Origin of the sequence: Stenotrophomonas sp. SMYL20 (genome assembly GCF_036320045.1) — a bacterium.
Taxonomy (GTDB): Bacteria; Pseudomonadota; Gammaproteobacteria; order Xanthomonadales; family Xanthomonadaceae; genus Stenotrophomonas; species Stenotrophomonas maltophilia_A.
Genome location: NZ_JAWIRT010000005.1, coordinates 55,249 through 111,811, shown reverse-complemented (window position 1 = coordinate 111,811; position 56,563 = coordinate 55,249). Strand labels below are relative to the sequence as shown.

Genomic DNA, 56,563 nt, shown 5'->3' with positions numbered 1-56,563 from the left:
AGAGATATGGTGGGCAAAGAAAAACCCCGCCGAAGCGGGGTTTCTCTCAACGCTTCAACAGCCGCCAGATATCAATCGATATCCAGGAAGCTGCGCAGCTGCTCCGAGCGGCTCGGGTGACGCAGCTTGCGCAGGGCCTTCGCTTCGATCTGGCGGATGCGCTCGCGGGTCACGTCGAACTGCTTGCCGACCTCTTCCAGCGTGTGGTCGGTATTCATGTCGATGCCGAAGCGCATGCGCAGCACCTTGGCTTCCCTCGGGGTGAGGCCGGCCAGCACGTCGCGCACGGTTTCAGACAGGTTGATGTTGGTGGTGTTCTCGATCGGGGACTCCACGTTGGTGTCCTCGATGAAGTCGCCCAGATGGGAATCCTCGTCGTCGCCGATCGGGGTTTCCATCGAGATCGGCTCCTTGGCGATCTTCATCACCTTGCGGATCTTGTCTTCCGGCATGTCCATTTCCTTGGCCAGCTCCTCCGGCGTAGCCTCGCGGCCGTACTGCTGGAGCATCTGGCGGGAAATGCGGTTCAACTTGTTGATCGTCTCGATCATGTGCACCGGAATACGGATGGTGCGCGCCTGGTCGGCGATCGAGCGGGTGATCGCCTGGCGGATCCACCAAGTGGCGTAGGTCGAGAACTTGTAACCGCGGCGGTACTCGAACTTGTCCACGGCCTTCATCAGGCCGATGTTGCCTTCCTGGATCAGGTCGAGGAACTGCAGGCCGCGATTGGTGTACTTCTTGGCGATCGAGATCACCAGGCGCAGGTTGGCCTCGACCATTTCCTTCTTGGCCTTGCGCGCCTTGGCTTCACCGTAGGCCATGGCGCGGCTGATTTCCTTCAGCTCTTCCAGGTCCAGCTGGGTCAGCTTCTCGATGTCGATCGTCGCCTGCTGTTCGGCGATGATCTGGTCCTTCACTTCGCGCAGGGCCGAAGACCACTTCTGCTTGCGCTTCAGTGCGTCTTCCACCCACTCCAGGTTGGTCTGGTTGCCTTCCCAGGAGCGGATGAAGTCCTTGCGCGGCATGCGGGCGGTGACGGTGGCCAGGTTCAGCACGCGGCGCTCATGGGCCTTGATCGACGCCATGGTGTCGCGCAGCTGCTTGGTCAGCACATCGGTCAGCGGCAGCGGCAGCTTCAGGGTGACGAACACCGCCGACATCTCTTCGCGCAGGCGCGGCAGGTTCTTCTTGTCGCCCTTGGTGGCGGCCTTCTTGAAGGCATTGAAGGCATCGCTCAGCGCCTGCATGCGCGCAGCGACTTCCTCCGGATCCGGACCGGTCGGTGCGGCTTCTTCCTCGCCACCCTCGACATCATCGTCCTCGTCCTCGTCGCCTTCGGCGTCGGCATCATCGCTGTCATCGGACGCGGCAGCGGCCGGCGCAGGCACTTCATCGGCCAGATCGTTGAAGCCGACGATCACTTCGGCCAGGCGCTTCTTGCCTTCCTTGTGGGCTTCGTAGTCGGTCAGCAGCGACTCGACCGAGACCGGGAACTGGCCCAGGGCGGCCTGGACCTGCGAAAGGCCTTCCTCGATGCGCTTGGCGATGGCGATTTCGCCTTCGCGGGTCAGCAGCTCGACGGTGCCCATTTCGCGCATGTACATGCGCACCGGGTCGGTGGTACGGCCACCTTCGGTGTCGAGCGCGCTCAGCGCGGCGGCAGCTTCTTCGGCCGCGGTGTCATCGACTTCGCGGTTACCGGTGTTGCCATCGTTGAGAAGCAGGGTTTCCACATCCGGCGCAACTTCATGGACATCGATGCCCATGCCGTTGATCATGCCGATGATGTCTTCGATCTGTTCCGGGTCGACCATGTCGTCCGGCAGATGGTCATTGACTTCGGCGTAGGTCAGGTAGCCCTGTTCCAGGCCCTTGCTGATCAGTTGCTTGATTTCGGATTGGGCAGGACGTTCGTTGGCCATGTAGTGCTCGCGCCACCGGCTAGGGAGAAATAGGGAACGTAGCATTATACCAGCCCGGGGCCCCGCCTGCCGGGCGGTGGTCCCGCAGGCTCAGGGCCTGAGAAGGAAGGTCACGGGACCGTCATTGACCAGGCTGACGACCATATGGGCACCAAATCGGCCCGTTTCCACCCCTGGCGCGTGATTTTCACGACAGATCTCGACAAATCGATTGAACCCGCGTTCAGCCTCGTCCGGCGGTGCGGCGCTGGTGAAGCTGGGCCGCATGCCCGAACGGGTATCGGCCGCCAGGGTGAACTGGCTGACCAGCAGCAGGCCGCCGCCGGTGTCGCGCAGCGACCGGTTCATCTTCCCGGCCTCGTCGGCGAACACCCGGTAACCCAGCAGGCGCTCGGCCATGCGCCGCAGCTGGGCCTCGGTATCGCCCGGTTCCATGCCCACCAGCGCCAGCAGGCCCGGACCAATCTGGCCGACCGCTTCGTCGTCGACGTGGACGGCAGCCTGGCTGACACGCTGGATAAGGACGAGCATCGTGGGCTCCAATGAACGGGGCCGGCCACGATAGCAGCGCCCTTGGCTAAACTGGCGCAGATGAATCCGCAACGCAAAGCCCGGCTGGTCTACCGCGCCACCACCCTGTTCGCCCGCCTTCCCTGGCCGCTGCTGCGGGGAATCGCCCGTGCCCTGTCCTGGACCTGGATCAGTCTCAACGCCCGTGAGAGCCGCGTCACCCGACGCAACCTGGAGCTGGCCTACCCGGACCTGGACCGCGCCACGCGCGACCGCCTGCACCGGGAGCTGCTGCGCTCCACCGCCCTGCAGGCCATCGAGACCCTGCGCCTGTGGAGCCAGGCGCCGGCCGACAACCTGCGCCTGCACCTGAAGCAGCGCCACGGCGAGGCCCTGTACGACGCGGCCCTGGCCAGCGGCAAGGGCGTGATCGTGGCCGCACCGCACTTCGGCAACTGGGAGCTGCTGAACCAGTGGCTGGCCTCGCGCGGGCAGATCGCCATCGTCTACAAGCCACCGGAGGACGAGGCCAGCGATGCCTTCCTGCAGCTGGTGCGGGGCGGCCAGAACGTACAGCAGGTGCGCGCCGAAGGCCCGGCCGTGCGCCAGCTGTTCAAGGTGCTCAAGGACGGCGGTGCCACCGGCATCCTGCCCGACCAGCAGCCCAAGGCCGGCGATGGCGTGTTCGTGCCGTTCTTCGGCGTGCAGGCGCTGACCATGACCCTGGTCAACCGGCTGGCCGAGCGCACCGGCGCCACCGTGCTGTATGGCTGGTGCGAGCGCATCGGCCCGGACATGGAATTCGCACTGCACATCGAACCGACCGACGCCGCCGTGGCCGACCCCGACCCGCAGGTGGCCGCCACCGCGCTCAATGCCGGCATCGAGCGCATTGCCCGCCGCGATCCGGCGCAGTACCAGTGGACCTACAAGCGCTATACGCTGCGGCCACCGGGCAGCGGCGAGGAAGACCCGTACGCGACCGAAGAGCATCCGCACTGACGGCCGCCGCACCCAGGCCCATCCGGCCCCTGCGACCGGCGGCCGCACCACGTTGAATACGACGCCGGCGCCCCCATAGAGACTGCGATGTCCGACTCCCCCGGTCCTGCCATGTCTGCTGCTTCTTCCCTGTTCGGCGATCCGGCCGCGATCCGCTGCGAGCGCGCGGTGGCCGAACTGCGTGCCGGTCGCCCGGTGCTGCTCCACGATGGCCAGGGCCAGCGCCTAGCGGTGATCGCGCTGGACAGCGCCACGGCCAGCAGCTTCGCTGCCTTCGCCAATGCCGCCCGCGAGCGGCACTACCTGTTCCTGACCGCCACCCGCGCCCGTGTGCTTGGCGTGGAGGCCCCGCAAGGTGCGCGCCTGCCGCTGGCCGGTGTTGCCTTCGATGCCCTGCCCTCGCTGGGCTACCTGCGCGAGCCTGGCCCGATGCCGGACGGCTGGAGCGCCGGTGACGCCTTCGATGCAGGCGCGGTGGAACTGGCCCGCCTCGGCCTGTTGCTGCCGGCGATGGTGGCGGTGCGCCTGGACGCCGAAGACCGCACCTTCGATGGCGCGGCCGAGGTTGCGCTGTGCGACCTGGCCGAGGGCGCAGCACATGCCGCGCATGACTACGAACTGGTGGCGCGTTCGCCGGTACCGCTGCGCGATGTCGGCATGACCACGTTCGCGGTGTTCCGTGGTGGCGTCGCCCAGCGTGACCAGGTCGCGATCATCGTCGGCGAACCGGATCTGTCGGCGGTGGTACCGGTACGCGTGCACTCCTCGTGCCTGACCGGCGACCTGTTCGGTTCGCTCAAGTGCGACTGCGGCGACCAGCTGCGGCGCGGCCTGCGCAAGCTGAAGGAACTGGGCGGCGGCGTGCTGCTGTACCTGGACCAGGAAGGCCGCGGTACCGGCATCGCGGCCAAGATGCGTGCCTACGGCTACCAGCATGACGGCCTGGACACCATCGATGCCGATGCACAGCTCGGCTTCGGCGCCGACGAACGGCGCTACGGCAGCGCGGTGGCGATGCTGCGCGGCCTGGGCATTTCGCGCGTGGCCCTGCTCAGCAACAACCCGACCAAGGCGCAGCGCCTGCGCAACGCTGGCATCGAGGTGCTGGACTGCATTCCGGTCACCGGCGAGATCACCGCCGAGAACGAGCACTACCTGCGCACCAAGGCTGATCGTGCCGGCCACATGCTGGATGTGGACGCGCTGATCCAGGCTGCCCAGTAACGCAGCCGACCTGCTACCGTCTGCGCGGTGCGGCCACGGCCGCCACCGCCCGCCCTGCCACCTGACGGAGCCCGCGTGACCGACGTTCCCCTTACTGCTCCGACCACCGATGCCTGGCAGTCGCTGCCGCGCCGCGCCGCGCGGCTGGCCGCACTGGAAGGTGCCTTCGGCGGCCTGTTTGTGCCGGGCCTGCCGCTGGCCGCAGCCGCGTGGTTCTTCGACCTGCCCGGCGGCCTGTGGACGGCCGCCCTTGGGCTGCTGATCGGCATCGTCTTCGGCGCCTGGCTCGGCCGCCGGCGCCTGGTCCGCACCCGCTGGCGGCTGGATGCCCAAGGGCTGGGCCTGCGCCGCGACCTGATGTGGCAGCTGGAAACGCGCATCCCCATTTCGCGCGTGCAGCACCTGGACCTGCGCCGCGGCCCACTGGAACGCCGTGCCGGCCTGGCCACGCTGATCGTGCACACCGCCGGAACCCGCATGAGCGCAGTGACCGTCAGCGGCCTGGACGAGGCGGATGCCGAGCGCCTGCGCGATACCCTGTCCCACCAGCTCGACCAGGACGCCGACGCCCTGTGAGCCTGCCACCGCCTCTGCCTGCAGCACTGCCCGCCGGTGGCGAGGACCACCGCCTGCATCCGTGGTCGTGGTTGTTCGTACTGTTGATGCAGTTGCGCCATTACTTCCTGCCGCTGGTCGCACTGCTGGTGTTCGGCCAGCGCGGCGACCGCGACCCGATATGGGCGCAGCTGATTCCGCTGACGGCAATTGCCGCACTGGTACTGGTGTCGGTGCTGCAGTACCTCAGCTACCGCTACCGTATCGGCAGTGATGCGATCACCGTGCGCAGCGGTCTGCTCGCGCGCAACCGGCGCGAGATTCCGTTCGCGCGCATCCACAACGTGGAGGTGCGACAGAACCCGCTGCACCGTCTGTTTGGTGTGGCCGAGCTGCGCCTGGAATCGGCCGGTGGCGTGCGCCCGGAAGCGGAGATGCGGGTGCTGAAGCTGGACCAGGCGCTGGCGCTGGAACGGCTGGTCCGCCAGCGCGGGCAGGCGCCGCAGGCCGCCGGCATCACCGAGCCCGACCCGGTTGCCAGCACCGCGACTGAGAACGAGCAGGTACTGCTGCGCCTGTCGAGCTGGGACGTGGTACGCATGGGCCTGCTCTCCAACCGCGGCTGGGCGCTGGCGATCGCCGCGTTCGGCGTGCTGTTCCAGACCGTGCCACGGCCGGTGATGGACGATGCCCTCCAGCGCGGTGGACGCGAAGCCTTTGGCTACGCCAGCCATCTGCACCCCGGCGTGACCGGTGCGTTTCTGCTGCTGGCTGCCGCGCTGCTGCTGGGCTGGCTTGCGCTGCGCGTGCTGTCGGTGGTGCTGACGCTGCTGCGCTACCACGGCTTCACCCTCAGCGAGCAGGACCGACGCCTGACCGTATCGGCCGGTCTGCTCAGCCGCACCCGCAGCAGCGTGGCGCGCCGGCGCATCCAGGCCTGGACGCTGCGCGAAGGTACTTTGCAGCGCTGGTTCGGGCTGCGTCAGCTGCGCATCGACAGTGCCGCCGGTGGCCCCGCGCGCGATGAGGACCGCGCCCTGCGCGAACTCGCGCCGCTGGCGTCCAGTACACGTTGTGAGCAGCTGGTGCAGCACCTGCTGCCGCAGCTGCAGTGGCCTCCGCTGCAATGGCAGTCCATTCCGCAGCGCGGCTGGTGGCGGCTGTGCCTGGGCGCACTGGTGCTGGTGCCGCTGCTGGCTGCGGCCGCGTACTGGCGCTGGGGCCCATGGGGCCTGCTGGTGCTGGCGTGGCTACCGGTGGCGCTGCTGGTCGCGCACCGGCAGATGGCACGCATGGGCTGGTACCTGGACGAACACTATGTGGCGGTGCGCGGCGGCTGGTGGAAGCGCTGGTGGCGCTGGGCCGAGCTGGACAAGGTGCAGGGCCTGCGCCTGCAACGCTCGCCGCTGGACAAACTGCTGGGCACCAGCAGCCTGCAGCTGGATACCGCCGGCGCGCATGGTGATGTGGCGTTGACCCTGCACTACCTGCCGCAGGCGCAGGCGCAACACGTGATGGAGCAACTGGCGGCGGCGCTGGCGCGGCGCAAGCTGCGCTGGTAAGCACTACAGGTCGTGCCAGTCGCTGGCCGGCAACTGCCGCCATTCCCGAGGTTGCCGGCCAGCGGCCGGCACTACCGCGAGCGGGGTCAGCGAGGCATCAGCGCTGCGACGGGCCCCAATACCCCAGGTCCTTGCGGATCTGCAGATCGCGCACCCAGCTGCCGAATGGCTTGCGCCGCAACGCACCCATTTCACCGGACAGGAAATCCTCGGTGGCCGCGATCACCCGTTCACTGGAGCGGCCATCGCGGTAAGGGTGGATGGCATCGGCGTAGCGCACGATTTCCGCCTGCAGCGCGGCGTCCGGGTGCAGCGCGCGCTGCAGCATCGCCTGCAGCTGCGCAGGATCATCGAAGTCGATCATGTGCGGCTTCGGCACGCGGTTGCGGAAGGTCACCACCGGCTTGTGCTGCACGATGAACTCCGAAACGATCGATGAGGTGTCCGACACCAGCACATCGGCGGCACGCTGCGCGGCCATCACCTGCTCCGGCTCGATGAAGCGGGCATTGGCACCGGCCAGCGCGCGGTAGCGTTCGAACAGTTCCGGTGGGCACTTCGGGTGCAGGGTCAGCAGCCAGTAGTGGTCACCGGCGGCGATATCAGCGGCGATCTGCGCATGCAGGTGCGGAGCCGCGCTGAGCCGCTCGGTGAAGGTGGAACCGAACAGGATCACCGGGCGGTCACCGGCCGGTGCGCGCAGCGCGGAACTCTCGCCTCCGTCATCGCGGAACAGCGGGTCCAGCTTCGGCCAGCCAGTCTCGGCCACGGCGAAGTGGCCCTGCAGGCTGGCGATCTCGCGGAACGGTGCGGTCGTGGCCGGCCCCTGCGTGCAGTACAGGTCGAACATGCCGCGCACCCGGAAGTGGCCGCGCGCACTGTCCCGCTTCTCCACGTTGAAGCCATGGAACAGCTGCACCTTGGCCCCCGAAAGGAAGGTCGGCACCCAGTTGGCCGCGCTGAACACCGCCCGCGGACGCATTGCCAGGGCCTGCTTCAGGCCCACGTTGGGCACCCCCGGCAGGCTGCTGCCGGCCGCGCCGTCCTCGAACCAGGCCGCCACCTCCTGCCCGGACGCGTGCAAGGCCTGCGCCAACGGGGCGAGAATAGGCAGCGCATAGCGCTCCGTCGCAAACAACAGGTACCCGGCCATCATGTCCTCCACGACCGCTCCCATCGAACGGCCTCGCATCTCGGCGTGCATTATCGCGTTCAACGAGGCCGGGCGCATCGGCGACTGCCTGGCCTCGCTGGCCTTCTGCGATGAGATCGTGGTGGTGGACTCGCAGTCCACCGATGCCACCGTAGCCATCGCCGAGTCCGCCGGTGCCCGCGTGCTGCAGCGCCGGTTCGAGGGCTTCCGCAGCCAGAAGGCGTTCTGCGTCGAGCAGGCCAGCCACGACTGGGTGCTGTGCCTGGACGCCGACGAGCGCATCAGCCCCGAACTGCGCACGGCCATCGAGCAGGCCCGCGACGGTGGCTTCGGCGGCCAGGCCGGCTACCGCTTCGCCCGCCTCTCGGAGTACTTCGGGAAGTTCCTGCGCCATGGCAATGCCTACCCGGACCGGGTGATGCGCCTGTTCGACCGCCGCCGCGGCGGCTGGCGCGGCAAGCGCGAGATCCACGAGGCGGCCAGTGTCGACGGCAGTGTGGGCACCCTGCGCGGCGACCTGATCCACTATCCGTACCGGTCATTGCAGCAGCAGCTGGCCAAGACCGAGAAGTACGCGCGGATGATGGCCGAGCACGAGTTCGCGCGCGGCAAGCGGGCCACGCTGGGCAAGCTGGTGCTGGCGCCGGCCTGGCGGTTCTGGCGCGGCTTCCTGTTCCGTGGCGGCTTCCGCGACGGCTGGCACGGCCTGGTCTACGCCTACGTCCGCGCCAACTACGTGCGGCAGAAGACCATCATGCTGTGGATGCTGGGCAATGGACAGGCGGTGGCCGACCCGGCGCCTTCCGCGGACCGGCCTTGACCACGCTGTGTCACACTGCGTGGGCGTTGCCTGAAGACCCCCCATGAAAATCCTGTACACCAACTTCCACTACGGCGACGGTGGCGGCCACACCACGTACATCGTCTCGCTGGCGCGTGCGCTGCACGGCCAGCACACGCTCCACGTCGCCGCGCCGGCCGACAGCCGCCTGCTGCGGACCATGGCCGATGAAGGCATTGCCCGCACACTGCCGATTGCGTTCGGCAGCGGCCTGCCAACGCTGCCCCGGCAGCTGGCCGAACAGCGCGCGCTGCGCAGGCTGGTCCACGATGAAGGCATCGACCTGATCCATGTCAACGGTGCACGCGACCACCGCTTCGTGATGCAGGGGCTGCTGGGCATGCGCCGCCCGCCGATCGTGCTGACCAAGCACAACAGCAAACCCACCAATACCTTTGGCAATGCGCTGCGCGCACGCTGGGCCACCGATCGGCTGATCGCGGTCTCGGCCGACACCAAGCGCCTGCTGGAACAGGGCCCGTACCGTCGCTGCCCGATCGACGTGGTCCGCAATGGCGTTGACCTGGAGCGCTACTCACCGCAGCCGGCCGGCACCGGCAGCGCGCTGCGCCAGCAGTGGACGCAGGATCCACAGGCGCTGGTGCTGGTCAGCAACGCCGGCACCGATGATTACAAGGGCTGGATCGACCTGGCCCGGGCCATCGCACGGCTGCCCGATGCGGTGCGTCCGCATGTGCACATTGCCGTGGCCGGCCACCTGCCCAGCACGCAGCAGCGCGAACAGGTGCAGGCGCTGGGCGAGGTGGCCGCGCAGGTGCACTTCACCGGCCTGCTGGCCGATACCCGTGTCCTGATCGCGGCCGGCGATGCTGGCTTCGTACTGTCCCATGACGTCGAGACGATCTCCTTCGCCTGCCGCGAGATGATGGCCAGCGCCAAGCCGATGCTGGTCAGCGACTACGCAGGCCTGCCGGAGAACATCGAACAAGGCGTCGATGGCTGGGTGGTTGCCACACGCGACATCGACGCCATCGCCGCCCAGGTACAGGCGCTATACGCACAGCGCGATGCGCTGCCGGAACAGGGCCGCGCAGCACGCCGCCATGCACAGCGGGAGTTCGGCCTGCAGACATTCGCCGACGCCACGCTGGCCAGCTACCACGCCGCCCTGGCCAGTACCTGAGCCACGCTCCCCGAACGCTCAATCGGTGATGCCGGGCCCCTGCAGGCGGCGCTCGTGCTCGAGTTCCGCCGCTGACGGCCGGCAGTCGCCGGCGACCGCATCGGCAGGCACCAGCCACCAGCGGCGACGATTGGAAATGCCCGCCATCTCGGCCCGCGCACGATCGATGCAGGCCTGCATCGCATCCTCGTTCACCAGCAGCCAGCGTTGCTGCGGAACCAGCCGCTGCCAGCGCACGGCCGCCTGCAGCTGTTGATGCCAACGTGCTTCGAATCCAAAGGTGGCCGCCGGGCGATCGGCCATCAGCAGGTTCTGCTCTTTCCATGCCACCAGTCCCAGCTCGGCCTGCGGGCCGATGCGTGCACTCACTTCACGCATCAGGCCACGGGCCGAGCTGGAGTCGTTCAACACCGGATAACCGACCAGGCTGTACAGCACCCAGACTCCTGCCAGGGTAGAGACCAGGGCAACGTGCCGACGCTGGCGCCCGCACACCCACAGGCTCAAGGCCGACCAGACCGCCATCGCCAGCGCCGCCCAGGCCAGCGCATCGGTGGCACCGGGAAGCAACCCGCGGCCATGGGTAAGGCGCACTTCGAAATCCGGATCACCCAGCAGCGCCAGCGCACCGACCAGCCCCAGCGCCAGTGCCAGCAACGCGGTGAATGCGCCCAGCACGCGCTGCACATCGCGCCGCCTCAGCAACCCGGGCAGCAACGGCGCCAGCGCCAGGCAGAACATCGGCAATGCCGGCAGGATGTAGACGTCGCGCTTGCCGTGCGGAAGGGAGAAGAACAGCACGACCAGCAGCCACCAGGCCAACGGCAGCAGGTAGCGCGCATCGCGCCGGCGCAGCCGCCGGAACCAGGCCGGAAGCGCCCAGGGCAGCAGCAGGAACGCGGGAATCCACATCGACGGCATGATCGCCAGGAAGTACCACCACGGCTGGTGATGGTCCCAGGACTGCGTATAGCGCCGCGCGGTCTGCCGGAACAGGATGTCGTCCATGTAGGCGCGGTACGGCTCCGAACCGGTGGCGAAGCCTGCCAGCAGCATCGGCGCCAGCCACAACGACACCGCCAACAGGAAGGCCAACGGTGCCAGCCAGAAACGCAGGTCGCGCACGTGCAGGCGTACCCGCGGCCAGTGCAGCACGGATGCGACTGCCGCCGGCGCGATCATCATCAGCGCCAGCACGCCTACGCCCTTGGTGATCACACCGATGCCGGCAAAGAACCAGCCCAGCCACCACCAGCGCCAGGCCGGACCCAACAGCAGATGGCGCAGCAGGCCGTAGTTGGCCAGGGTGATGAACAGCACCACCAGCGGATCGATCTGCGCCTTCTTCGCCTGGAAGGTGAAGTGCAGCGCGAACAGCAGTGCCCAGCCCGCGTACAGCCCCACCTGCCGCGTCCACAGGCGGCGGCCGAGATCGACCACGCACCACAGCGTGCCCAGCGCGGCCAGCAGCGAGGGCAGCAGGAACGCCACCCGCCAGTGGCCGACCAGGCTGTACATCGCCGCCTGCAACCACATCAGCATCGGCGGCTTGTCCGAATACAGCTCGGGGCCGCGATGCGGGAACAACCAGTAGCCACTGTCGACCATCTGCTTGGCCACCAGCGCGAAACGTGGCTCATCCGAGGGCCATGGATCACGGAGGCCCAGGCCGGCCCCCAGCACCAGCAGGGCCATCACCACCAACAACCACGTCTGGCGCGACGCGTGGGCTTTCAGCATGGGACTCGAAACGGCAGCGGGGGTCAGGCTGCTTTTAACAGACGCGCGTAGAAGAAACCGTCAGCATCGTTTTCACCCGGCAGCCGCTGGCGCGCCACCCCTTCGCAATCCACGCCGAATGCATCGCCCAGCGGCTGCGCCACGGCATCCGGATGCCACTTCAGGAACGCGCGCACCTGATCGATGTTCTCGGCGCGCAGGATCGAACAGGTGGCATACAACAGAACGCCGCCCGGGCGCAGCATCGACCAGCAGGCTTCCAGCAGGCGCGCCTGCACGCCGACCAGTGCATCGATGTCTTCGGCGCGACGGTGGAACATCACATCCGGCTGGCGGCGGATCACGCCGGTCGCCGAGCACGGCGCATCAAGCAGGATCGCGTCGAACGGCACGCCATCCCACCAGGCGCCCGGATCACTGGCATCTGCCGCCAGGGTCTGCGCATGCTCGCCCACGCCGGTACGGGTGTAGGTATCGCGTGCACGGGCCAGGCGGCGCGCGTCGATATCCAGCGCCAGCAGGCGCAGGCTGGGGTCGCGCTCGAGCAGATGCGCCGACTTGCCGCCGGGGGCCGCACAAGCGTCCAGCACGCGGGCACCGGCCACCGGGGCCAGCGCATCGGCGGCACACTGCGCCGACAGGTCCTGCACCGAGATCGCGCCCTCGGCGAAGCCGGGCAGCTGATTCACGGCAACCGGAGAGGCCAGGCGCAACGCGTCGGCACTGAGCGGACTGGCTTCTGCGGCAATGCCGGCTTCGGCCAGCGCGGCCAGTGCCTTGTCACGACCGCCCTGCTGGCGGTTGGCGCGCAGCCACAGTGGCGCCGGTTGCAGGCTGGCGCTGAAGATCGCGTCGGCCTGTGCCGGCCAATCGCGTTCCACCGCATCGGCCAGCCATTCCGGGAAGGCATCGCGCGCTGGCTGCTCCGGGAAACCCTCGCGCTGCGCGCGGCGCAGGATCGCATTGACCAGGCCCGCCTGGCGCTCACGGCCCAGTGCACGCGCGGCATCGACGGTGGCCGACAGCGCCGCGTGCGCCGGCAGCTCCAGCACGTCCAGCTGGGCGAACCCGACCATCAGCAGCGTGCGCAGATCGGCATCACGCGCCGACAGCGGCTTCTGCATCCACGACTGCAGCGCCGCGTCATAGGTGCTGCGGCGGCGCAGGACGGCGAAACACAGGGCTTCCAGCAGCGCGCGGTCGCGGCTGTCGGCCAGCTTCGGCAGCGCCCAGGCCAGTTCGGCCTTCAGCGAACGGCCACGGGTGAACACCTGTGCCAGCACACGTGCGGCCAGCATGCGCGTGGCCGCGCCCGGCGCCGCCTTGGCGACGGAGAAATCGTTCTGCTTCGACACCGCTTATGCCCCCACGCGCAGATCGCGGCGGGCGTTGAGGTAGTCGGCCGCAGTAATCGCCTTGCCACCTTCCCGCTGCAGCACACGCAGGCGCAGTGCGCCCTGGCCACAGGCGATATCGATGCCATCGCGGCTGGCCGCCAGCACCGTGCCCGGCGCCTGGCCGTGGGCCTCATCCAGCGCCACCGCGCCATGGATGCGCACCCGCTCGCCAGCCAGCGTCGCCTCGGCGATCGGCCACGGATTGAAGGCGCGCACGGTGCGTGCCAGCGCCCCTGCATCCAGCGCCCAGTCCAGACGGGCCTCGGCCTTGTCCAGCTTGTGCGCATAGGTCACGCCCTGCTCCGGCTGCGGCCGCGCGATCGGCTTGATGCCGGCCCGCAGCAGGCCCAGGCCGTCGGACAGCACCTGCGCGCCCAGTTCCGCCAGCTTGTCATGCAGCTGGCCACCGGTATCGGTGGCCGCGATCGGCAGCTCCTGGTGCAGCAGGACCGGGCCGGTATCCAGGCCGGCCTCCATCTGCATCAGGCAGACGCCGGTCTTCGCATCGCCGGCCTGGATCGCGCGCTGGATCGGCGCGGCACCGCGCCAGCGCGGCAGCAGCGAGGCATGCACGTTCCAGCAGCCGTGGGTCGGAATGGCCAGCACCGCCTTGGGCAGGATCAGGCCATAGGCCACCACCACCATCAGGTCCGGCTGCAGGTCGCGCAGCTGCTGCTGGGCGGCTTCATCCTTCAGCGATTCGGGCTGGTAGACCGGAATGCCACGGGCCACGGCTTCAAGCTTGACCGGCGACGGCGCCAGGCCACGGCCACGGCCGGCCGGACGATCAGGCTGGGTGTAGACGGCCACGACCTCATGGTGGCGCGCAGCCGCGCGCAGCGACGACACCGCGAATTCCGGCGTACCGGCAAAGACAATCCTCATGGCTACCCCACTTGCAGGATGGATTCGTGCAGGAAAGAAAACGGCGCCGTCGGCCGGCGCCGTACAGCCCGCGCGCGTCGCGCAGGCACGGGCCACCCGATGGGCGGCCCGGATTGGCGATCACGCCACGTGCTTGCGCTGCTTGGCCAGCTTCTTGCGCACCATCTCGCGCTTGAGCGGCGACAGATAGTCGATGAACAGCTTGCCGTCCAGGTGATCCATCTCGTGCTGGATGCAGGTGGCCAGCACTTCGCCGGCTTCCAGCTGCTGTTCCTGGCCGTTGCGGTCCAGGTACTTCACGGTGATGGTATCGGCGCGGGTCACGTCGGCGAAGATGCCCGGAACCGACAGACAGCCCTCCTGATACACCCGGCCTCCGTCCTTGGCGACGATTTCCGGGTTGATGAACACATGCGGTTCATTCTTTTCTTCGCTGACGTCGATGACCATGAAGCGCTTGTGCACGTCCACCTGGGTGGCGGCCAGGCCAATGCCCGGGGCGTCGTACATGGTCAGGAACATGTTGTCGATCAGTTCCTGGAAGGCCGGCGTGGTGACTTCGGCGGCTTCGATCAACGCAGCCTTGGTACGCAGGCGCGGATCGGGGAACTCGAGAATGGGAAGAAGGGCCATGGCTGTTTCCGGATAGGGGGCCGGCACGCCGGCATACGTCGCAGATTCTAGCTCCAACGCTTGCCTTGCGCCCCGGTTTCTGGACTATAGTGCGCGGACCTGTTGGGGAATCAGGGCTTCACACCTATGTTGCTTCGTTTTCGTACGGTCGTCGCCGCGGCGATGCTGACCGTGGCTGCCTATGCTACCGCCGTGGAAGTGAATGGCGGGCACCCGGACACCTATGTGGTCCGAAAAGGGGATACGTTGTGGGATATCGCCGCACGTTTCCTGCAGAAGCCGTGGCTGTGGCCGGAGATCTGGCAGGCCAATCCGCAGATCGCCAATCCGCACCTGATCTATCCCGGTGACGTGCTCAGCCTGGCCTATCTGGACCGGGTGACCGTCGCTGCCAAGCCCGGCCCGCGCCAGGAAGCCCCGATCGATGCCATTCCGCTGGCCCAGGTCGAGCCGTTCCTGAAGCAGCTGAGCGTGGTCGACAGCATCGAGCAGCTACCCTACGTGGCCGGCCTGGAAGAAGAACGCCTGCGCGTCACCAGCGGCAGTGCGGTCTACGTGCGCCTGGCCGACGCCCAGCTGGGCCAGCGCTGGGCCGTGGTCCGCCCGACCGTGCGCTACGCCCAGCCCAAGCCGACCGAGGACCTGACCGCCAACGGCGACGTCACCCCCGGCAGCGGCAACCTGTGGCGGGCCTACAACGCCCCCAACCACCGCCGCGGCATACTCGGCTATGAGCTGGCCCAGGTCGCCACCGGCACCATCACCCATGTCGCCGGCGGCAAGGTCGAGGCGTCCACCCTGGTGCTGGACAAGAACGAAGGCGGCCGCGAGGTGCGTGCCGGCGACCGCCTGGTCCCGGTCGAGGCCAAGCCGTACGACCTGCAGTTCGTCCCCCATGTCCCGGCCGCCGGTGTCGAGGGCGTCGATGTGCGCGTGCTGGCCGTCACCGACATGTTCACCGCCGCTGGCCCGCGCGATGTGATCGCGATTTCCGCAGGTCGCGCACAGGGCGTGGACAACGGCACCGTATTCTCGCTGTGGCGCCCGGGCCGCCACGTGGCGCACCGCATGAAGTACCCCACCTCGTCGCGCATGGACGATTCGCTCAGCACCGGCGCCGGCCGGGTTTCGCTGCCGGACGAATACGCCGCGCACGCCATGGTGTTCCGTACCTTCGACAACGTCAGCTACGCGCTGGTGATGCAGGGCGTGAAGCCGGTACGCGTGGGGTTCAACGCACTGCACCCGGACGCGAAGTAACCAGTCCCGTGTTGCCCGGCCACTGCAGGTAGTGCCGGCCGCTGGCCGGCAGGCACCTCCGGCAAAACCTGACAGCCACATGCGAAGGCGCCCTAGGGCGCCTTTGTTGTATGCGCTCGATAGTGGGGAGATGACCAACCAAGCTGACGAGGCGCTGCTGCGCCTGTTGATGGCAGGCGGCGCGCTGGCGCCACGGCGGGCCCTGCTGCAGGCCGCAGGCAGCGCGGAGATTGCGATCGCGCAGGGCGCCGCGAACTGGCGCGCGCACGGCTGCACGCCCGAGCAGTGCGCCGCGCTGGAACGCCCGGACACCCGGGCCTGGGCCGCGGCACGGCGCTGGCTGGAAGACGACAACCAGCACCTGCTGGCCTTCACCGATCCGGCATTCCCCCCGCCCCTGCTGGATGTCCCCAACCCACCCCTGGCGCTGTTCATCGCCGGCGACCCCAGCCTGGCCTGGCGCCCGTCGGTGGCGCTGGTCGGCAGCCGCTCGCCGACGCCGGGCGGACGCGCCCTGGCCGCCCGGTTTGCTGGCTGCTTCGTCGAAGCGGGCCTGGCGGTGACCAGCGGACTGGCGGCAGGCATCGACGCGGCCGCTCACCAGGCCACGTTGGACGCCGGGGGCTGCACCGTGGCGGTGATCGGCACCGGCCCGGACCGGACCTACCCGGACAACCATGCCCGGCTGCAGGCCCGCATCGCCGCCGAAGGCGCGGTGCTCAGCGAGTACCTGCCGGGCATACCGGCACGCCCCGGTCACTTTCCAGCCCGCAACCGCCTGGTGGCCGGGCTGGCGCTGGCGACGGTGGTGGTCGAGGCCGCCCAGCGCTCCGGCGCATTGATCACCGCACGCCTGGCCGCCGAGGCCGGCCGCGAGGTCTGTGCCCTGCCCGGTTCGGTACTCAACCCACGCGCCGCGGGCTGCCACCGGTTGATCCGCGAGGGTGCCGCACTGGTCGAGCGCCCGGAGGAGGTCCTTGAACTGCTGGCGCCCGCCCTTCGCCAGCAGCTGCCGGGCTTGCAATCACGGCTCGCCACCCCCACTGAACAGGCACCGCCGGTACTCCTGCCGGCGCGCTGGGCCGACGACCCTGACTACCAGTGCTTGTGGCGGGCCCTGGACCACAACCCAAGCGGTATGGATTCACTGATCACGCGCTGTGGATTGACGGCGCCCCAGGTGTCCTCCATGCTGCTGGCCATGGAACTGGCGGGAATCGTGGTGTGCGTACACGGCCGCTACTGTCGAACTCCCTAGTTTCTTCACCTCCACAGCGTCGCGCGACGCAGGCCGAGGGGCAATGAAAGAGAGCATCCTGGACGTACTGCTGTACCTGTTTGAACACTATTTCAGCGAAGATGCGGACCTGATCCGTGACCGCGATTCGCTCCAGAACGGCCTGATCCAGGCCGGTTTCAGCCCAACCGAGATCAACAAGGCATTCGACTGGCTCGATGCCCTGGCCGCGCAGCGGCCGAGCGTGGCCCAGGCACGGGTCGATGGCCCCGTGCGCGTCTACCACGGCCCCGAGCTGGACAAGCTGGACGTGGAATGCCGTGGTTTCCTGCTGTACCTGGAACAGCACGGCATCCTCGACGCCGACCAGCGCGAGCTGGTGCTGGACCGGGCCATGGCCCTGGACCAGGACGAACTGGACCTGGACGACCTGAAGTGGGTCGTGCTGATGGTGCTGTTCAACCAGCCCGGCTCCGAGGCGGCGTATGCCTGGATGGAGACGCAGATGTTCATGGACGAGCCAGAACCCCTGCACTGACCGTACACTTGGGGGCATAGCGCATTCAGGAGCGTCCCCGTGAGCGAGTGGTTCCATGCAGAAGGCAACCGGCAGCAGGGTCCGCTGCCGGCGGAACAGTTGGTCGAGTTGTTCCGCAACAACCAGATCTCCCTGGACACCCTGGTCTGGCGCGACGGCCTGCCGCAATGGCAGCCGTTGCGCACCGTGGTCGACGAACTCGGCCTGATCGTGCCGGCGCTGGACGCTGCCGCACCGCCGGTGGAACCCGAGCCCGATCCGGAACCGGTGGCACCGCCTCCGCCGCAGCCGCCGGTACTGCCGCCGTCCACGCCCTACACCACCAGTGCATCGGCCACCGCCCTGCCGGCGCCGAAGAAGAAGCTGTCCGGCTGCGCCCTGACCGCCATCATCGGCGGCGGCCTGCTGCTGGTGCTGGTCCCGATCGTGGCCATCCTGGCTGCCATCGCGCTGCCCGCCTACAACGACTACACCGTGCGCGCCAAGGTCGCCGGCGCAGTGACCGCGCTGCAGCCGTTGAAGGACCAGGTGCAGCATTTCGCCGATGACGAAGGCCGTTGCCCCGGTGCCAACGACGCCGGCTTCCCGGCCCCGGGTGACTTCACCCATGCAGGGCTGTCGGCGGTGAACATCGGTCGCTTCAACAATGGCCACTGCGGCATCGAAGCCACCCTGGCGTTGCCCGGCAAGAGCCTTGATGGCGACCTGCTGTGGCTGGAATACGATCGCGACAGCGGCCGCTGGGAATGCAGTGGCGAAAGCAACGACAAGTACCTGCCGCCGACGTGCCGCGGCTGAACCACGCGCACGCCAGCACCTCCAAGGATGATTCAACAGGGAACATGCAATGACTGAGTGGTACTACGCCGAAGGACAGCAACGCCAGGGCCCGCTGCCGGTCCAGGAGATCCGCCAGCGCTTCCAGCGCGGCCAGCTGAACCTGGACACCCTGGTCTGGCGCGAAGGCATGGCGCAGTGGGCTGCGCTGCGCCAGGTGGTCGACGAACTGGGACTGCAGACACTGGCCGACGCCAGCACGGCCACCGGCAGTGGCGGCTTCGACCTGCGTGGCGACTATGCCGCGATCGACAACGGTACGGCGCCACTGCCTGGCACCGGCGCGCTCAGCAGTTCGCCCTACAGCGCCCCTGCGGCGCTCGGCGGCGGCGGCCATGCCCAGCCGGTGATGGGCGGCGAAGTGGTCTACGCGGGCTTCTGGAAGCGCGTGGCGGCCTACATGATCGACTACTTCGTGCTGGCCATCCCCGGCGGCATCATCGGCGCCATCCTCGGTGTGGCGCTTGGTGCCAGCATGGGTGCGGTGGGCAGCGGCGAATCGGCCATCGAAATCGTGGCCCAGCTGGCCAGTGCCCTGATCAACCTGGCCATCGGCATGGCGTACTACACCTGGTTCCATGCCTCGCAGGGCGGTGCCACGCTGGGCAAGATGGCGGTCGGCATCAAGGTCGTGCGCAGCAATGGCGAGCGCCTGACCAAGGCCCGCGCATTTGGTCGCTACTGGGCCGCGGTGCTCAGCACCTTCACCCTCGGCATCGGTTTCCTGATGGCCGCCTTCACCGAGCGCAAGCAGGGCCTGCACGACATGATCTGCGACACCCTGGTGGTCGACCGCTGGGCCTACACCGACCAGCCGCAGCTGCAGCGCCGGGAGCTGGGCACGGTGACCGTGCTGGTGCTCGTACTGACCGGCCTGCTGTCGCTGGTGGGCCTGGCGCTCATGGTGTTCGCGGTTGGCTTCATCGCCAAGATGGCCTCATGAACGGCCATCCTCACGCCTGGCTGCTTGACATGGGCTGGCCGGGCGTGATTCCTCTAATAAGGTGAAACCTGAACGCCCGGCACATTACCGGGCGTTCAGTTTATGGATTTGCCCGTGGCCGCTTCACTAATGCGGCCGTTTGCTCCACCCTAGCGGCCCCTCTCCCCCGGTCCGCCCACAGACCTTTCCTGACATGCCCAAGCACCTGCTCATCGTCGAATCGCCGGCCAAGGCCAAGACGATCAACAAATACCTCGGCAAGGACTACACGGTCCTGGCCTCGTATGGGCACGTGCGCGACCTGATCCCGAAGGAAGGCGCAGTCGACCCGGACAACGGGTTCGCCATGCACTACGACGTGATCGACAAGAACGAAAAGCATGTCGATGCGATCGCCAAGGCCGCCAAGGGCGCCGACGACATCCTGCTGGCGACCGACCCGGATCGCGAGGGTGAAGCGATCAGCTGGCACATCGCCGAGATCCTGAAGGAACGCGGGCTGGTCAAGGACAAGCCGATGCAGCGCGTGGTGTTCACCGAGATCACCCCGCGCGCCATCAAGGAAGCGATCAGCCAGCCGCGCGCGATCGCCAGCGACCTGGTCGACGCCCAGCAGGCGCGCCGCGCGCTGGATTACCTGGTCGGTTTCAACCTGTCGCCGGTGCTGTGGCGCAAGGTCCAGCGCGGCCTGTCCGCCGGCCGCGTGCAGAGCCCGGCGCTGCGCATGATCGTCGAGCGCGAGGAAGAGATCGAAGCCTTCATCGCCCGCGAATACTGGTCGATCGCCGCCGAGTGCGCGCACCCGTCGCAGCACTTCAACGCCAAGCTGATCAAGCTGGACGGGCAGAAGTTCGAACAGTTCACCATCACCGACGGCGACACCGCCGAGGCCGCCCGCCTGCGCATCCAGCAGGCCGCGCAGGGCTCGCTGCATGTCACCGATGTGGCCAGCAAGGAGCGCAAGCGCCGCCCGGCGCCGCCCTTCACCACCTCCACCCTGCAGCAGGAAGCCTCGCGCAAGCTCGGCTTCACCACCCGCAAGACCATGCAGGTGGCGCAGAAGCTGTATGAAGGCGTGGCGATCGGTGACGAAGGCACCGTCGGCCTGATCTCGTACATGCGTACCGACTCGGTGAACCTGTCGCAGGACGCGCTGGCCGAGATCCGCGACGTGATCGCCCGCGACTACGGCATCGCCTCGCTGCCGGACCAGCCGAACACCTACCAGACCAAGTCGAAGAACGCCCAGGAAGCGCACGAAGCGGTGCGCCCGACCTCGGCGCTGCGCACGCCTGCGCAGGTGGCGCGCTACCTGACCGATGACGAGCGCAAGCTGTACGAGCTGATCTGGAAGCGTGCGGTGGCCTGCCAGATGATTCCGGCCACCCTCAACACCGTCAGCGTCGATCTGTCCGCCGGCAGCGAACACGTGTTCCGTGCCAGCGGCACCACTGTGGTGGTGCCCGGCTTCCTGGCCGTGTACGAAGAAGGCAAGGACAACAAGAGCGCCGAGGACGAGGACGAAGGCCGCAAGCTGCCGGCGATGAAGCCCGGCGACCGCGTGCCGCTGGAACGCATCCAGGCCGAACAGCATTTCACCCAGCCGCCGCCGCGCTACACCGAAGCGGCGCTGGTGAAGGCGCTGGAAGAGTACGGCATCGGCCGTCCCTCGACCTACGCCTCGATCATCCAGACCCTGCTGTTCCGCAAGTACGTGGAAATGGAAGGCCGCAGCTTCCGCCCATCCGATGTGGGCCGCGCGGTGTCCAAGTTCCTGTCCAGCCATTTCACCCGGTACGTGGACTACGACTTCACCGCCAAGCTGGAAGACGAGCTCGACGCCGTCTCGCGTGGCGAAGAAGAGTGGATCCCGCTGATGGCCCGCTTCTGGGAGCCGTTCAAGGAGCTGGTGGAAGACAAGAAGGAATCGGTCGACCGTGCCGAGGCCAGTGGCGCGCGCGAGCTCGGCACCGACCCGAAGACCGGCAAGCCGGTCAGCGTGCGCCTGGGCCGCTTCGGGCCCTATGCGGCCATCGGCAGCACCGCCGAGGACGCCGAGGAGAAGCCGAAGTTCGCCTCGCTGCGCCCCGGCCAGTCGATGCACACCATCTCCCTGGAAGACGCGCTGGAACTGTTCCTGATGCCGCGCGCGCTGGGTGAGGACAAGGGCGAGCCGGTCAGCGTCGGCATCGGTCGCTTCGGTCCGTTCGCCAAGCGCGGCAGCACCTATGCCTCGCTGAAGAAGGAAGACGACCCGTACACCATCGACCTGGCCCGCGCCGTGTTCCTGATCGAAGAGAAGGAAGAGATCGCGCGTAACCGGATCATCAAGGAGTTCGAGGGCAGCGACATCCAGGTGCTGAACGGCCGTTTCGGCCCGTATATCAGCGACGGCAAGATGAACGGCAAGATCCCCAAGGATCGCGAACCGGCCTCGCTGACCCTGGCCGAAGTGCAGCAGCTGATGGAAGAAACCGGCAAGCCGGTGCGCAAGGGCTTCGGCGCCAAGAAGGCTGCCGCGAAGAAGGCCCCGGCAAAGAAGGCCGCGGTGAAGAAGGAAGCGGCGCCGAAGAAGGCCGCTGCAAAGAAAGCGCCTGCCAAGAAGGCCCCGGCAAAGAAAGCGGTGAAGAAGGCTGCCGCGAAGAAAGCCCCGGCGAAGAAGGCCGCTGCAAAGAAGTAGATCCACGCCATGCGTGGATGAGGGTCAAGGTGTGCGGACCAACGGTCCGCACCCACCATAAGCAGTCATTACCTACCGCTGATGCCGGCCAGCGGCCGGCACTACCGGGTGCCAGGGTCCACCCCTTCTGCACGCGGCAGGGGGATAATGAAGGCCCACGCCGGGCCGGTCGCCGCCATGAAAGAACTCACCCTGGACTCTGCTGTCGCCACGCTCCGCGCGGGCGGCGTGATCGCCTACCCGACCGAAGCGGTCTGGGGCCTGGGCTGTGATCCCTCGCACGAAGCTGCGGTGCACATGGTGCTGCGGCTGAAGCAGCGCCCGATCGAGAAAGGCATGATCCTGGTCGCGGCCGAACTGGCGCAGCTGGAAGGCTGGGTGCGGCTGCAGGCGCTGCCCGACGCCCGCCAGCGCGCGGTGCTGGCCAGCTGGCCCGGTGCCAACACCTGGATCCTGCCTGCCGGCCCGCGCGCGCAGCCCTGGGTCACCGGCGAACACAGCGGTATCGCGGTGCGCATCAGCGCGCACCCGCTGGTGGCCGAACTCTGCCGCGCCTGGGGCGGCCCGCTGGTCTCCACCAGCGCCAACCTGGCCGGCGAACCACCGGCACGCAGCCGCGAAGAACTGGACCCGCGCCTGCTGCGCCTGCTCGACGGCATCCTCGATGGGCAGACCGGCGGCCTGGCCCAGCCCACCCCGATCCGCGACGCGCTCAGCGGCAACGTGCTGCGCTCCTGAGCCGGCGATTGCGCTGCTGCGGACAATCACGCACCCTGCCGCCATGACCCTGCTGCGCGCCACCTTGAGCCTGTGCCTGCTGCTGCCGTGGACGGCACCCGCGGCCGAGGACGTGCGTGTCTACCGCTGCGTTGCCAGCAACGGTGCCGTCGCCCTGCAGGACAGGCCGTGCAACAGCGGCCGCCAGCAGGTGCGCGACCTGCAGCGCCCGCGCGATCCCGCTCCACGGGTGGTGCGCAGTGATGCCACGCCTCCGCCGCCCAGCGAAACCCCGGTCATCCGCGAGCGCGAAGTCCGCCACGTCTACATCCAGCCGCCGCAGCCGATGTACGAGTGCGTGAGCGAGGACGGACGGCGCTATACCAGCGACAACAACGAAGGCAATCCGCGCTGGGTGCCGCTGTGGACCAGTGTCTGGCTGCCGCACGGCCATCGTGGCCCAGCCTATCCCGGACCACGCCCGGCCATCGGCACGCCGATCGGCGAAGGCACGGGTTATCGCCGCCCCTCGATCGGCATGGACGTGCAGGTGCCGGCCGGCAGCGTGCTGGTTCGCGACAGCTGCCATGCGTTGCCACCACAGGAAGTCTGCGCACGGCTGAGTGACCGCCGCTGGGAGCTGGATCGCCGTTACAACAGCGCGCTGCAGAGTGAACGCACCGCCATCAGCAACGAACAGCGCGGTATCGATGCGCGCCTGTCGCGCGATTGCGAACGCTGAGCGCAGCACGCCGTCGCAGCCTGTACGCTGTGCGCATGAACCGAGTGATCTGGCTGCTCCTGGTGCTGCTGCCCGGAAGCGCGTTGGCCGAAGAGGGCGTGATCTACCGCTGTACCTCCAGCAGCAGTGACGTCCCTACCCTGCAGCGCACGCCGTGCGCCACCGGCAGCAAGCAGCAGGTGCTGCGCATCCCCGACCCGGCCAACTCGCAGCCGGCCGCCGCTGCGCCTGTAGCCGCCGAACCTGCATCCGCGCCCGTTGAAACACCCGCGCCGGTGCCGGCCGGACCGGCTGTTGCCCCTGCGGCCCCAGCAAAACCACGACGCGCGGACGAAGGACGCACGATCATGGAAGCAGGCATGGTCGAACACGCAGGAGACGACCAGATCCTCGACAGCGCGACGCTGCGCCGCGATGCCGAGGCCCGCGCCGCCGCAGGTGACGGTCCACCGAAGCCGCCGCTTCCTCCGATCTTCCAGTGCACCGACAGCCAGGGCGGCGGCTACCTGTACGAGTACGAAGCCGCGCCCGGCCGCTGCGAGCTGATGACGGTACAGGGCCTTGGCGGAGTGACGCCGGTGAATGCCGCCAGCTGTGAAGTGGTGCGCGACCACTGCGAAGCGCTTCCCGAAGCGCAGCGCTGCGGTGGTTGGCAGCAGCGCTTTCGCGATGCCCGCGGCCGTGAGCGCTTCGCCGCGCCGGAGAACCGCGATACCGCGCGCGGTGAACGCGAACGGCTGCAGGGCGTGCTGGCGGCCCGCACGGCCCGGGAACCTGGGTGCGCCCCCCCGGTCGGGCCGGCCGCGGGCCGGCAACCACAGGATCTTCAGATGAGTGCAGTTGCCGGCCAGCGGCCAGCACTACCTGCTGAAAGATCAGAACCCGTAGCGCAGGAAACCGCCGTCCACCGCGATGCACTCGCCGGTCACATAGCTGGCCGCCGGCAGGCACAGGAAGCCCACGGCTGCGGCCACTTCCTCCGGTTCACCAATGCGGCGCATTGGCGTGCGGTTGATCACTTCCTCGTAGTAGTCCGGGTCCGCCAACGGACCGGACGTGCGCCGCGTGCGGATGTACCACGGCGCCACCGCGTTGACCCGGATGCCATCCTCGGCCCACTCGACGGCCAGGTTGCGAGTCATCTGATGCATCGCCGCCTTGGTCATGCCGTAGACCACGCCGCTGCGCACATGGGTCAGGCCGGACACGCTGCCAACGTTGACGATGGATGACGACGCGTGGCGTGCCAGCAACGGATGTGCATAGCGCGACAGCTCGAAGGCCGAGAACAGGTTGGTCTCGAAGATCTTCCGCCATTCGTCCTCGGAATACTCCGTGGCCGCCTTGGTGACGTTGCCGCCGGCGTTGTTGACCAGGATGTGCAGGCCATCGCTATGGTCCTCCACCCAGTCCAGGATCTGGCGGCGGTCCTCGTCGTCGGAGACATCGGCGGCCAGCGCATGCACCTGCATCTGCGGATACACGTCCAGCAGTTCGTCGCGCGCGGTCTCCAGCATGTCGATATCACGGCCGACGATCATCAGATCGGCGCCGAAGCCAGCCAGTTCATGCGCGATGGCCAGGCCGATGCCGGCGCTGGCGCCGGTGATCAGGGCGGTCTGGCCGTCCAGGCGCCACCGTTGCTGGGTCATGTGTTCTCCCGGGCCGCGCCCGCTGTGTTTCGATGCGGCAAGGATACGCGCTCACGGCCGCCCCCTGCCGAGGATGCGACACTGCCCGCACGCCCATCACGGAGTGCCGCCATGCGCATCCTGATCCTGTCCACGTCCCTGCTGGCCACCGCGCTGCTGGCGGGCTGCCAGCGCCCACCGGCGCCGAACCCGGAAAAGCCACCGGTGCCCCGGGCGATGTCGCGCGCAATCAACGAACCGCTGGACCGCGCCAAGGGCGTGCAGAAGACCGTGGACGATGCCGCCGCGCGTGAGCGCAAGGCCGAGGCCGACGCGACGCAGTAACCCCGCAGACGAAAACGCCCGGCCGAGGCCGGGCGCTTCCAGTAGATCCACGCCGTGCGTGGATGGCTTCCGATCAGAACCCGCAGAAGCAGTACGCCAGCGCCTTCACCGGCGTGCCGTTGCCCTTCTCGCGGGCCGCGTTCTCGACAAAGCGCAGCTGCGTATCCACTTCGGGCATGGTGCGCGACAGCACCATCCGCGCCATGCCCGAGTCGGACAGCATCCAGGCACCTGCACGGCTGCCGGCGAAACCGCTGACGAACTGCGCGAACGGCGTTGCCGCCTTCTCGATGTAACGCACGCGGTAGGCGTCAGCCTTGCCCAGCTTGGCGCGGCTGGCGGCATCGGCCACCGCATCCTTCAGGCCACCGAAGGCATCGACCAGGCCACGTTCCTTGGCCTGCGCACCGCTCCACACGCGTCCACGGGCCACTTCGTCGACGGCCTCGACCGGCTTCTTGCGGGCGTCGGCGACGCGACCGGTGAAGTCGGCGTAACCCTTGTTGATCACCGACTGGATGACCTGGCCCACGGCCGGATCCATCGGGCGGGTGACATCGAACGCACCGGCGAAACGGGTGGTGCCGACACCGTCGGTGTGCACGCCGATCTTGTCCAGCGCGCGGCTGAAGTTCGGCACCATGCCGAAGATGCCGATCGAACCGGTGATGGTCGACGGATCGGCATAGATGCGATCGGCATTCATGCTGATCCAGTAGCCACCGGAGGCGGCCAGGTCGCCCATCGACACCACCACCGGCTTGCCGGCGGCCTGCAGGGCCACCACTTCGCGGCGGATCTGCTCGGAGGCGAACACTTCACCACCCGGCGAATCCACGCGCAGCACCACGGCCTTCACGTTCTCGTCGTCACGCGCGGCACGCAGCAGCGCCGAGGTCGATTCGCCACCGATGCGGCCGGCAGGCAGGTCGCCACCGCTGATTTCGCCGGCGGCCACCACCACCGCCACCTGCGGACGCGAGTCCACCGGGTTGCGGCGCGCATCGAGCTGGCCCAGGTAGCTGCCGAAGTCGACGTTGCGGAAACCACCGTCGGCATCGTCGTCGGCCACACCGCGCTCGATCATCAGATCCTCGAATTCCTCGCGGGTCTTCAGCGACGTCACCAGCTTCTGCTGCAGGGCGAACTTGGCCAGGTCACCACCGGCAGCGGCGATGCCTTCCGGCAGCGTGTCGATGCCGGCGGCCAGCTGTGCTGGATCCAGGCGGCGGGCCTTGGCGATGTCGCCCAGGTAGCGCTGCCACACGTCGTTCATCCAGAACAGGTCGGCTTCCTTGGAGGCCGGCGAAGCGGCGTCGAGCACGTAGGGTTCGGCGGCGGACTTGTACTCGCCCACCTTGAACAGGTGCACGTCCACACCCAGCTTGTCCTGCAGGCCGGTGCGGAAGTACTGGCGATAGCGGCCCAGGCCCTCGAGCACCACCGACCCCATCGGGTCCAGGTAGACCTCGTCGGCCTGTGCGGCCAGCAGGTACTGCGACTGGCCCATGCTCTCGCTGTAGGCCACCAGCTGCTTGCCGGACGCACGCAGGTCCTGCAGTGCCGCGGCCACTTCACGCAGCGAAGCGAAGCCCGACGGCTGCAGCTTGTCCAGCTCCAGCACCACGCGCTCGATCTTCTTGTCTTCCTTGGCCGACTCGATCACCCGCAGCAGGTCGCGCAGCTGGATCTCTTCGGCACCGTTGTCGCCCACCGCCTTGGCCAGCGCGCGGCTGACCGGGTCAGCGCTGAACTGCTCGACCAGGCGACCTTCCGGCGCGATCACCAGGGTAGTACGGTCCTGCAGCGATTTGCTGGCACCGGCGCCCATGCCGGCGGCGATGACGAACATCACCAGCAGCAGGAACAGCAGGCCGAAGAACACCAGGTTGAGGATCAACCGGCGGGTGAAGTTCATGACGTCCCACAGCCCGATGAAGAAACTGGCGACGGGGTTGCGACGCGCCGGGGGCAGCGGGGGCACGGGTTGATTCATGGAACGCTCCGGATGGCTTCTTGCCGTGGTGCCAGCATAGCCGGTGCCGTGTGATGCGGCATCGGACACAAGTCAGGGGATCGCCCGCCACGGGTCATCGCGGCGGGCGGGGCGGATCAGGACAGTGCCGACTGGCCGATGCGCAGGCTGCTGCGACGCAGGCGCCAGCCCATCAGGATGGCGGCGGCGGTCAGGCCGACGATCAGGCCGATCCACATGCCCTGCGGGCCCATGCCCAGGCCCAGGCCGAGCCCGGCGCCGAGCGGCATGCCCAGGCCCCAGTACGCGAACATGGCGATGAACATCGGCACGCGGGTGTCCTTCAGCCCGCGCAGCGCGCCGGCCGACAGCACCTGGATGCCATCCGGGAACTGGAAGGTGGCCGCGTACAGCAGCAGGGTGGAGGCCAGGCCGGCCACCGCCAGGTCGTTGGTGTAGACACCGACGATGGCGTCATGGCCGAACAGCAGCACCGCTGCCGACAACGTCTGCGTACCCATGATGATCGCGTAGCCGGCCCAGGCCGCGCGCCGCACGCCGAAGCCATCGCCACGGCCGACCGCATGCCCGACGCGCACGGTGGTGGCCTCGGCCACGCCCATCGGGATCATGAAGCACAGCTGGGCGACGTTGATCGCAATCTGGTGCGCGGCCGCTTCATTGGCACCAAGGCGGCCGATCAGCAGCGCGGTGACGATGAACAGGCCGCCCTCCATCAGCACGGTGATGCCGATCGGCAGGCCGGTGCGCAGCAGGTCCCAGATCGCCTTCCAGCGCGGTCCTTCGAAGTGCGAGAACAGCTGCAGGTGGGCGAAGCGCTTGGTGAACCACAGGTAGGTGGCGAAGGCGATCGCCTGCAGCCACATCATCACCGCCGAAGCGATGCCCAGGCCCTCGGCGCCCATTTCCGGGAAGCCGAGCTTGCCGTTGGCCAGCACGTAGCCCATCGGTGCCAGCACCAGCAGGCCACCGAAGCCGAGCAGCATGGTCGGCAGCGTCCAGTGCATGCCCTCGCTGAGATAGCGCATGCAGAAGTACAGGGTCAGCGCAGGTCCGCCCCAGCGCACCGCATGCAGGAACGCGGTGGCCCCCGGCACGATGTCCGGCGCGATGCCGAACGCAGGCAGCAGCGGCGGCACCACGGTGAGGAAGGTGAACATGATCAGGCCCAGGCCCAGCGCCAGCCACAGTGCCTGGCGGAACAGCGGGCCGATCTCGCGCTCGCGGCCGGCGCCATGCAGCTGCGACACCGAGGCGGTGAGCGAGATCAGGGTGCCGATCGGGATCAGCATCGGCAGCCACAGCAGGGCGGTGCCGATGGTCACCGCGGCCAGGGTCGCCGTGGCGTGGTGGCCGGCAATGACGTTGTCGACGAAGGAGATCAGACCGGTGGACACATGCCCGAGCACAAGCGGCAGGGCGAGCAGACCGGTAGCGCCGACTTCCTTGCTGAAGCGCGGCGTGGAGGTTGCAGTAGACATAAGGTGCTTGACGCGAACTACGGTTGCGCGCGAAGGGCACAGGCACCGGGTTGCGGGCCGCCATCTTACGCGTGCAGCGCGCGCATTCCCATGACATGGCGTGAATGCTGGGTTCCGGCAGGCCCCGGCATCACGCGTTGCGATCGCGTTACGAACAGAAAAAGGGGACGGAGGGGATTAAGTCGTTTCAAGCCCGACTGTGCCGAATACGACTTAATCCCCTCCGTCCCCTTTTCTTTCTACTGCCCGGCCTGGCGCTTGAGCCAGGTATCGCGCTCGGCCGGCGGCACCGCGAGGAACGCGCCGCGGACCTTGTCGCGCTCCTGCGGTGGCGTGCGCTGTGCCACCAGGGTCAGTTGGGCCAGCTGCGCCGGGCTGAGCTGGCGCAGCACGGCCAGCGCGGCCTCGCGCTGTTCCGGCGGCACGAAGCCGAACAGGCCGTGCAGCTTGGGGAACTCCAGGCCCAGCTGCGGGCCCAGCCGCCAGCCTTCGCGGAAGGCCTGGTCCTGCGCCTGGAACTGCTGGCGCAGGCGCTGCTGCTGGTCGGCCGGCAACGCATTGAATCGCGCAGCGGCCTGACGGATCCGCTCACGCTCGCCCTCCGGCAATGCCCGCCATGCGGCGTAGTCGGCGCGGCGCTGGCGCTGCTGCTGGGCATCGAGCTGGGCGAACGCAGCGGGCGTCGTACCTGTGGTGGCCGGGGCCGCCGGTGAACTGCCCGGCACTGGCGGCGGCAGCGGCACGTTCAAGGTCTGCGGCGCGGCGGACAGCGACAACGGCAGGGCCAGCAGCAGGCTGGCGAATACGGTCTTATTCATCGGCAGCAGCGGTTTCCAGCGTGGCGCTGGCCGGCTCCGGCCGGCTCGGCTTGGATTGCGACTCGTCCACCGGCAGCGGGCCGCCCGCGGCGGTCCACGCATACAGATCGGCATCGGCCACCAGCGGATAGTCGCGGTCGGCCAGCATCGTGGCGTCGTCCGTCGCCTGCGCAGGGGTCGCGTCCGGCGTGGCATTGACCTTGCTCGGCGGCAGTGCTTCCACCGTGACGGGACCCGCCTCACCAACCACGCCTTCCGGCAGCGGTGCGTCGCTGCCGAACGAATGTCCCTGCCAATGGCGCCAGCCCAGCGCGGCGGCCAGCAGTACCACCACGGTTATCAGCAGGATCAACGGACCGCGCCAGCGCGGCTTGGCATTGGCGCGGCGGCGCTTGCCAGTGGCTGCAGCCCGCTCGTCGCGCTGCGGGGTGCGCCAGCTGGAGGTCGGCGCTTCACTGCTGTTCGTCGGTGCGGCCGGCTGTTGCAGCTGCTGCAGGCGTTTGACGGGCAGATCGCGGATGCGCAGCTGCACCTGTTCGGCCAGCTGGCGCCAGGCCGAGGCGTCGGGCTGGCCGTGCGCGTCACGCGGGCAGGCATCGGCCAGCAGCTGCTGGTAGCCGGCTTCGTCCTGGTCGAGCACGCGCGTGGCGATACCTTCATCCAGGCTGCCGCCCACCCGCAGCAACAGCGCCAGGCGCGGCAACGGTCCCATCTGGCCCAAGGCGGCAAGCGGCGGCTCCCACTGGCCGCCCACCGGCTCACGCAGCGCCTGGCGCTGGCCCAGCAGGGTCCAGAAGCGGGTTGGCCACTGCGCCATCGGCAGGTCACTGGCGACCGCCGCAAACGCGCGCATCACCGCCACCAGGGTCTGTTCGGCCCGGGCAGCATCGCCGCACTGCAGTTCAGCCACCACCAGGGCGCGGCGTTCAACACCTCGCAGGAACGCCGACAGCGCACCGGCCGCGGTCGAGGAAACAGGGGCGGGCACAGCCGTCATCGATCACTCCAAAGGTCTGCCCGCATGATAGCGGCAGGCCATCGGCGCCCGTAGGACTTGCGCCCACAGGCACTTCGTGCTGCAGGTTGTGCACAGCACCACGCTGCCTGCGCAGGAAACTGTGGCATCCAGCTGAATTCACTCTGTTTCAGCATTGTTTCACACTTAAGTAATTGATTTTGATGGATTTTAAAGTATGGCGATTTTTTGACCAACCGGAGTGTGAGGCCGTCGCCATCGGCCTCCTGCGCGCCCGCCGACCGGTAACGCACAGCGTTATCCACAGAACATGTGGATAAGACTGAATCTCCAATGGACACCGATATTTAGGTGACATTTATGATTCAACGGGCGCCGTCCCGCCGCCGCCCACCCCGCCATTCGCGCGCGCATGGCCCGGTACACTGGCCCGATGCTTTCACCGATTCCGACCCTGCAGGTCGCCCTGCCCGTCCCCCTGCCCCGCCTGTTCGACTACCTGTCGCCGGAGGGCGTGGCCCCCACGGTTGCGGTCGGCTGCCGCCTGAAGGTGCCGTTCGGCAACCGTGAGCTGGTCGGTGTGGTGGTGGGACACGGCCAGACCGACGACGGCCAGGGACTCCGCCAGGCGTTGGCCTGGTGCGACCCGCAGCCGCTGCTGCAGGGTGAGCTGTGGCAGAGCCTGCAGTGGCTGGCGCGCTACACCCACGCGCCGTTGGGCGAAGTACTCAGCACCGCCCTGCCCGGCCCGCTGCGCCACGGCGAGGCCCTGCCCGACACCCATCACTGGGGCTGGCAACTGACACCCGAAGGCCATGCCCAGCGCGGGAAGCTGCGCGCCGGTAGCCGCCCGCGGCAGTTGGCCGAACTGCTGGCCGAGGCCGTGGTGGATGAAGACGTACTGGGCGAACGCATGGAGGACTGGCGCACCGCCGCACGCAGTCTGGCCAAGCGTGCACTGGCCGAGCGCGTGGCGATGACGGTGGCACCGCAGCATGCGCAGCCGCTGCCCGGGCCCACGCTCAACCCGGACCAGGCCGCGGCCGTGACTGCGATCAACGCCGCCGACGGCTTCCAGCCTTTCCTGCTGGATGGCGTGACCGGCAGCGGCAAGACCGAGGTCTACCTGCAGGCGATCATCCATTGCCTGGCACAGGGCAGGCAGGCGCTGGTGCTGGTGCCGGAAATCGGCCTGACTCCGCAGACCCTGGCACGCTTCCGCGGCCGCCTCGGCATCGCGGTGCATGCGCTGCATTCGGGCTTGAACGATAACGAGCGCGCTCGCGTCTGGGCAGCCGCCTCACGTGGTGAAGCACGGGTCATTGTCGGCACCCGCTCGGCAGTGTTCACGCCGCTGCCGCAGGCCGGTCTGCTGATCATCGACGAGGAACATGACGGCAGCTACAAGCAGCAGGACGGCATCCGCTACCACGCGCGCGATTTCGCCCTGGTGCGCGCCAAGGCGCTCGGCATTCCCGTGCTGCTCGGCAGTGCCACGCCCTCGCTGGAAACACTGCACAACGCCTATGCCGGGCGCTACACCCACCTGCGCCTGAAGCAGCGTGCCGGCGATGCACGACCACCGCGCGTGCGCATCCTTGATGTGCGCAAACGGCCATTGCACGATGGCCTCTCGGCCGATGTTCTGGCCGGCATCGGCGAGCACCTGCAGCGTGGCCAGCAGGTGCTGGTGTTCAAGAACCGCCGTGGCTACGCACCGGTGCTGCTGTGCCACGACTGCGGATGGACCGCGCCGTGCCAGCGCTGCGATGCGCCGATGACCGTGCATGGTGGCGGCCGTCGCCTGCAATGCCACCACTGCGGTGCGCGGCAACCGGCGCCGCTGGCATGCCCGGCCTGCGGCAGCCTGGCGCTGCAGCCACAGGGCATCGGTACCGAACGCCTGGAAGAGCACCTCACCGCCGCCTACGCCGATTTTCCGGTGGTGCGCATCGACCGCGGCACCACCTCGCGACGCGACGCGCTGGAACAGCAACTGGCGAGGCTGGGCGACCAACCCGGCATCTTGGTCGGCACGCAGATCCTGGCCAAGGGCCACGACCTGCCGAAGCTGACACTGGTGGTGGTGGTGGGCATCGACGAAGGTTTGTTCTCCGCGGACTTCCGCGCCAGTGAAAAACTGGCACAGCAGCTGATCCAGGTCGCTGGCCGCGCCGGCCGTGCACGCGATCCCGGCGAGGTCTGGCTGCAGACCCATCACCCCGGGCATCCGCTGCTGGAAACCTTGGTGAGCGGTGGCTACCACCCGTTCGCGCAGGCCGAGTTGAACCAGCGCCAGGCCGCCGGATTCCCGCCGTTCGCGCATCTGGCACTGATGCGCGCCGAGGCACAGCAGGTCGAGCATGCCAATGCGTTCCTGCTGGCGGCGCGGCAGTTGCTGGGCGAACAGAACGTGGTCGAGGCCTATGGGCCGATGCCGGCGCCGATGCCGCGGCGTGCCGGTTACCAGCGCACGCAGCTGTTGCTGTCCGCGCTTCAGCGGCCACCGCTGCATGGCGTGCTGGCCCAGCTGGTGCCGCAGCTGTATGCGCTGCCGGAGGCACGCAAGGTGCGCTGGTCGCTGGATGTGGATCCGACGGATCTGTATTGAGGGCGCTGCCCAATGCTGCGTAGAGTCGAGCTTGCTCGACTGCCGTGCGCCAGAAACAGTCGAGCAAGCTCGACTCTACCGTCGGTCCGTATGGACCCGGCGGATCTGTATTGAGGCAGACGAACGCTAGCGCCGGGCCATGCCCGGCGGTCCTCCGCATACCACGCTCGCCGGGCATGGCCCGGCGCTACCCCTCAGGTCAGCGGCGACATCACGCCGCGCTGGTAGGCCGGGCGTTCGCGCAGGCGGGCGTACCAGTCGGCCAGGTGCGGCAGTTCCGGGCGCTGGATGGGCAGTTCGAACCAGGCATAGATCAGCGAGCCCAGCGGGATGTCACCCATCGCGAACGTCTCGCCCGACAGCCACGGCTGTCTGGCCAACGTGGCATCGGCCATCGCCAGGTAGTCACCGGCACGCACGATGGCGGCATTGATGCGCGCTTCGTCGCGGTCAGCCGGGGCGGTGCGCATGATGCCCCAGATCAGGTCGGTGTACAGCGGCGCCATGCGCGAGGTGCTCCAGTCCATCCACTTCTCGGCCTGGGCGCGTTCCATCGGGTCTTCGGCGTACAGCGTGCCCAGCGCGTAGCGCGCACTCAGATAGCGCACGATGGCATTCGATTCCCACAGCGGCAGGCCATGGTCTTCGATCACCGGCACCAGGCTGTTGGGATTCATCGCCAGGTACTCCGGCGTCTGCGTGCCGCCATGGCTGCCACCAACCTCGATGGATTCGTACGGCAGGCCGATCTCCTCGGCGCACCACAGCACCTTGCGGACGTTGCTGGAATTGCGGCGGCCCCAGATCTTCAACATGCGGGTTTTTCCTTGCTGGCAATGCGAGCGGCAACGATACGCCTGATCGGAGTGGAGATGTGCGTGCCGGATGCGGGATCTGGCATCTGGGGCTTGCCGGCCAGCGGCCGGCACTACCGGTTCTTTTCCGGCCAGCGGCCGGCACTACCGGTTTTTCTTCGGCAGCGCGCGCACGTAGGAGGACTTGCCGTCCTTCTTCAGCTCGAACAGCCCGATCGCTGCCAGCAGGTCACTGAGCTTGCCGTAACCGTAGTTGCGCGGATCGAACGAGGCCTGGTTGCCGATCTGGCTGCCGACCGGGCCGAGATGCGACCAGCCATCCTCGCCCTCGGCCGAGGACACCGCACGGCGCAGCATCTTCACCAGCCGCGTATCGCTGCGCATTTCCGCACCGCTCTTGCGTGGCCGGGCATCGTCGTTGGCAACAGGCTCGTTCGATGCCTGTTCGCTGGACGCCTGTTCGGTATCCGGCACGCTGGCATGGGTCTGGCCCAGCGCTTCCAGATAGGTGAACTTCGAGCACGCGTTGACGAACGGCTCCGGGGTTTTCTTCTCGCCGAAGCCATACACCTTCACGCCATCGGTCAGCAGGCGCATCACCATCGGGGTGAAATCGGCATCGCTGGACACGATGGCGAAGCCATCGAGATTGCGCGCGTACAGCAGGTCCATGGCATCGATCACCATCGCCATGTCCGAGGCATTCTTGCCCTTGCTGTAGGCGAACTGCTGGATCGGGCGGATCGCATATTCGTGCAGCACGGCCTCCCAACCCTTCAACCGCGGGCTCTTCCAGTTGCCATAGGCGCGGCGCACGTTGGCCACGCCGTAGCGGGCGACTTCGGCCAGGACCTCGTCGATCTTCGAGGCCGGCGCGTTGTCGGCGTCGATCAACAGGGCGATGCGCTTTTCCGGTTCGCTCATGGGCTCCTCACGGGCGGTTGCCTGAACCCGAGTATCGCCGATCCATGCGGGCGCTGACGTGACAGGGCGCCATCGTGCGAAGATGCCAGGCGCTTCCCCCAATGCCCCCACTGGAGTGAGTCGATGAGTCGCGAGCGCGTTCCCCACCTGGTTGTTGTCGGCGGCGGTTTTGCCGGTCTCTGGGCCACCCGTGCCCTGGCCCGCGAGCGCATACGCATCACCCTGGTCGACCGCCGCAACCACCATCTGTTCCAGCCACTGCTGTACCAGGTGGCCACCGCCGGCCTGTCCGCGCCGGACATCGCCGCGCCGCTGCGCCACATCCTCGGCCACCAGCGCAATGTGGAAGTCCGCCTGGGCGAAGTGGTGACCATCGACAAGCAGGCCCGGCAGATCCGCATGGCCGATGGCAGCACGCTGGACTACGACAGCCTGCTGCTGGCTACCGGCGCCACCCACGCCTACTTCGGCAACGACCAATGGGCCGATGATGCGCCCGGGCTGAAGACGCTGGACGATGCCATCGCACTGCGCCGCAAGCTGCTGCTGGCGTTCGAGCGCGCCGAGGCCGAGCCGGACCCGGCGAAGAAAGCGGCGTGGTTGAGCTTTGCCGTGGTCGGCGGCGGCCCCACCGGTGTTGAACTGGCCGGTACCTTGGCCGAAATCGCGCGGCATACGCTGCGCAACGAGTTCCGCCATATCGATCCGGCCAGCGCCAAGGTGCGGCTGGTCGAAGCCGGCCCACGCGTGTTGTCTTCGTTCCCGGAAGTGCTTTCGCTGAAGGCGCGCCGTCAGCTGGAAAAGCTGGGCGTGGAAGTGCTGACCGGCACCCCGGTGAGCGACATCGACAGCCAGGGCTTCAAGCTCGGTGATCAGTTCGTGCCGGCCCGCACTGTGGTGTGGGCCGCCGGTGTGGCCGCTTCACCGCTGGCGCGCACCCTGGATGTGCCGCTGGATCGCGCCGGCCGCGTGCAGGTGCAGCCGGACCTGACCCTGCCCGACCACCCCGAGCTGTTCGTGGCCGGCGATCTGGCCGCACTGAATCAAGCCAATGGCAAGCCGGTGCCTGGCGTCGCGCCCGCCGCCAAGCAGATGGGCAAGTACGTGGCCGAGGTGATCCGCGCGCGTCTGCATGGCAAGGCAGCACCGGGGCCGTTCAAGTACGCCGACTTCGGCAACCTGGCCACCATCGGCCGCATGGCCGCGATCGTGCACCTGGGCCGGCTGCAGCTTTCCGGCGTGCTGGCCTGGTGGTTCTGGCTGGCCGCGCACGTGTTCTTCCTGATCGGCTTCCGCAACCGCATCGTGGTGCTGCTGAACTGGGCCGTGGCGTACTGGAGCTACCAGCGCAGCGCGCGCATCATCTTCGGTGATGATCAGGAAGACCGGCGACCAGGGCGCTAGGGCCGAAGACGGACACGGGTTCTCTGCCTGGGAGTAGATCCACGCCATGCGTGGATGAATGTCTGTGCAGGCCGCATGGAGCTCAGCCACGCATGGCGTGGCTCTACTGCCTCATCAGGCCGCCGGGCACTCGCCGTTTCGACCAAACCCGGCAGAGGTCTTCCTTTCTCGCAGTGCCGGCAATTGAAAGCCAAGCTCTACCTGCGGCGCCCATCGCTCACTGCGCCTTTGGTTTCGGGTACCACAGCGCGTTGACGATGACCCAGCGCTGGTCGAAGCGCCCCATGTGGAAGTAGTCGACGAACCACGGGGTTTCCAGTCGCACCGAGGCGGCGTTACCGGTCACGTCCAGCACCGTGCAGCGGCGGTCCCATTGATCCTTCGGGGTCTTCAACGCGCCCTGCTTCGTCAGCGCCACCAGTTCTTCCTTCGACATGCGGCGCAGGCCCAGGCGTTCGTCGGGCGTATCGCCGAGGACCGCGCGCTTGGCCAGGTCCGGGTGCAGGGAGCGGGCGACGCGCTGCGGGTCGGCTTCCAGCTGGCCGTCGACGTAATCGTGGCAGGTGGCTTCAATGGCCTCGAGGGTGGCCGGATCGGCAGTGGGGCTCGTTGCTGCGGAGAGAGCGAACAGCAGGGCAATCGCGGACATCCGGGTCTCCAGCTCTGGGCGCGGGGTGATCATGGCATGGGCCAAGTGGCCCATCCACGCATGGCGTGGATCTACAGAAGCGTCTCGGCCGGTTCCTGCAGCCAGGCCAGCTTGCGTTCGCGCGGCTGCTGCTTGAGCTGCCACTCGGCGCGCGAGGCGGCGGCCCGGTCCGGGTACTCGCGCACGGCCAGCACGCGCAGCGGCGGCCGGGCCCGGGTGTAGCGTGCGCCCTTGCCGGCCTGGTGGGCAGCAAAACGCGCGTCCACGTCGGTGCTGATGCCGGCGTAATAGCTGCCATCGCGGCATTCGAGCAGGTACAGGAACCACGGGCGGAGGGACGGGGCCATGCCCGGATTATGCCGTGCTGCACTGCAGCGGATATACTGGCGCCCGAATGCAGGAGAGAGGCGCCGCGCTGGCGCCCGCCGAAGGCGCAGGCTCCCATGATCGCTCAGGCCGGTGGGCTGGAATCCCACCAACCATGCATTCGACTCGCCGAGCTGGAGAGAGGTCGCCGGGCATGCTCGGCACGATCCGCCGAAGGGGCACGCGGCCCATGCCGCTGAACTCTCAGGCAAAAGGACAGCGGGAGCGGCACCGGCCATCGTCATCCCGTCATTGCGCAGGCAGTGGCGATAGTGGCGCATGGCCGGCCCCACCGCGCCCGGAGCCTGCCTCATGCTGCTGTCCATCATCTACCTGATCGCCATTTCCGCCGAAGCCATGACCGGCGCGCTGTCCGCCGGCCGCCGCCGCATGGACCTGTTCGGTGTGGTCATGATCGCCTGCGTTACCGCCCTCGGCGGCGGATCACTGCGCGACATCCTGCTCGGTCACTATCCGCTCGGCTGGGTGAAGCATCCCGAGTACCTGGGCTTCACCGTGTGTGCGGCGCTGATCGCCACCTGGGTCGCACGCTGGATGCACCACTTCCGCCGCACCTTCCTGGTGCTCGATGGCCTGGGCCTGATCGCCTTCACCCTGATCGGCTGCTCGATCGCGCGCGAGGCCGGCCATGCCATGCCGATCGTGCTGATCGCCGGCATGCTGACCGGCGCGTTCGGCGGCGTGCTGCGCGACATTCTCTGCAACGAGGTGCCGCTGATCTTCCAGAAGGAGCTGTACGCGATCATCGCGCTGCTGACCGGCGCGGCCTACCTGTTGCTGCTGCACTGGGGCGTGGCCGACGCCACCGCGATCCTGTGCTGCCTCGGCGGCGGCTTCGCGCTGCGCCTGCTGGCGATCCACTACCGCTGGGAAATGCCGAAGTTCGTCTATCACGACGAAGTGCATTGATTGTTTGTCGGTAGTGTCGGCCGCTGGCCGGCAACACGGCACACGCCCGCAGATTCCGGCAGGTTGCCGGCCAGCGGCCGGCACTACCGAATGCGTTGCATGACCATGGTCATACGGCATTGGCCGGGGTGATTGGCTACCATTGTCACCCCGTCGCTGCCGCGACGGCATCCAGCCACGCCGCGCCCGCGGCCCCGCCAGACAACTCCCTCCCCGCTGCCCGTGGTGCCGTGAACGCGCCGACGGGCCCGCATGTCCCTGCGCGCGCAGGGCGCAGGATGCCCCATGTCTGTCGCCGAAAATTCCCGCTTCCGTCGTGCCCGCCTGTTGTGGGCGGTGCTGGCCATCGCCCTCGTCGCCGTTCTGGCGTGGTGGCTGTGGCCCCGGAACGGCGCCGGCAGCAGCGACGATGCGCCGGGCAAGACGGTGCCGGTACGCGTGGCACGCGCCAGCGCCGAGCCGCTGGTGCTGCGCCTGAAGGCGGTCGGTACGGTCACCCCGCTGCACAGCGTGGTGGTACGCAGCCGCGTGGATGGCGAACTGCTACGGCTGCATTTCCAGGAAGGCCAGCAGGTGAAGGCCGGCGATCTGCTGGCGCAGATCGACCCGCGCCCGTATGAAGTGAAGCTGGCACAGGCGCAGGGTACCCAGCAGCAGAATCTGGCCGAGCTGGAAAACGCCGAGCGCCAGCTGCAGCGCTACCGCGAACTGCAGAAGCAGAACTACGTGTCCGGGCAGGAACTGAGCGACCAGCAGAGCAAGGTGCGCCAGCTGCAGGGCCGCCGCCTCAGCGATCAGGCGTCCGTTGATGAAGCGCGCCTGCAGCTGCAGTACACCCGCATCACCGCGCCGGTCAGTGGCCGCGTCGGGCTGCGCCGGTTGGACGTGGGCAACCTGGTGCGCGCCAGCGATGCCGAAGGCCTGGTGACGCTGGCGCAGACCGCGCCGATCAGCGTGCTGTTCACCGTGCCCGAACCCGAGCTGCCTGCGCTGCTCGATGCCGTGCAGGCGCAACCGGCACTGGCGGTGGAAACCTGGGACCGCGAAGAACGCCGGCAGCTGGCCCGCGGCTCGCTGTCCAGCGTCGACAACCGCATCGATACCACCACCGGCACGTTGAAACTGCGTGCGCACTTCGACAACCACGATCTGGCGCTGTTCCCCAACCAGTTCGTCAACGTCCGCCTGCAGCTGGGCGAGCAGCCCGCGCTGCTGATTCCCGATGCTGCCGTGCAGTTCGGCAGCCAGGGCAACTACGTGCATATCGTCGACAAGGACAGCAAGGCACAACGCCGCACCGTGGTGCTCGGTCCAGCCGATGATGGACGCGTGGCCGTGCGCTCCGGGCTGGCCGCAGGGGACAAGGTGGTGATCGAAGGCATCGACGGGCTGGAAGACGGCACGGCGGTGGAGATCATCACCGAGGAGGCCGCGACCAAGGCCGGCGCATGAACCTCTCGCGCCCGTTCATCCTGCGCCCGGTCGCAACGACTCTCCTGATGGTGGCGCTGCTGCTGTCCGGCGTGCTGGCCTATCGCCTGCTGCCGGTGGCGGCGCTGCCGCAGGTCGATTACCCGATCATCCAGATCACCACGCTGTATCCGGGGGCCAGCCCCGAACTGACCACACGCACCATCACCGCACCGCTGGAGCGCCAACTCGGCCAGATTCCCGGCCTGAAACAACTGTCGTCGACCAGTTCCGGTGGCGCCTCGGTCATTACCCTGCAGTTCGGGCTGGAGGTGTCGCTGGGTGTGGCCGAGCAGGACGTGCAGGCCGCCATCAACGCGGCGGGCAGCTTCCTGCCCGGGGACCTGCCTGTGCCGCCGGTGTACCGCAAGGTCAACCCCGCCGACACCCCCATCCTGACCTTGGCGGTTACCTCGCAAGGCCTGTCGCTGCCGCAGGTGCACGATCTGGTGGATACGCGCATCGCCCAGCGCCTGGCGCAGTTGCCCGGCGTCGGCCTGGTCAGCCTGGCCGGTGGCCAGCGCCCGGCGGTGCGCATCCAGGTCAATCCAGCGGCGCTGGCCGCCAACAACCTGGGCATGGACCACATCCGCACCGCCATCGCCGCCGCCAACGTCAACCTGCCCAAGGGCAGTTTCGACGGCCCGATCCGCGCGGTGATGCTCGATGCCAACGATCAGATGCGCAGCGTGGATGAGTACCGCGCCCTGGTACTGGCCTGGCGCGACGGCGCGCCGCTGCGGCTGGGCGATGTAGCCACCATTACCGATGGCGCCGAGAACCGCCAGTTGGCTGCGTGGAGCGGTACCACGCCGGCAGTGCTGGTGAACATCCAGCGCCAGCCCGGCGCCAACGTGATCGCCGTGGTCGAGCAGGTGCGTACGCTGCTGCCGCAGCTGCAGGCCACGCTGCCCGCCGGTGTGCAGATGAATGTACTGAGCGACCGTACCGAATCGATCCGCGCGTCGGTGCGCGGCGTGCAGAAGGAACTGGTACTGGCCATCGGCCTTGTGGTGCTGGTCACCTGGGTGTTCCTGCGCAATCTGCCGGCCACGCTCATTCCCAGCGTCGCGGTACCGCTGTCGCTCATCGGCACCTTCGCGGTGATGCTGCTGGCCGGCTATTCGCTCAACAACCTCACCCTGATGGCGCTGACCATCGCCACCGGCTTCGTGGTGGACGATGCCATCGTGATGCTGGAGAACATCGCCCGCCATCTGGAGGAAGGCGAAAGCCCCCGCGATGCAGCGCTGAAAGGCGCAGCCGAGATCGGCTTCACCCTGGTGTCGCTGACTGTTTCGCTGATCGCGGTGCTGATCCCGCTGCTGTTCATGGCCGACCTGGTGGGTGCACTGTTCCATGAGTTCGCAGTGACACTGGCGGTAGCCATCGGCATTTCGCTGGTGGTCTCGCTGACGCTGACGCCGATGCTGTGCGCGCGGTTCCTGAAGCCGCACGCGAAGACTGCACATGCGCCCGATGTCTTCGACCGCGTCATCGGCCTCTACGACCGGCAGCTGCGCTGGGTGCTGCAGCGCCAGCCGCTGATGTTGCTGGCCACCGTTGCCACCCTCGCACTGACCGTGGCGCTGTACTTCGCCGTGCCCAAGGGTTTCTTCCCGGTGCAGGATTCCGGCCTGGTGCAGGGCATCAGCGAAGCGCCACAGGCGATCTCGTTCCAGGCCATGCGCGAGCGCCAGCAGGCGCTGGCCACAGCCATCGAAGCAGACCCAGCGGTGGCCAGTGTGTCCTCCTACATCGGCGTGGACGGCAACAACGCCACGCTCAACACCGGCCGCCTGCTGATCGAACTGAGGCCGCATGGCGACCGCGATGGCGCTGCGGTGGTGATGGCGCGGCTGCAGCAGCGCGTATCGAAGATTCCGGGCATCACCCTGTACCTGCAACCGGTGCAGGAGCTGGGCATCGAGGACCGCATCAGCCGCAACCAGTACCAGTTCACCCTGACCACGCCGGATCTGGAAACGCTGGAACGCTGGACACCGAAGCTGCTGCAGGCCCTGCGCCAGTCGCCTGCACTGCGTGATGTCGCCAGCGATCTGCAGATGCAGGGTCGGCAGGCGCGCGTAGCAATAGACCGCGATGCGGCGGCGCGCCTGGGCGTAAGCGTGGAAGCAGTAGCCGATGCGCTGTACGACGCCTATGGGCAGCGCCAGATTTCGACCATCTTCACCCAGGCCAGCCAGTACCGGGTGGTGCTGGAGGCCGATCCTTCACGACAGCCCGGGCCGGAGGCGATCACGGGCCTGCGTGTGCGCAGCAGCAGTGGGCAGACCGTGCCGCTGGGTGCGGTGGCGCGGGTAGAGGTGGGTCCGTCCGCACTGCTACGCAATCACGTGGGCCAGTTCCCGGCGGCCACGCTGTCGTTCAACCTTGCCCCGGGTGCTTCGCTGGGCGAAGCGGTGGAGGCTGTGCACGCCGCGCGCGCACAGGTGAACCTGCCGCAGAGCATCGAACTTCGCCTGCAGGGTGCCGCAGCGGCCTTCAGCAGCTCGCTGTCGTCCACACTGTGGCTGATCCTGGCCGCGGTGGTGGTGATGTACATCGTGCTGGGCGTGCTCTACGAGAGCTTCATCCACCCCATCACCATCCTCTCCACCCTGCCCTCGGCCACCGTCGGTGCGTTGGCGGCACTGTGGGTAAGCGGACGCAGCCTGGACCTGATCGCGGTGATCGGCATCGTGCTGCTGATCGGCCTGGTGAAGAAGAACGCGATCATGATGATCGACTTCGCGCTGGACGCGCAGCGCACACGCGGCATGTCACCGCGCGAGGCGATCCATCAGGCCGCGCTGCTGCGCTTCCGGCCGATCCTGATGACCACGCTGGCCGCGCTGTTCGGCGCAGTGCCGCTGATGCTGGCCAGCGGTTCCGGCGCCGAGCTGCGGCAGCCACTGGGCTGGGTGATGGTGGGGGGGCTGCTGGTCAGCCAGGTACTGACCCTGTTCACCACGCCGGTGATCTACCTGGCCTTTGATCGCCTGCAGCGTGGCCGTGCGACGTCCCCGGTGGCCGTTGACGAGGCGAGCGCGTGACCCCCATCGCGCGCCTGGCGCAGGCCTGCGTGCAGCGCCCGGTAGCGACGATCCTGCTGGCGGTGGCGCTGGTGCTGGCCGGCCTGCTGGCATTGCGCCTGTTGCCGGTGGCGCCGCTGCCACAGGTCGATTACCCGGCCATTGAAGTCAGTGCCAGCCTGCCCGGCGCCTCGCCCGAGTCGATGGCAGCCACCGTCGCCACGCCGCTGGAGCGCGCACTGGGCAGCCTGCCCGGCATCTCACGCATCGACTCGGCCAGCACCCAGGGCCAGACCCAGATCGAACTGAAGTTCGTACTCGGCCGCGACATCGATGAGGCAGCGCGTGAAGTGCAGGCCGCCATCAATCTTGCACGCGGGCAGTTGCCCAGTGGCATGCCCGGCATGCCGCAGTACCGCAAGGTCAATCCCTCACAGGCACCGATCCTGGCGCTGGCACTGACCTCGGACACGCGTTCGCCAGGCCAGCTGTATGACCTGGCCTCCACCGTGCTGGCGCAGAAGCTGTCGCAGGTGCCGGGCGTGGGCGAAGTGCAGGTGGGCGGCAGCGCCTTGCCCGCCGTGCGTGTATCGCTGGACCCGAATGCACTGAACCATGCAGGCCTGGCACTGGAGGACGTGGCCCAGGCCATCGGCCGCGCCAACGCCATGCGCCCGCTGGGTGCCGTGGGCGATGACCGCCAGCAGTGGCAGCTGGAAGCGCCGCTGCAGCTGCGCCAGGCCGCGCAGTACCGCGAACTGGCATTGAAGGTCAGCGACGACCGCACGCTGCGGCTGGGCGATGTCGCCGCCGTTGCCGATGGCGTGGAAGACCGTTACGCCAGCGGCTTCCACAACGAACGCCCCGCCGTGCTGCTGATCGTCAGCCGCCAACCCGGCGCCAACATCATCGCCACCGTTGATGCCATCCAGGCGCAGCTACCGCAACTGCATGCGCTGTTGCCCTCCAGCGTGGACATGCGGCTGGTGATGGACCGCTCGCCGGTGATCCGCGCCACCCTGCACGAAGCAGAGCTCACGCTGGTGCTGGCGATCGTGCTGGTGGTGCTGGTGGTGCTCGGCTTCCTCGGCCACTGGCGTGCAGCGTTGGTGCCCAGCGTGGCGATTCCGGTGGTGCTGTTCGGCACGCTGGCGCTGATCGCGCTGATGGGCTTCTCACTCAATACGCTTTCATTGATGGCGCTGATCGTCGCCGCCGTGCTGGTGGTGGACGATGCCATCGTGGTGCTGGAGAACATCGCCCGCCATCGCGAACTGGGCGCCGACCGCTGGCAGGCGGCAGTACGGGGTGCATCGGAAGTCGGTGCCACGCTGCTGTCGATGAACGTTGCACTGGCCGTGGTGTTCGTCTCCATCCTGTTCCTGGACGACTTCGTCGAACGCCTGTTCCGCGAATTCTCGTTGACCCTGGTGGCGGCCATGACGGTCTCCGTGCTGGTCGCGCTGAGCCTGGTGCCGATGCTGTGTGCACGATTGTTCGTGGATGCCGCGCAGCAACCCTCGCGTTGGCAGCGCGGCAGCAATGCACTGTTCGAGCGCGTGCGCGGCGCCTACCTGCGCACGCTACAGGCCAGCCTGCGCCGGCTGCGCTGGCCATTGCTGGCGTTCGTGGCCGTGATCGCCCTCAACGCCTGGTTGTTCCAACAGGTGCCCAAGGGCATCGTGCCCAAGCAGGACACCGCGCAGCTGCGTGGCTTCGCGCGCGGCGATGACGGCCTGTCCTTCCAGGCCATGCAACCGAAGATCGATGCGTACAGGAAGCTGTTGCTGTCCGATCCGGCCATCGAGGACATCATCGGCTACATCGGTGGCAGCAACGGGGTCAACAACGCCTTCATCATGATCAAGATGAAGCCGCTGGCCGAGCGCAAGGTGTCCAGCCAACAGGTGATCGACCGCCTGCGCGCGCGGCTGCCCAAGCTGCCCGGCGGCAATCTCTATCTGTGGGTGGACCAGGACATCCGCCTGGAGGGCGCCGGCAGCAGCGGCAAGTACGAGTTCCAGCTGCTTTCAGCCGATACAGCGCCCCTGCGCGAATGGGCACCGAAGGTGGCTGCCGCCCTGCGTGGCCTGCCCGAACTGGTGGACGTGGAAGCACAGGGTGAAGCGGGCATGCGCCAGGTCGTGCTGGATATCGACCGCGAAGCAGCCGCGCGCCACGGCGTGGACCTGCGCACCGTCGCCAACATGCTCAACAACTCCTTCAGCCAGCGCCAGGTCGCCACGCTGTACGACAGCCTCAACCAGTACCGCGTGGTGATGGAGCTGGACCCGAAGCACACCCAGGACCCGGGCACGCTGTCACGCCTGCAGGTGATCGATGGCAACGGCCAGCGCATTCCGCTGTCGAGCATCGCCAGCTGGCGCTATGGCATGGCACCGGACCGGGTGTACCACAGCGAGCAGTTCGCCTCGATCTGGATCGAGTTCGCACTGGCACCGGGCGTAGGATTGGAACAGGCCACACAGGCGATCGATGGTGCGATGTCGAAACTGATGCTGCCGCGTTCGGTCCAGGGAAAACTCTCCGGTGAAGCCGGCGGGCTGGATCAGCTGCGCGCGCGCCAGCTATGGCTGGTGCTGGGCGCCACACTGGCGGTCTACCTGGTGCTGGGCATCCTCTACGAGAGCTTCCTGCAGCCGCTGGTGATCCTGTCCACCCTGCCCTCGGCCGGTGTCGGTGCGCTGCTGGCGCTGTGGCTGTTCGGCAACGAACTGAACCTGATCGCCCTGCTCGGCCTGTTCCTGCTGGTGGGCGTGGTGATGAAGAACACCATCCTGCTGGTGGATTTCGCACTGGCCGGCGAGCGGCGCGGGCTGAGCGCGCAGGATTCAGTGATGGAAGCCGCGCGGTTGCGCCTGCGGCCGATCCTGATGACCTCGCTGGCGGCGCTGCTCGGCACGCTGCCGCTGATGCTGGCCAACGGCGAAGGCTGGGAGCTGCGGCAACCGCTGGGCATTGCGATTGTCGGCGGCTTGCTGGTCAGCCAGTGGCTGACGCTGTACACGACCCCGGCGATGTATCTGGCCTTGGCGAGGATTCGGGCGAAGCGGTGAATGTGGGGCGGGGAATTCATCCACGCGTGGCGTGGATCTACCGTCAATGCCGCACGACGAACCCGCCGGACCGGCCGCTGGATGGCGCCTGCAGCTCCTCGTTGAAGGCTGCCTTGATGGCCTCGACCACCACGTCACGGTCCATGCCCTCACTGGTCACCAGCGCGTCGGCGACGTGCTGGGCAACGTCGGCAAGAATTCGCCCCCAGGCACGTTCTTCGCGGATGTCGGGGCGATCCTCGTACAGCCCCACTTTCAATGATGCATGCAGCCCGCGCTCAGCGATCCACACGCGAATCATCTCGACCGAAGATTCGTCGCGTTGGGCAGCTTCAGGGATGATCAGTTCTTTCATGGCGGCAGCCGCAAGGAGAAGTGATCGCATTGTGGCCCACATCCATGCATGGCGTGGATCTACTGCGGACCTTGAGTAGAGTCCAAGGCGGATCATCGCACTGTGCGGACTGGACCACTTGGCGTGCCGGGTGCGACCCGACGGGCCCGCGACAAATGTGGCCTCCAGCGGGTCGTAGCCGTCATTGCCGGGGACGGCGAATCGTCCACGCATGGCGTGGATCTACTGCCACCCCGGCGATGTACCTGGCGCTGTCGCTCATGCGCAGCGCCAGGCGCATCGCCGGTGCAGATGGGCCGGTCTCCAACTCCGACCGGCCCTGATCGCGGCCGCACCCCCGCAGGCGCTGGCCGCCATCCACACACGTGCCGCACTCAGGCGGCTTCCATCAAGCGGCTTCGGACACCTTCACGTCGCGACGGGCGCGCACGGCCGCAGCCAGTCGCTCCAGCACCGTCACGGTGGTGTCCCAGTCGATGCAGCCATCGGTGATGCTCTGCCCATAGACCAGCGGCTGGCCTTCCACCAGTTCCTGGCGGCCACCGACCAGATGGCTCTCGATCATCACGCCAACGATGCGCTGTTCGCCGTCTTCCAGCTGAACGGCGATGTCCTCGATCACCTTCGGCTGGTTCTCCGGGTTCTTCAGGCTGTTGGCATGGCTGGCGTCGATCATCAGACGCGTCGGTAACTTGGCCTTGGCCAGCACCTGGCAGGCCTCGGCAACACTGCCTGCGTCGTAGTTCGGCTGCTTGCCGCCGCGCAGGATCACATGGCAATCCGGGTTGCCGGTGGTCGACACGATGGCGGTACCGCCCTGCTTGGTGACCGACAGGAAGTGATGCGGATTGGACGCGGCACCCACCGCGTCAGCGGCGATCTTCACGTTGCCATCGGTGCCGTTCTTGAAGCCGACCGGGCACGACAGCCCCGACGCCAGCTCGCGATGCACCTGGCTTTCGGTGGTGCGTGCGCCGATGGCGCCCCATGCCACCAGGTCAGCGATGTACTGCGGCGAGATCACGTCGAGGAATTCGACACCGGCCGGCAGGCCGAGCTTGTTGATGTCGCGCAGCAGGCCGCGGGCGATGCGCAGGCCCTTGTCGATCTTGAAGCTGCCGTCCAGGTCCGGGTCGTTGATCAGGCCCTTCCAACCCACCGTGGTGCGCGGCTTCTCGAAGTACACGCGCATGACGATCTCCAGCTCACCGGCCAGCGCGTCGCGCAGCGGCTTCAGGCGCTGGGCGTATTCAATGGCAGCGTTCGGGTCGTGGATCGAGCACGGGCCCACCACCACCGCCAGGCGGTCGTCACGGCCGTGCAGGATCTGGTGCAGGGCCGCGCGCGAGGCGCTGACGGTGTCGGAAGCTTCATCGTCACAAGGCAGCATCGCCAGCAGCTGGGCAGGCGGTGTCAGCGGTTCGATGGTGCGGATACGCAGGTCGTCGGTGTGCGGGGGCATTGCAGGAGATCTCCGGAACGTTGGGGGTCCCCAGCGTGGCGGCATGAAAAAAGCCGCCAGGTTCGCTGGCGGCTTTCGGGAATGCGTCTGAAGCTTTCTTCAGGGTGAGCGCAGTCCTTCCTCCGCCAGTGGCTTCGGAAAGTAATACCAGTAAAAGCGGGTGGCGGCTGCGTTCATGGGATCTATTGATAGCACAGCTTTTGCGCAGTGCAAAATGTTTCATCCGCAACTGGGGACGCGGTTCAGGCACAGGGGACAGCCACACGTACAGTCGTTCAGCCCTCACCCTTCACTGGACTGCCTCCCGCCAAGATGCGCTCGTCATAGCCGTCCGGGTACCAGTACTGATACGGCCGCCCCTCATCGTCCTCTCCGTGATGCTGCTTGATCAGTCGAGGATCCACCCAGAGAGGCAAACGATCTCGATCCGAGCGGAGTGCAAAGTTAGGGCAGCGTACCTCACCATCTACTTCGATCTCATTTTGCACCGTCGCCAGGTAGCTCGCTTCGAAGTTCCCCGCAACATGCACGTACTGGCCTGTCTCAAGAAGGGTATCAACCTGCACGTTGCCCCCAACAAAGAGGCCGCCATCATTGAGTGAAGATGCGTATATGTGCTTGCAGGTCAAATTGTCACGGACGAAAACCCAACCACCACAGATGAAATTTTCAGTGGTCACGCTTCCAAGTACGACTACACACCTGAGCTCGTCCAGATCATTGAGATGCAACGTACCTCCCACGTTCAGATCGCCTTCAATAATCAGGCAATCGGTGTCCCAATCCGAACGCACATCCTCATCAAATGTGAAGCCGTCCATCGTACTGAATGCCAACGGTGGTTCCGGCACTGGATCTGTTGTGGATGCGAGTATCCGGTCTCGGATGCGCCGCAATGCTATTGCACCTTCCGAGTCCCCAGCTGTCTCGACGATCTCCTCAAGCATCCGTGCTGTTGTTCTATCTTCAGCCGGATCTGGCTCGAAGTTTGTTTCAATGGTCTCAATGGCCATTAGCGCAATACGACTTCCATCGCGCTCGAGAATAGCCCGGGCGTCGACGACCGAAATGGCGTTCGAATTCAGCAGGCGAATCCTGCTGTCTGGAAACATTTGCATGGTGTGAATCGCTAAAGATTGACTTGACATGATCGGCTGTCGAGAGTCTGCCCATCCATGCAATGAATCCGAAAAAGCGTGCGCATCTCCCCCGCGATCCATGCTGCGACGCATCAGGACCGTTGCTGCACGGCCTAGTTGGCTTGGTCTGCCCCGCCCCCAAGCGGCTCAACGTCATAGAGCCCTCTACCTGCGATGCACTTCCACATCCAGCAGCAGGCCCTCATGGATGTCGGCCCAGCGCTCCAGCACGCGGTCCAGCTCCTGCCTGGCTTCGTCCAGCTGCTCGGGGTTGAGCAGGGAACGCGCGGTGTAGAGGTCGGAAACCAACCGCCGCAGGGCCGATTCCGGGATGGCCACCGACGGCCCCTCCAGGCCCGGCAACTGCAACGCCGGGCTGTCGCCAAGAGGGCCGAACAGCGTGACCTGGAGCGTGCTCTGCATGATCGACTTCCCTGCGGATGGACATGGGCAATGCACTGTTTACCGTGTCTGGGTGACAGGCGCATGTGCCTCCCATGCCGAGGCCCGGGATCTGCCGGCGTCTGCCGCCCCGCTACAGGGCGGCCAGGTCGGCCAGGTGCTGGGCCATGCTGTCCATCGCGCCTGCCGCATGGGTGGTGGTGAAGTACGCATGCCAGCCGGTCGCGGCGATGCCGGCCACCAGCGCATCGACCTCCTCGCGGCTTGCACAGCGCCAGACCGCATAGAACTGCTCATCGCTGCCGTGCGGTACGTCCGTGGCAATGCGGCCCATCGCCAGCGGCGTGATGCGGGCTGGATCGAACTGCTGCATGCCGGCGCCAATACGGGCGAAGAAGGCATTCCGCTGCTCGGGCGGGAGTGCGGTCCAGGCAGGTGTGGCGGTGTAGAGCTCGATGAAGGTGTGCGACATGGTGGTTCTTCCTTGAGGTTTACGAGGTTTACGAGGTTTACGAGGTTGCGGGGTTGCCGGCCAGCGGCCGGCACTACCGGAACGAGCGCAGTGCGCGTTTGTGGATGTAGGCGTTGGCGTCGCTGTGGCGCTCGTGCTGCCAACGCGTGCACAGCTCGCGCAGCCACTGCGGCTGAGTCTTGCCGGCGTCATTGAGCCAGTTGCCGACCGAATCCTGCACATAGCGTTCCGGGTCGTCAGCCAGTGCTTCCAACATGGGTAACGCAAGGTCCGGATGCTGCTTGAACAGTGCGATATGCGTGGCCCAGACACCGCGTGGGCGAAGCGCTTCACAGGCGAAGCGACGCAGGTACGGCGATGTTTCCTGTGTCCAGGGTTGCAGGTACTCAAGCGCCTGCATCGGCGCGGCAACGATGTCCATGCGTAGCGCCAGCCACGCCCATTCGCGCACACCGAAGTGTGGGTCATCGGCCAGCGTGCGCATCTGCTGCAGCTTCTCTGCCAACGTTGCGCGGGCATCGCTGCCGACCAGATAGCAGGCCCAGCCACGCACGGTATCGGAGCTGTGATCCTGCCAGAACTCAGGCGCGCCCTGCCCCGCCTCACGCAGCAGTTGCGCGGCCAGGGCCATGCGCAGCGTGATGCCCTTGCCTGAGGCATCCCGCATGCGTTGCAGCGCTTCCGGTGCAAGCTCAGGCGCCACCACCTGCAGCAACGCGGCGAAATCCACTGCCAGGCATTCGGCCAGATGGGTGGTGGCAACGCGACCGGTGTTGAGTTCATGCAGGCGTTGCGCCGCAATCGCCGGGCTCATGCTGCAGACTCTCGTCCAGCATCGGTGTGCTGCCAGACCTTGTGCAGCAACCGCGACAGCTGCTGCTGTTCATCGGTATCCAGACCATTGAACAGGCCACCGATCCACTGTGTGTGCTGGTCGAACAGCGTCTCGGCCAAGCGTTTTCCCCGTGCGGTCAATACGATCTGCAGGCGACGGCCATCCTCAGCATCGCTGCGACGCTGCAGCAGTTCTTCGCGCTGCAGGCCATCGAGCAGGCCGCTGATGGTGGCGCGGGTGACGCCTGCGCGTTCGGCCAGCTCGTGGGGCGGTAGCGTGCCACCGGCCCCATGCAGCAGGAACAGCACGATGAAGCGACCCTCACTGAGCCCGTGTGGCGCCAGCCGGGTGGCGCAATCGTGGTCGATGGACGACGACAACGAGAGCAGCTGGAAGCACAGGCGCAGCTGCGCGACGTTGGCGTGGCCGCGTCGCTTCGCCTCATCCATCAGGGCATGGTGCTTGGCTTCGATCATCATCCATACCGATATGATTAGGCGCCTAATCATAAATCGAAAGAGCGGTGCCGCGTCAATCCGTACGTGCTGTCAGGGAGCCGTCCCCAGCAGCAGGCGGGCGATCAATCCACCGCCATCACGCTGCAGCAGCTGCAGTTCACCTGCATGCCGCCGTGCCACGTTGGCCGCCACTGCCAGCCCAAGTCCCGCTCCGCCAGTGGCGCGACTGCGCGAACTCTCGCTGCGCTGGAACGGTTGCAGCACGCGTACACGGTCGCCCTCGGCGATGCCCGGACCGCGGTCCATCACATCCAGTTGCGCCCCGCGCCCCACCACCGCGATCCGCAGTTCCACTGCGCCGGCATAGCGAGCGGCGTTGTCGATGAGGTTGTCGATCGCCCGCCGCAGCAGGAGCGCATCGCCCTGCCAAGGCAGCACGTCCGGTCCCTCGGCGGAGATATCGATGCCGCGCAGGAGAGCACTCTGCACGCACTCTTCCAGCAACGCCGCCAGGTCAAGCTGCCGCAACTCCAGCGGTTGCAGTTCGCCGCGTGCGTAGTCGAGCACCTGCTCGATCATCGTATCCATGCGTTCGATGTCGGCCACCATCCGTGCGGCCTGTGCCGGTGGTGCGAACTCCGCACGCAGGCGCAGGCCGGTCAGCGGCGTGCGCAGGTCGTGCGCTACAGCAGCCAGCATGCGGGTCATGTCCTGTGCCTGTTCGCGCAGCCGCCCACGACCCGCGCTGATCGCCGCAGCCAGCACCTGCACTTCGCGCGGGCCGTCATCCGGCAAGGGTGTATCGGCCTGCAGATCCACACGTGCACTGGCTTCGGCCAAGCGTCGCAACGGGCGCCCCAAGCGGATTGACGCCCATGCTGCCAACGGCGCCAGCAGTACGGCACCGCCCAGCAGGGCAAGCACCACCTGGCGGCGCCAGGCCGCCAGATCGCTGTGATCGCTGCCCACCACCCGCCAACGGCCATCGGCCTGGCGCACGCCCAGTTCGAACGGCGGCCATTGCATGGCGGTCAGCACTGCTGACTGCGCCTTCAGTACGCCGGCCCGCGCCGTGGCATCCAGCACCGCGCCACCTTCGATGATCTGCACATCGGGCGCCTTGCCTTGTCCACTCCATACCAGCCGAACATCCTCCACCGGCGAGCCCAGCTGCAGCGCCGCCAGCTGCGTAAGCCAATCGCTGGCGCTGCCTTGAGGCGGCGCTGCCTGCGCCGCCAGATGCAAGCCCAGCGACGCCGGCGTCTGTTCCCCCCGCAGCACCTGCGTGGCCTGGTCCAACCGCATCGGCGGCGGCGCGGGGCGTGGCATCCAGCCCACCACCGCGACGCTGACCAGGGTGGCCAGCAACAGGCTGGCCAGGGCCAGCACCGCGATCCAGCGCGCAGTGGACCAGCGGGTATTCACAGCACCTGGACCTCGGTACCGAAGCGATAGCCTTCCCCGCGCAGTGTCTGCACCAGGGTTTCAGCGCCGGGCACTGCGTGTCCCAGCTTGCGGCGCAATCGGCTGATCGCCAGATCAATGGCACGATCAACGCTGTCGCTGGGTTCGCCGTGCATCAGCTGCAGCAACTGCTCGCGGCCGAGCACCCGCCCGGGGCGCTCGGCCAGCACCAGCAGCAGGGAAAATTCACCACGGCTCAAGGCCAGCTCAGCGCCATCCGGCGTGATCAGGCGGCGCTGCCCAGGAAGCAACCGCCATCCAGAAAAGCGCAGCTCGTTGGCCACCTGCTCACGCAGCTTGTGCTGGCGGCGCAACAGCGCCCGCACCCGTGCCAGCAGCTCACGCGGATCAAACGGTTTGGCCAGGTAGTCGTCTGCCCCCATCTCCAGACCGATCACCCGGTCCGGCGCGCTGCCCATCGCCGACAGCATCAGGATCGGGATCGCCCGCGCCTGCAGCCGGCGGCAGACCGACAGGCCATCCTCGCCGGGCATCATCCAGTCGAGGATGATCACGTCCGGGCGCTCGGCCTGCAGCAGCACATCCAACGCCGCCGCACCGCCCGCCACCCGCACATCGTAGCCATGCAGCTGCAGGCAGTCGGCGATGGCATCACGGATGCTGGCGTCGTCATCGACAACGATGACCCGGGCGGGAGCGTTCATGGGGTCAGTATCGGGCCGTTGTGTATCAGGACGGTATCAGCGCCGATATTCCCGCGATACGCCAGGGCGCGCCAATGGTCGTCATCGATCACTACGGAGATGCCCCTTGCGCCTCACCCTGCTTCCCCTGCTTGCCCTCCCGCTGCCTGCGCTGGCAGGCGATGCCCCCGAACACGTGCTGCCGATGTGGATGCAGGGCGGGCATCCGGCCGTGGCCGTCTCGCTGGACGGGCGTGCGGAGCCGTTGCGCTTCGTGGTCGACAGTGCAGCCGGTGCGACCCTGGTGGATGACCGCGTGGCCCGGCGCTATGGTCTGGAAGACGCCGATGCGGCGGTGTCGCATGCGCAAGGCGCCAGTGCGAAGGCGGCCCAGCTGCGACGGATGCGCACCACGTCCTGGCGGCTGGGCAGCTGGCAGCTGCAGGCCAGTGGCGTTCAGGCCGATCTGTCCTCGTTGGCGAAGGATGATGAGGCGGTCATTGATGGCCTGGTCGGCAATGACCTGACCGGACGCTGGGATACCCGCTGGGACTTCGGCCGCAATGAGCTCGCGCTGTGGACCCCGGGCCGGCTCGCGCTGGATGGAAACGGGTGCCAGGCCAACGCACTGCCGGATCGCAAGGCTGGATTGCGCCACTTCGGTTTCATCACGGTGGCACTGGGTGATGCCGGTGTGGAAGCCATCGCCGTGGTCGATACCGGCGCGGCGCAGACCGTGCTCAATGCCGAAGCCGCACGCGCATTGGGCGTGCGCACCGACGGCAGCGACCAGCGCGTGCGTGTTCGCGGGAAAGGCACTGAAGGCCTGGGTGGCGGAAGGCAGGCCACCTGGCTGTACACCCTGCCCAGCATGACCAGCGCTGGCTGGCGACATCCCCCGATGGAAGTACGGATCAGCGAGCTGCCGGTATTCAAGGCCATTGGCCTGGAGGCACGGCCGGCGCTGATCCTCGGTGCCGATGCAATGCGCGGCGGCCAGGTGGACATCGGTGCCGGCGCCGCACGGATCTGCCTGCGTCGGCCGGCCAACTGAGCAGCGGCCGGCGCCTGCGAACGTGCTACCAGTCCATCACCTTCGCCGCCGGCCCGGGATGCGACGGGAACAACGGCAGTACCTCCTCGGCCAGCTCCTGCAGCACCTCGCCGGCAGGCCGCTCGGCGAACTGGATCCCCAGTGCGGCATGGTTGACGCCGGCCCGCTGCCAGGCCTGCAGCAGATCGATCAGACCCTTGCGGCCGGTGCGCAGGGTGAAGCCACCCCGCAACGGCATGCGTGGATGATCCGGGTCATCCACCAGGTCGATCCACTCGTTGGTCATGTGCGGACGGAAGCCCCCCTCCGGGATCAGCGTGCGCCAGGCACGGATCTTCGCGGCCAGCCGCTGCGGGCCGGCGGCGTCGTGGGTGGCCTCGGGATAGGTCAGCCAGCCATCGGCATGCTGGCCGATCCACTCCAGCGACTGGCGCGCACCGCCGGTGACAACCAGCGGAACGCGACCACTGACTGTGGGCGGCAGCAACTGCACACCCTGCTCGGCCCCGGCATGTGTCATCCGCCCATCCGTGCCCGGCTGCAGCCAACGGCGCATCTCGTTCATTGCGGTAGCGAAACGTTCTCCGCGCGCCGCGTGCTCCAGTCCATAGGCCGGGAATTCCAGCGGGCGATCACCGGACGCCACACCCATCACCAGCCGCCCACCAGACAGCTGATCGATCGACGCCGCGGCCTTGGCCAGATCGATCGGATGGCGCAGTGGCAGCACCACGCTGCCGGTGGCCAGGGCCACGCGCTGTGTGCGCGCTGCCAGCCACGCAAGGTAGGTGAATGGATCGAACAGCTGCCCCGCATCGCCGAAAAACGGATCGAACAGCGGTACGTCACGCACCCATACCGCAGCGAAGCCATGGCGGTCGATCTCCTCCACCAGCCGCGCCTGGCCCTGCAGCACGGCCATGTCGCCCTGGTAGAAACGCAGCGGCAGGTAGATGCCCAGGGTCAGCGCGTCGGCGCGGAACATGCGCTGGTAGCCCGGGTGCGTGGCAAAGACCGGCGCCGACGCGCCCGGCACTGCAATGGAATCGTTCATATGCGTCGCCTCCTTACGGTCCGGTGGCCGGCTCGGGCAGCTGCACGCCGCGCTGTACCGCAGGGCGTGCTGCAACCCGTGCGTACCACGCATCCAGATGGCGATGCCGCGACAAATCGATGTCGATGATGCGGGCGATGTGCAGCCAGCCGAAGTGGGCGATGTCGGCAATCGAGTAGTGATCGCCAGCCAACCACTCGCGTCCCTGCAGGCGCTGGTCGAGTACGCCGAACAGCTCGTCGCTCAGGCGCCGGTAGCGTTCGATTGCCGCGGAATCGGGCTGTTGCGCGAAATGCTCGAAGTGCACGCGCTGGCCGAGGATCGGGCCGACGCTGGCGGCATGGAACATCAGCCAGGTCAGCGTCTCCCAGCGCGCAGCCGGTTCGGAAGGCAGCAACGCATTGCCCTGTTCGGCCAGGTACATCAGGATCGCCGCCGATTCGAAGACAACGATGCCGCGCGCGCGATCTTCCAGCACGGGAATGCGGCCATGCGGGTTGAGCCGCAGGAAGTCGGGATGGCGATGTTCACCATCGGCGATGTGGACGTGGTGAAGGTGATAGGGAAGACCCAGTTCTTCCAGTGCGATGGTGGCCTTGAAGCCATTGGGAGAACTGTCGGAGTACAGGTGCAGCGAAGGTTCGTTCATGGGAATCCTGGACGCAGGGAGCGACGGCATGCACCGGCCGTTGAAGGTGGCCGGGCGATGCGGGAACGGGCGCTGCAGCAGCCGTGCAGGCAGTCTAGGAAAGGCCTGCGTCGCGGGGAAACGATGTCTCCTGCACGGGGAGTTGAGCGGGGCTCAACGTGCGCGACGCGCGCGCGACAGGCTGCAGTGCGGTCGATATGCTGTCGCAGCGCGGCGCGTGCCGACGCGGTTACAGGAGAGTGGAGATGGGTGCGGTGCTGCCGCTGCTGGGCCTGCGGGCCTTCGTTGAAACCGGCCGACATGGCAGCCTGACCGCCGCCGCCGATGCGATGGGGGTGACACCTGGTGCAATCAGCCAGCAGCTTCGACAGCTGCAGGAGCGGCTGGGCGTGAGCCTGTTCGACCGCACCCGGCATGGCGTGGTGCTCAGTGCAGCCGGCGCGCGTGTGTATCCGGAGCTGCTGCAGGCCTTCGACCAGATCGCACAGAGCCTGCAGACACTCGAACGCTGGGAAACACGGT

General features: G+C 67.5%; 50 protein-coding genes, 1 pseudogene and 2 riboswitches (1 of these 53 cut by a window edge). Of the genes and pseudogenes, 24 read left to right on the top strand and 27 right to left on the bottom strand.

Annotated features, from left to right (window positions below; all coding sequences use genetic code 11):
• Positions 1-71: 71 nt before the first annotated feature.
• Together rpoD and dtd are read right to left on the bottom strand one after the other, a co-directional pair.
• On the bottom strand, positions 72-1,925 hold the full coding sequence (gene rpoD, locus V3B48_RS05395; RefSeq protein WP_032128565.1) for an RNA polymerase sigma factor RpoD: 1,854 nt from the start codon (positions 1,923-1,925) through the stop codon (positions 72-74).
• 90 nt (positions 1,926-2,015) lie between these two features.
• Positions 2,016-2,456, bottom strand: a complete 441-nt coding sequence (gene dtd / locus V3B48_RS05390) for a D-aminoacyl-tRNA deacylase (protein WP_049401012.1) — start codon at positions 2,454-2,456, stop codon at positions 2,016-2,018.
• Positions 2,457-2,516: 60 nt separating this feature from the next.
• Between dtd and V3B48_RS05385 the strand changes: the two genes are divergently transcribed.
• From V3B48_RS05385 to V3B48_RS05370, 4 genes are all read left to right on the top strand, one after another.
• Entirely contained in the window at positions 2,517-3,437 is a 921-nt protein-coding gene (locus V3B48_RS05385; protein ID WP_049461974.1) for a lauroyl acyltransferase, read from the top strand.
• An 87-nt stretch (positions 3,438-3,524) separates the two neighbouring features.
• A complete protein-coding gene (gene ribA / locus V3B48_RS05380; RefSeq protein ID WP_049401010.1) occupies positions 3,525-4,661 on the top strand; it encodes a GTP cyclohydrolase II RibA in 1,137 nt (378 codons plus the stop codon).
• A gap of 75 nt (positions 4,662-4,736) precedes the next feature.
• Entirely contained in the window at positions 4,737-5,237 is a 501-nt protein-coding gene (locus tag V3B48_RS05375) for a PH domain-containing protein (protein WP_049401009.1), read from the top strand.
• Positions 5,234-6,778, top strand: coding sequence for a PH domain-containing protein (locus tag V3B48_RS05370; protein ID WP_329893348.1), 1,545 nt, complete (start codon positions 5,234-5,236; stop codon positions 6,776-6,778). Before V3B48_RS05375 ends, V3B48_RS05370 begins: the two co-directional genes overlap by 4 nt.
• A gap of 97 nt (positions 6,779-6,875) precedes the next feature.
• Here V3B48_RS05370 and V3B48_RS05365 read toward each other — a convergent pair whose 3' ends face one another.
• Positions 6,876-7,934, bottom strand: coding sequence for a CDP-glycerol glycerophosphotransferase family protein (locus V3B48_RS05365; protein WP_049461970.1), 1,059 nt, complete (start codon positions 7,932-7,934; stop codon positions 6,876-6,878).
• Between V3B48_RS05365 and V3B48_RS05360 the strand changes: the two genes are divergently transcribed.
• A complete protein-coding gene (locus V3B48_RS05360) occupies positions 7,933-8,751 on the top strand; it encodes a glycosyltransferase family 2 protein (RefSeq protein WP_049401006.1) in 819 nt (272 codons plus the stop codon). The genes V3B48_RS05365 and V3B48_RS05360 overlap by 2 nt on opposite strands.
• 43 nt (positions 8,752-8,794) lie before the next feature.
• Positions 8,795-9,916: a glycosyltransferase family 4 protein gene (locus tag V3B48_RS05355; RefSeq protein ID WP_329893347.1), complete on the top strand. Its 1,122-nt coding sequence runs from the start codon at positions 8,795-8,797 to the stop codon at positions 9,914-9,916.
• Between the two features lie 18 nt (positions 9,917-9,934).
• On the opposite strand, the gene V3B48_RS05350 is transcribed toward V3B48_RS05355, so the two are convergent.
• From V3B48_RS05350 to def, 4 genes are all read right to left on the bottom strand, one after another.
• Entirely contained in the window at positions 9,935-11,656 is a 1,722-nt protein-coding gene (locus V3B48_RS05350) for a glycosyltransferase family 39 protein (RefSeq protein ID WP_049423380.1), read from the bottom strand.
• A 23-nt stretch (positions 11,657-11,679) separates the two neighbouring features.
• Positions 11,680-13,011 carry a 16S rRNA (cytosine(967)-C(5))-methyltransferase RsmB gene (rsmB, locus tag V3B48_RS05345; RefSeq protein WP_010481181.1) on the bottom strand — a complete coding sequence of 444 codons (1,332 nt, stop codon included), beginning with the start codon at positions 13,009-13,011 and terminating at the stop codon, positions 11,680-11,682.
• A 3-nt stretch (positions 13,012-13,014) separates the two neighbouring features.
• Positions 13,015-13,938 carry a methionyl-tRNA formyltransferase gene (gene fmt, locus V3B48_RS05340; protein ID WP_032128555.1) on the bottom strand — a complete coding sequence of 308 codons (924 nt, stop codon included), beginning with the start codon at positions 13,936-13,938 and terminating at the stop codon, positions 13,015-13,017.
• A 120-nt stretch (positions 13,939-14,058) separates the two neighbouring features.
• Positions 14,059-14,571, bottom strand: coding sequence for a peptide deformylase (gene def / locus V3B48_RS05335; RefSeq protein ID WP_008267110.1), 513 nt, complete (start codon positions 14,569-14,571; stop codon positions 14,059-14,061).
• A gap of 126 nt (positions 14,572-14,697) precedes the next feature.
• On the opposite strand from def, the gene V3B48_RS05330 reads away from it, so the two are divergent.
• The 9 genes and pseudogenes from V3B48_RS05330 to V3B48_RS05290 form a co-directional block, all read left to right on the top strand.
• On the top strand, positions 14,698-15,831 hold the full coding sequence (locus tag V3B48_RS05330) for a LysM peptidoglycan-binding domain-containing protein (RefSeq protein ID WP_032128553.1): 1,134 nt from the start codon (positions 14,698-14,700) through the stop codon (positions 15,829-15,831).
• A gap of 130 nt (positions 15,832-15,961) precedes the next feature.
• Positions 15,962-17,089 carry a DNA-processing protein DprA gene (dprA, locus tag V3B48_RS05325; RefSeq protein WP_329893346.1) on the top strand — a complete coding sequence of 376 codons (1,128 nt, stop codon included), beginning with the start codon at positions 15,962-15,964 and terminating at the stop codon, positions 17,087-17,089.
• 43 nt (positions 17,090-17,132) lie between these two features.
• On the top strand, positions 17,133-17,606 hold the full coding sequence (locus tag V3B48_RS05320) for a DUF494 family protein (RefSeq protein WP_005411195.1): 474 nt from the start codon (positions 17,133-17,135) through the stop codon (positions 17,604-17,606).
• A gap of 39 nt (positions 17,607-17,645) precedes the next feature.
• Positions 17,646-18,404 carry a pilin gene (locus V3B48_RS05315; protein ID WP_329893345.1) on the top strand — a complete coding sequence of 253 codons (759 nt, stop codon included), beginning with the start codon at positions 17,646-17,648 and terminating at the stop codon, positions 18,402-18,404.
• Positions 18,405-18,453: 49 nt separating this feature from the next.
• Positions 18,454-19,386, top strand: a complete 933-nt coding sequence (locus V3B48_RS05310; RefSeq protein WP_049461963.1) for an RDD family protein — start codon at positions 18,454-18,456, stop codon at positions 19,384-19,386.
• A 193-nt stretch (positions 19,387-19,579) separates the two neighbouring features.
• A complete protein-coding gene (locus V3B48_RS05305) occupies positions 19,580-22,066 on the top strand; it encodes a DNA topoisomerase I (protein ID WP_032129673.1) in 2,487 nt (828 codons plus the stop codon).
• A 147-nt stretch (positions 22,067-22,213) separates the two neighbouring features.
• Positions 22,214-22,804 carry a Sua5/YciO/YrdC/YwlC family protein gene (locus V3B48_RS05300; RefSeq protein WP_019338925.1) on the top strand — a complete coding sequence of 197 codons (591 nt, stop codon included), beginning with the start codon at positions 22,214-22,216 and terminating at the stop codon, positions 22,802-22,804.
• A 43-nt stretch (positions 22,805-22,847) separates the two neighbouring features.
• On the top strand, positions 22,848-23,525 hold the full coding sequence (locus V3B48_RS05295; protein WP_049401000.1) for a DUF4124 domain-containing protein: 678 nt from the start codon (positions 22,848-22,850) through the stop codon (positions 23,523-23,525).
• A gap of 35 nt (positions 23,526-23,560) precedes the next feature.
• Positions 23,561-24,277, top strand: a pseudogene (locus V3B48_RS05290) (hypothetical protein); the annotation flags it as partial.
• Positions 24,278-24,400: 123 nt separating this feature from the next.
• Here the strand turns inward: V3B48_RS05290 and V3B48_RS05285 are convergent.
• Complete coding sequence (locus tag V3B48_RS05285) at positions 24,401-25,177, bottom strand: SDR family oxidoreductase (protein ID WP_010481164.1); 777 nt, start codon at positions 25,175-25,177, stop codon at positions 24,401-24,403.
• A gap of 111 nt (positions 25,178-25,288) precedes the next feature.
• On the opposite strand from V3B48_RS05285, the gene V3B48_RS05280 reads away from it, so the two are divergent.
• Complete coding sequence (locus V3B48_RS05280; protein WP_049400999.1) at positions 25,289-25,501, top strand: hypothetical protein; 213 nt, start codon at positions 25,289-25,291, stop codon at positions 25,499-25,501.
• A 73-nt stretch (positions 25,502-25,574) separates the two neighbouring features.
• On the opposite strand, the gene sppA is transcribed toward V3B48_RS05280, so the two are convergent.
• From sppA to V3B48_RS05260, 4 genes are all read right to left on the bottom strand, one after another.
• Positions 25,575-27,497, bottom strand: coding sequence for a signal peptide peptidase SppA (gene sppA / locus V3B48_RS05275; protein ID WP_329893344.1), 1,923 nt, complete (start codon positions 27,495-27,497; stop codon positions 25,575-25,577).
• A gap of 116 nt (positions 27,498-27,613) precedes the next feature.
• Complete coding sequence (locus V3B48_RS05270) at positions 27,614-28,978, bottom strand: MATE family efflux transporter (protein WP_110713888.1); 1,365 nt, start codon at positions 28,976-28,978, stop codon at positions 27,614-27,616.
• A 239-nt stretch (positions 28,979-29,217) separates the two neighbouring features.
• The gene (locus tag V3B48_RS05265) at positions 29,218-29,796 is read right to left on the bottom strand and encodes a DUF3106 domain-containing protein (RefSeq protein WP_049423404.1); all 579 of its coding nucleotides are present in this window, start codon (positions 29,794-29,796) and stop codon (positions 29,218-29,220) included.
• Positions 29,789-30,793, bottom strand: coding sequence for a hypothetical protein (locus tag V3B48_RS05260; protein WP_032129681.1), 1,005 nt, complete (start codon positions 30,791-30,793; stop codon positions 29,789-29,791). Before V3B48_RS05260 ends, V3B48_RS05265 begins: the two co-directional genes overlap by 8 nt.
• A gap of 412 nt (positions 30,794-31,205) precedes the next feature.
• On the opposite strand from V3B48_RS05260, the gene V3B48_RS05255 reads away from it, so the two are divergent.
• Entirely contained in the window at positions 31,206-33,383 is a 2,178-nt protein-coding gene (locus tag V3B48_RS05255) for a primosomal protein N' (RefSeq protein WP_329893343.1), read from the top strand.
• Between the two features lie 194 nt (positions 33,384-33,577).
• Here the strand turns inward: V3B48_RS05255 and V3B48_RS05250 are convergent, their stop codons facing one another.
• Both V3B48_RS05250 and V3B48_RS05245 read right to left on the bottom strand, forming a co-directional pair.
• The gene (locus V3B48_RS05250; protein ID WP_032129683.1) at positions 33,578-34,198 is read right to left on the bottom strand and encodes a glutathione S-transferase; all 621 of its coding nucleotides are present in this window, start codon (positions 34,196-34,198) and stop codon (positions 33,578-33,580) included.
• Positions 34,199-34,342: 144 nt separating this feature from the next.
• Positions 34,343-35,122 carry an NYN domain-containing protein gene (locus V3B48_RS05245; RefSeq protein WP_010481148.1) on the bottom strand — a complete coding sequence of 260 codons (780 nt, stop codon included), beginning with the start codon at positions 35,120-35,122 and terminating at the stop codon, positions 34,343-34,345.
• 123 nt (positions 35,123-35,245) lie between these two features.
• Here V3B48_RS05245 and V3B48_RS05240 point away from each other — a divergent pair, with 123 nt between their 5' ends.
• A complete protein-coding gene (locus tag V3B48_RS05240) occupies positions 35,246-36,526 on the top strand; it encodes an NAD(P)/FAD-dependent oxidoreductase (protein ID WP_329893342.1) in 1,281 nt (426 codons plus the stop codon).
• Positions 36,527-36,743: 217 nt separating this feature from the next.
• Here the strand turns inward: V3B48_RS05240 and V3B48_RS05235 are convergent, their stop codons facing one another.
• A complete protein-coding gene (locus tag V3B48_RS05235) occupies positions 36,744-37,175 on the bottom strand; it encodes a nuclear transport factor 2 family protein (protein ID WP_329893341.1) in 432 nt (143 codons plus the stop codon).
• Positions 37,176-37,246: 71 nt separating this feature from the next.
• Complete coding sequence (locus V3B48_RS05230; protein ID WP_032129686.1) at positions 37,247-37,522, bottom strand: GIY-YIG nuclease family protein; 276 nt, start codon at positions 37,520-37,522, stop codon at positions 37,247-37,249.
• A 40-nt stretch (positions 37,523-37,562) separates the two neighbouring features.
• Positions 37,563-37,652: riboswitch (glycine riboswitch) on the top strand.
• A gap of 13 nt (positions 37,653-37,665) precedes the next feature.
• Positions 37,666-37,771: riboswitch (glycine riboswitch) on the top strand.
• An 82-nt stretch (positions 37,772-37,853) separates the two neighbouring features.
• Between V3B48_RS05230 and V3B48_RS05225 the strand changes: the two genes are divergently transcribed.
• From V3B48_RS05225 to V3B48_RS05210, 4 genes are all read left to right on the top strand, one after another.
• Positions 37,854-38,471, top strand: coding sequence for a trimeric intracellular cation channel family protein (locus V3B48_RS05225; RefSeq protein WP_005411215.1), 618 nt, complete (start codon positions 37,854-37,856; stop codon positions 38,469-38,471).
• Between the two features lie 285 nt (positions 38,472-38,756).
• Positions 38,757-39,923 (top strand): MdtA/MuxA family multidrug efflux RND transporter periplasmic adaptor subunit, encoded by a 1,167-nt coding sequence (locus V3B48_RS05220; RefSeq protein ID WP_012512239.1) that lies wholly within the window; start codon positions 38,757-38,759, stop codon positions 39,921-39,923.
• Entirely contained in the window at positions 39,920-42,997 is a 3,078-nt protein-coding gene (locus tag V3B48_RS05215) for a multidrug efflux RND transporter permease subunit (RefSeq protein ID WP_329893340.1), read from the top strand. Before V3B48_RS05220 ends, V3B48_RS05215 begins: the two co-directional genes overlap by 4 nt.
• Positions 42,994-46,053 (top strand): efflux RND transporter permease subunit, encoded by a 3,060-nt coding sequence (locus tag V3B48_RS05210; protein WP_329893339.1) that lies wholly within the window; start codon positions 42,994-42,996, stop codon positions 46,051-46,053. Before V3B48_RS05215 ends, V3B48_RS05210 begins: the two co-directional genes overlap by 4 nt.
• A 43-nt stretch (positions 46,054-46,096) precedes the next feature.
• On the opposite strand, the gene V3B48_RS05205 is transcribed toward V3B48_RS05210, so the two are convergent.
• The 9 genes from V3B48_RS05205 to V3B48_RS05165 form a co-directional block, all read right to left on the bottom strand.
• Entirely contained in the window at positions 46,097-46,408 is a 312-nt protein-coding gene (locus V3B48_RS05205; RefSeq protein WP_080356512.1) for a DUF5076 domain-containing protein, read from the bottom strand.
• Positions 46,409-46,796: 388 nt separating this feature from the next.
• Positions 46,797-47,870, bottom strand: coding sequence for a 3-deoxy-7-phosphoheptulonate synthase (locus V3B48_RS05200; RefSeq protein WP_317217566.1), 1,074 nt, complete (start codon positions 47,868-47,870; stop codon positions 46,797-46,799).
• A 275-nt stretch (positions 47,871-48,145) separates the two neighbouring features.
• Entirely contained in the window at positions 48,146-49,102 is a 957-nt protein-coding gene (locus V3B48_RS05195) for a hypothetical protein (RefSeq protein ID WP_329893338.1), read from the bottom strand.
• 72 nt (positions 49,103-49,174) lie between these two features.
• Positions 49,175-49,432, bottom strand: coding sequence for a hypothetical protein (locus V3B48_RS05190; RefSeq protein WP_285302628.1), 258 nt, complete (start codon positions 49,430-49,432; stop codon positions 49,175-49,177).
• Positions 49,433-49,544: 112 nt separating this feature from the next.
• Entirely contained in the window at positions 49,545-49,883 is a 339-nt protein-coding gene (locus V3B48_RS05185; RefSeq protein ID WP_329893337.1) for a DUF6616 family protein, read from the bottom strand.
• A 73-nt stretch (positions 49,884-49,956) separates the two neighbouring features.
• Positions 49,957-50,697: a DNA alkylation repair protein gene (locus V3B48_RS05180; protein ID WP_329893336.1), complete on the bottom strand. Its 741-nt coding sequence runs from the start codon at positions 50,695-50,697 to the stop codon at positions 49,957-49,959.
• On the bottom strand, positions 50,694-51,194 hold the full coding sequence (locus V3B48_RS05175; RefSeq protein ID WP_329893335.1) for a MarR family transcriptional regulator: 501 nt from the start codon (positions 51,192-51,194) through the stop codon (positions 50,694-50,696). Before V3B48_RS05175 ends, V3B48_RS05180 begins: the two co-directional genes overlap by 4 nt.
• Before the next feature lie 72 nt (positions 51,195-51,266).
• Positions 51,267-52,565, bottom strand: coding sequence for an ATP-binding protein (locus tag V3B48_RS05170; protein ID WP_329893379.1), 1,299 nt, complete (start codon positions 52,563-52,565; stop codon positions 51,267-51,269).
• A 32-nt stretch (positions 52,566-52,597) separates the two neighbouring features.
• Positions 52,598-53,305, bottom strand: coding sequence for a response regulator transcription factor (locus V3B48_RS05165; RefSeq protein WP_097048632.1), 708 nt, complete (start codon positions 53,303-53,305; stop codon positions 52,598-52,600).
• A 106-nt stretch (positions 53,306-53,411) separates the two neighbouring features.
• Between V3B48_RS05165 and V3B48_RS05160 the strand changes: the two genes are divergently transcribed.
• Positions 53,412-54,338: a pepsin/retropepsin-like aspartic protease family protein gene (locus V3B48_RS05160; protein WP_329893334.1), complete on the top strand. Its 927-nt coding sequence runs from the start codon at positions 53,412-53,414 to the stop codon at positions 54,336-54,338.
• Positions 54,339-54,363: 25 nt separating this feature from the next.
• On the opposite strand, the gene V3B48_RS05155 is transcribed toward V3B48_RS05160, so the two are convergent.
• Positions 54,364-55,392 (bottom strand): LLM class oxidoreductase, encoded by a 1,029-nt coding sequence (locus V3B48_RS05155; protein WP_329893333.1) that lies wholly within the window; start codon positions 55,390-55,392, stop codon positions 54,364-54,366.
• A 13-nt stretch (positions 55,393-55,405) separates the two neighbouring features.
• The gene (locus tag V3B48_RS05150) at positions 55,406-56,041 is read right to left on the bottom strand and encodes a glutathione S-transferase family protein (RefSeq protein ID WP_032130046.1); all 636 of its coding nucleotides are present in this window, start codon (positions 56,039-56,041) and stop codon (positions 55,406-55,408) included.
• 245 nt (positions 56,042-56,286) lie between these two features.
• Here V3B48_RS05150 and V3B48_RS05145 point away from each other — a divergent pair, with 245 nt between their 5' ends.
• Positions 56,287-56,563 carry the start of a LysR substrate-binding domain-containing protein gene (locus V3B48_RS05145; protein ID WP_285302621.1) on the top strand. The gene runs 647 nt beyond the window's last position, so the window shows 277 of its 924 coding nt (coding positions 1-277); it begins with the start codon at positions 56,287-56,289; its stop codon lies off the right edge, out of view.

What these genes read in the sequence shown, in the direction of transcription:
- rpoD (WP_032128565.1), bottom strand. Translation starts at nt 1,925, where the DNA reads ATGGCCAACGAACGTCCTGCCCAATCCGAAATCAAGCAACTGATCAGC.
- dtd (WP_049401012.1), bottom strand. Translation starts at nt 2,456, where the DNA reads ATGCTCGTCCTTATCCAGCGTGTCAGCCAGGCTGCCGTCCACGTCGAC.
- V3B48_RS05385 (WP_049461974.1), top strand. Translation starts at nt 2,517, where the DNA reads ATGAATCCGCAACGCAAAGCCCGGCTGGTCTACCGCGCCACCACCCTG.
- ribA (WP_049401010.1), top strand. Translation starts at nt 3,525, where the DNA reads ATGTCCGACTCCCCCGGTCCTGCCATGTCTGCTGCTTCTTCCCTGTTC.
- V3B48_RS05360 (WP_049401006.1), top strand. Translation starts at nt 7,933, where the DNA reads ATGTCCTCCACGACCGCTCCCATCGAACGGCCTCGCATCTCGGCGTGC.
- V3B48_RS05365 (WP_049461970.1), bottom strand. Translation starts at nt 7,934, where the DNA reads ATGATGGCCGGGTACCTGTTGTTTGCGACGGAGCGCTATGCGCTGCCT.
- V3B48_RS05355 (WP_329893347.1), top strand. Translation starts at nt 8,795, where the DNA reads ATGAAAATCCTGTACACCAACTTCCACTACGGCGACGGTGGCGGCCAC.
- V3B48_RS05350 (WP_049423380.1), bottom strand. Translation starts at nt 11,656, where the DNA reads ATGCTGAAAGCCCACGCGTCGCGCCAGACGTGGTTGTTGGTGGTGATG.
- fmt (WP_032128555.1), bottom strand. Translation starts at nt 13,938, where the DNA reads ATGAGGATTGTCTTTGCCGGTACGCCGGAATTCGCGGTGTCGTCGCTG.
- def (WP_008267110.1), bottom strand. Translation starts at nt 14,571, where the DNA reads ATGGCCCTTCTTCCCATTCTCGAGTTCCCCGATCCGCGCCTGCGTACC.
- V3B48_RS05330 (WP_032128553.1), top strand. Translation starts at nt 14,698, where the DNA reads ATGTTGCTTCGTTTTCGTACGGTCGTCGCCGCGGCGATGCTGACCGTG.
- dprA (WP_329893346.1), top strand. Translation starts at nt 15,962, where the DNA reads ATGACCAACCAAGCTGACGAGGCGCTGCTGCGCCTGTTGATGGCAGGC.
- V3B48_RS05320 (WP_005411195.1), top strand. Translation starts at nt 17,133, where the DNA reads ATGAAAGAGAGCATCCTGGACGTACTGCTGTACCTGTTTGAACACTAT.
- V3B48_RS05310 (WP_049461963.1), top strand. Translation starts at nt 18,454, where the DNA reads ATGACTGAGTGGTACTACGCCGAAGGACAGCAACGCCAGGGCCCGCTG.
- V3B48_RS05305 (WP_032129673.1), top strand. Translation starts at nt 19,580, where the DNA reads ATGCCCAAGCACCTGCTCATCGTCGAATCGCCGGCCAAGGCCAAGACG.
- V3B48_RS05300 (WP_019338925.1), top strand. Translation starts at nt 22,214, where the DNA reads ATGAAGGCCCACGCCGGGCCGGTCGCCGCCATGAAAGAACTCACCCTG.
- V3B48_RS05295 (WP_049401000.1), top strand. Translation starts at nt 22,848, where the DNA reads ATGACCCTGCTGCGCGCCACCTTGAGCCTGTGCCTGCTGCTGCCGTGG.
- V3B48_RS05285 (WP_010481164.1), bottom strand. Translation starts at nt 25,177, where the DNA reads ATGACCCAGCAACGGTGGCGCCTGGACGGCCAGACCGCCCTGATCACC.
- V3B48_RS05280 (WP_049400999.1), top strand. Translation starts at nt 25,289, where the DNA reads ATGCGCATCCTGATCCTGTCCACGTCCCTGCTGGCCACCGCGCTGCTG.
- sppA (WP_329893344.1), bottom strand. Translation starts at nt 27,497, where the DNA reads ATGAATCAACCCGTGCCCCCGCTGCCCCCGGCGCGTCGCAACCCCGTC.
- V3B48_RS05270 (WP_110713888.1), bottom strand. Translation starts at nt 28,978, where the DNA reads ATGTCTACTGCAACCTCCACGCCGCGCTTCAGCAAGGAAGTCGGCGCT.
- V3B48_RS05265 (WP_049423404.1), bottom strand. Translation starts at nt 29,796, where the DNA reads ATGAATAAGACCGTATTCGCCAGCCTGCTGCTGGCCCTGCCGTTGTCG.
- V3B48_RS05260 (WP_032129681.1), bottom strand. Translation starts at nt 30,793, where the DNA reads ATGACGGCTGTGCCCGCCCCTGTTTCCTCGACCGCGGCCGGTGCGCTG.
- V3B48_RS05255 (WP_329893343.1), top strand. Translation starts at nt 31,206, where the DNA reads ATGCTTTCACCGATTCCGACCCTGCAGGTCGCCCTGCCCGTCCCCCTG.
- V3B48_RS05250 (WP_032129683.1), bottom strand. Translation starts at nt 34,198, where the DNA reads ATGTTGAAGATCTGGGGCCGCCGCAATTCCAGCAACGTCCGCAAGGTG.
- V3B48_RS05245 (WP_010481148.1), bottom strand. Translation starts at nt 35,122, where the DNA reads ATGAGCGAACCGGAAAAGCGCATCGCCCTGTTGATCGACGCCGACAAC.
- V3B48_RS05240 (WP_329893342.1), top strand. Translation starts at nt 35,246, where the DNA reads ATGAGTCGCGAGCGCGTTCCCCACCTGGTTGTTGTCGGCGGCGGTTTT.
- V3B48_RS05235 (WP_329893341.1), bottom strand. Translation starts at nt 37,175, where the DNA reads ATGTCCGCGATTGCCCTGCTGTTCGCTCTCTCCGCAGCAACGAGCCCC.
- V3B48_RS05230 (WP_032129686.1), bottom strand. Translation starts at nt 37,522, where the DNA reads ATGGCCCCGTCCCTCCGCCCGTGGTTCCTGTACCTGCTCGAATGCCGC.
- V3B48_RS05225 (WP_005411215.1), top strand. Translation starts at nt 37,854, where the DNA reads ATGCTGCTGTCCATCATCTACCTGATCGCCATTTCCGCCGAAGCCATG.
- V3B48_RS05220 (WP_012512239.1), top strand. Translation starts at nt 38,757, where the DNA reads ATGTCTGTCGCCGAAAATTCCCGCTTCCGTCGTGCCCGCCTGTTGTGG.
- V3B48_RS05215 (WP_329893340.1), top strand. Translation starts at nt 39,920, where the DNA reads ATGAACCTCTCGCGCCCGTTCATCCTGCGCCCGGTCGCAACGACTCTC.
- V3B48_RS05205 (WP_080356512.1), bottom strand. Translation starts at nt 46,408, where the DNA reads ATGAAAGAACTGATCATCCCTGAAGCTGCCCAACGCGACGAATCTTCG.
- V3B48_RS05200 (WP_317217566.1), bottom strand. Translation starts at nt 47,870, where the DNA reads ATGCCCCCGCACACCGACGACCTGCGTATCCGCACCATCGAACCGCTG.
- V3B48_RS05195 (WP_329893338.1), bottom strand. Translation starts at nt 49,102, where the DNA reads ATGCGTCGCAGCATGGATCGCGGGGGAGATGCGCACGCTTTTTCGGAT.
- V3B48_RS05190 (WP_285302628.1), bottom strand. Translation starts at nt 49,432, where the DNA reads ATGCAGAGCACGCTCCAGGTCACGCTGTTCGGCCCTCTTGGCGACAGC.
- V3B48_RS05185 (WP_329893337.1), bottom strand. Translation starts at nt 49,883, where the DNA reads ATGTCGCACACCTTCATCGAGCTCTACACCGCCACACCTGCCTGGACC.
- V3B48_RS05180 (WP_329893336.1), bottom strand. Translation starts at nt 50,697, where the DNA reads ATGAGCCCGGCGATTGCGGCGCAACGCCTGCATGAACTCAACACCGGT.
- V3B48_RS05175 (WP_329893335.1), bottom strand. Translation starts at nt 51,194, where the DNA reads ATGATCGAAGCCAAGCACCATGCCCTGATGGATGAGGCGAAGCGACGC.
- V3B48_RS05165 (WP_097048632.1), bottom strand. Translation starts at nt 53,305, where the DNA reads ATGAACGCTCCCGCCCGGGTCATCGTTGTCGATGACGACGCCAGCATC.
- V3B48_RS05155 (WP_329893333.1), bottom strand. Translation starts at nt 55,392, where the DNA reads ATGAACGATTCCATTGCAGTGCCGGGCGCGTCGGCGCCGGTCTTTGCC.
- V3B48_RS05150 (WP_032130046.1), bottom strand. Translation starts at nt 56,041, where the DNA reads ATGAACGAACCTTCGCTGCACCTGTACTCCGACAGTTCTCCCAATGGC.